At 72.9% G+C, this 56,387-nt stretch carries 50 protein-coding genes and 1 riboswitch (1 of these 51 running past the window's edge); of the genes, 20 read left to right on the forward strand and 30 right to left on the reverse strand.

Translation table 11 applies throughout. The features are described 5' to 3' along the window. Positions 1–343: the 5' portion of a type II toxin-antitoxin system RelE/ParE family toxin gene (locus tag IQ279_RS03700; protein WP_206346834.1), read on the reverse strand. It extends 35 nt beyond the left edge of the window; only the first 343 of its 378 coding nucleotides appear in the window; it begins with the start codon at positions 341–343; its stop codon lies beyond the left edge, outside the window. 109 nt (positions 344–452) lie between these two features. After that, positions 453–1,028, reverse strand: a complete 576-nt coding sequence (locus tag IQ279_RS03705; protein WP_101256700.1) for a TerD family protein — start codon at positions 1,026–1,028, stop codon at positions 453–455. A 189-nt stretch (positions 1,029–1,217) separates the two neighbouring features. Here IQ279_RS03705 and arfB point away from each other — a divergent pair, with 189 nt between their 5' ends. Continuing rightward, positions 1,218–1,655 carry an alternative ribosome rescue aminoacyl-tRNA hydrolase ArfB gene (gene arfB, locus IQ279_RS03710; protein WP_206347172.1) on the forward strand — a complete coding sequence of 146 codons (438 nt, stop codon included), beginning with the start codon at positions 1,218–1,220 and terminating at the stop codon, positions 1,653–1,655. 30 nt (positions 1,656–1,685) lie between these two features. Here arfB and IQ279_RS03715 read toward each other — a convergent pair whose 3' ends face one another. The 4 genes from IQ279_RS03715 to IQ279_RS03730 all read right to left on the reverse strand — a co-directional run bounded on the left by IQ279_RS03715 (position 1,686) and on the right by IQ279_RS03730 (position 5,433). After that, complete coding sequence (locus IQ279_RS03715) at positions 1,686–2,837, reverse strand: S8 family serine peptidase (RefSeq protein WP_206346835.1); 1,152 nt, start codon at positions 2,835–2,837, stop codon at positions 1,686–1,688. 97 nt (positions 2,838–2,934) lie between these two features. Beyond that, positions 2,935–4,281: a WXG100 family type VII secretion target gene (locus IQ279_RS03720; protein WP_206346836.1), complete on the reverse strand. Its 1,347-nt coding sequence runs from the start codon at positions 4,279–4,281 to the stop codon at positions 2,935–2,937. 14 nt (positions 4,282–4,295) lie between these two features. Further along, positions 4,296–4,742, reverse strand: coding sequence for a DUF2563 family protein (locus IQ279_RS03725; protein WP_206346837.1), 447 nt, complete (start codon positions 4,740–4,742; stop codon positions 4,296–4,298). A gap of 127 nt (positions 4,743–4,869) precedes the next feature. Continuing rightward, positions 4,870–5,433 (reverse strand): flavin reductase family protein, encoded by a 564-nt coding sequence (locus tag IQ279_RS03730; RefSeq protein ID WP_206346838.1) that lies wholly within the window; start codon positions 5,431–5,433, stop codon positions 4,870–4,872. Positions 5,434–5,771: 338 nt separating this feature from the next. Between IQ279_RS03730 and cdgB the strand changes: the two genes are divergently transcribed. Both cdgB and IQ279_RS03740 read left to right on the forward strand, forming a co-directional pair. Next, positions 5,772–7,451, forward strand: coding sequence for a diguanylate cyclase CdgB (gene cdgB / locus IQ279_RS03735; RefSeq protein ID WP_206346839.1), 1,680 nt, complete (start codon positions 5,772–5,774; stop codon positions 7,449–7,451). Between the two features lie 127 nt (positions 7,452–7,578). Continuing rightward, a complete protein-coding gene (locus IQ279_RS03740) occupies positions 7,579–8,544 on the forward strand; it encodes a carbohydrate-binding protein (protein ID WP_206346840.1) in 966 nt (321 codons plus the stop codon). Positions 8,545–8,595: 51 nt separating this feature from the next. On the opposite strand, the gene IQ279_RS03745 is transcribed toward IQ279_RS03740, so the two are convergent. The 4 genes from IQ279_RS03745 to IQ279_RS03760 form a co-directional block, all read right to left on the reverse strand. Then, positions 8,596–9,468 carry a class II fructose-bisphosphate aldolase gene (locus tag IQ279_RS03745; RefSeq protein WP_206346841.1) on the reverse strand — a complete coding sequence of 291 codons (873 nt, stop codon included), beginning with the start codon at positions 9,466–9,468 and terminating at the stop codon, positions 8,596–8,598. 97 nt (positions 9,469–9,565) lie between these two features. Beyond that, entirely contained in the window at positions 9,566–10,504 is a 939-nt protein-coding gene (locus IQ279_RS03750; RefSeq protein ID WP_206346842.1) for a 1-phosphofructokinase family hexose kinase, read from the reverse strand. A gap of 159 nt (positions 10,505–10,663) precedes the next feature. Continuing rightward, positions 10,664–11,959, reverse strand: a complete 1,296-nt coding sequence (gene nagA, locus IQ279_RS03755) for an N-acetylglucosamine-6-phosphate deacetylase (RefSeq protein WP_206346843.1) — start codon at positions 11,957–11,959, stop codon at positions 10,664–10,666. After that, on the reverse strand, positions 11,956–12,912 hold the full coding sequence (locus tag IQ279_RS03760; RefSeq protein ID WP_206346844.1) for an ROK family protein: 957 nt from the start codon (positions 12,910–12,912) through the stop codon (positions 11,956–11,958). Before IQ279_RS03760 ends, nagA begins: the two co-directional genes overlap by 4 nt. Before the next feature lie 230 nt (positions 12,913–13,142). Here IQ279_RS03760 and IQ279_RS03765 point away from each other — a divergent pair, with 230 nt between their 5' ends. From IQ279_RS03765 to IQ279_RS03785, 5 genes are all read left to right on the forward strand, one after another. Beyond that, positions 13,143–14,468: a hypothetical protein gene (locus IQ279_RS03765; protein WP_206346845.1), complete on the forward strand. Its 1,326-nt coding sequence runs from the start codon at positions 13,143–13,145 to the stop codon at positions 14,466–14,468. A gap of 24 nt (positions 14,469–14,492) precedes the next feature. Beyond that, a complete protein-coding gene (locus IQ279_RS03770; RefSeq protein WP_206346846.1) occupies positions 14,493–15,593 on the forward strand; it encodes a hypothetical protein in 1,101 nt (366 codons plus the stop codon). Positions 15,594–15,797: 204 nt separating this feature from the next. Further along, a complete protein-coding gene (locus IQ279_RS03775; RefSeq protein WP_206346847.1) occupies positions 15,798–17,609 on the forward strand; it encodes a hypothetical protein in 1,812 nt (603 codons plus the stop codon). Between the two features lie 88 nt (positions 17,610–17,697). Continuing rightward, positions 17,698–18,120, forward strand: coding sequence for a hypothetical protein (locus tag IQ279_RS03780; protein WP_206346848.1), 423 nt, complete (start codon positions 17,698–17,700; stop codon positions 18,118–18,120). A 52-nt stretch (positions 18,121–18,172) separates the two neighbouring features. After that, positions 18,173–19,105: a hypothetical protein gene (locus IQ279_RS03785; protein WP_206346849.1), complete on the forward strand. Its 933-nt coding sequence runs from the start codon at positions 18,173–18,175 to the stop codon at positions 19,103–19,105. A gap of 152 nt (positions 19,106–19,257) precedes the next feature. On the opposite strand, the gene IQ279_RS03790 is transcribed toward IQ279_RS03785, so the two are convergent. Continuing rightward, a complete protein-coding gene (locus tag IQ279_RS03790; RefSeq protein WP_206346850.1) occupies positions 19,258–20,277 on the reverse strand; it encodes a DUF5954 family protein in 1,020 nt (339 codons plus the stop codon). Between the two features lie 118 nt (positions 20,278–20,395). Continuing rightward, positions 20,396–21,346 (reverse strand): SIS domain-containing protein, encoded by a 951-nt coding sequence (locus IQ279_RS03795; protein ID WP_206346851.1) that lies wholly within the window; start codon positions 21,344–21,346, stop codon positions 20,396–20,398. Between the two features lie 232 nt (positions 21,347–21,578). On the opposite strand from IQ279_RS03795, the gene IQ279_RS03800 reads away from it, so the two are divergent. Together IQ279_RS03800 and otsB are read left to right on the forward strand one after the other, a co-directional pair. Further along, a complete protein-coding gene (locus IQ279_RS03800; RefSeq protein ID WP_093658895.1) occupies positions 21,579–21,845 on the forward strand; it encodes a DUF3263 domain-containing protein in 267 nt (88 codons plus the stop codon). Between the two features lie 38 nt (positions 21,846–21,883). Beyond that, entirely contained in the window at positions 21,884–22,747 is an 864-nt protein-coding gene (gene otsB / locus IQ279_RS03805; RefSeq protein ID WP_206346853.1) for a trehalose-phosphatase, read from the forward strand. Positions 22,748–22,963: 216 nt separating this feature from the next. On the opposite strand, the gene IQ279_RS03810 is transcribed toward otsB, so the two are convergent. Together IQ279_RS03810 and IQ279_RS03815 are read right to left on the reverse strand one after the other, a co-directional pair. Beyond that, positions 22,964–24,436, reverse strand: a complete 1,473-nt coding sequence (locus IQ279_RS03810) for an alpha,alpha-trehalose-phosphate synthase (UDP-forming) (protein ID WP_206346854.1) — start codon at positions 24,434–24,436, stop codon at positions 22,964–22,966. A 258-nt stretch (positions 24,437–24,694) separates the two neighbouring features. Then, positions 24,695–25,654, reverse strand: coding sequence for a glucosyl-3-phosphoglycerate synthase (locus IQ279_RS03815; RefSeq protein WP_206346855.1), 960 nt, complete (start codon positions 25,652–25,654; stop codon positions 24,695–24,697). 496 nt (positions 25,655–26,150) lie between these two features. Continuing rightward, a riboswitch (SAM riboswitch) is annotated at positions 26,151–26,293 on the forward strand. An 18-nt stretch (positions 26,294–26,311) separates the two neighbouring features. Here IQ279_RS03815 and thrC point away from each other — a divergent pair. From thrC to IQ279_RS03840, 5 genes are all read left to right on the forward strand, one after another. Next, complete coding sequence (gene thrC, locus IQ279_RS03820; RefSeq protein WP_206346856.1) at positions 26,312–27,592, forward strand: threonine synthase; 1,281 nt, start codon at positions 26,312–26,314, stop codon at positions 27,590–27,592. Next, positions 27,589–27,867 carry a MoaD/ThiS family protein gene (locus IQ279_RS03825; protein ID WP_206346857.1) on the forward strand — a complete coding sequence of 93 codons (279 nt, stop codon included), beginning with the start codon at positions 27,589–27,591 and terminating at the stop codon, positions 27,865–27,867. Before thrC ends, IQ279_RS03825 begins: the two co-directional genes overlap by 4 nt. A 503-nt stretch (positions 27,868–28,370) precedes the next feature. Next, on the forward strand, positions 28,371–28,574 hold the full coding sequence (locus tag IQ279_RS03830; protein WP_004986573.1) for a cold-shock protein: 204 nt from the start codon (positions 28,371–28,373) through the stop codon (positions 28,572–28,574). A gap of 396 nt (positions 28,575–28,970) precedes the next feature. Then, entirely contained in the window at positions 28,971–30,599 is a 1,629-nt protein-coding gene (groL, locus tag IQ279_RS03835; RefSeq protein WP_206346858.1) for a chaperonin GroEL, read from the forward strand. 253 nt (positions 30,600–30,852) lie between these two features. After that, a complete protein-coding gene (locus IQ279_RS03840) occupies positions 30,853–32,343 on the forward strand; it encodes an alanine/glycine:cation symporter family protein (RefSeq protein WP_206346859.1) in 1,491 nt (496 codons plus the stop codon). 521 nt (positions 32,344–32,864) lie between these two features. Here the strand turns inward: IQ279_RS03840 and murQ are convergent. Continuing rightward, positions 32,865–33,863 carry an N-acetylmuramic acid 6-phosphate etherase gene (gene murQ / locus IQ279_RS03845; RefSeq protein WP_206346860.1) on the reverse strand — a complete coding sequence of 333 codons (999 nt, stop codon included), beginning with the start codon at positions 33,861–33,863 and terminating at the stop codon, positions 32,865–32,867. A 139-nt stretch (positions 33,864–34,002) separates the two neighbouring features. Continuing rightward, a complete protein-coding gene (locus tag IQ279_RS03850; RefSeq protein ID WP_307792227.1) occupies positions 34,003–34,938 on the reverse strand; it encodes a MurR/RpiR family transcriptional regulator in 936 nt (311 codons plus the stop codon). 142 nt (positions 34,939–35,080) lie between these two features. Here IQ279_RS03850 and IQ279_RS03855 point away from each other — a divergent pair, with 142 nt between their 5' ends. Both IQ279_RS03855 and IQ279_RS03860 read left to right on the forward strand, forming a co-directional pair. Beyond that, positions 35,081–35,512, forward strand: a complete 432-nt coding sequence (locus IQ279_RS03855; protein ID WP_241027549.1) for a DUF8819 family protein — start codon at positions 35,081–35,083, stop codon at positions 35,510–35,512. Next, the gene (locus IQ279_RS03860) at positions 35,509–35,802 is read left to right on the forward strand and encodes a DUF4031 domain-containing protein (RefSeq protein ID WP_206346861.1); all 294 of its coding nucleotides are present in this window, start codon (positions 35,509–35,511) and stop codon (positions 35,800–35,802) included. Before IQ279_RS03855 ends, IQ279_RS03860 begins: the two co-directional genes overlap by 4 nt. Here the strand turns inward: IQ279_RS03860 and IQ279_RS03865 are convergent. The 4 genes from IQ279_RS03865 to IQ279_RS03880 form a co-directional block, all read right to left on the reverse strand. Next, positions 35,789–37,105, reverse strand: a complete 1,317-nt coding sequence (locus IQ279_RS03865; protein WP_206346862.1) for a SpoIIE family protein phosphatase — start codon at positions 37,103–37,105, stop codon at positions 35,789–35,791. The genes IQ279_RS03860 and IQ279_RS03865 overlap by 14 nt on opposite strands. Further along, a complete protein-coding gene (locus tag IQ279_RS03870; RefSeq protein ID WP_206346863.1) occupies positions 37,102–37,902 on the reverse strand; it encodes an alpha/beta fold hydrolase in 801 nt (266 codons plus the stop codon). Before IQ279_RS03870 ends, IQ279_RS03865 begins: the two co-directional genes overlap by 4 nt. A 238-nt stretch (positions 37,903–38,140) precedes the next feature. Further along, the gene (locus IQ279_RS03875) at positions 38,141–39,373 is read right to left on the reverse strand and encodes a Cmx/CmrA family chloramphenicol efflux MFS transporter (protein WP_206347175.1); all 1,233 of its coding nucleotides are present in this window, start codon (positions 39,371–39,373) and stop codon (positions 38,141–38,143) included. A 172-nt stretch (positions 39,374–39,545) separates the two neighbouring features. Next, positions 39,546–40,322, reverse strand: a complete 777-nt coding sequence (locus IQ279_RS03880) for an HD domain-containing protein (protein WP_241027550.1) — start codon at positions 40,320–40,322, stop codon at positions 39,546–39,548. Between the two features lie 58 nt (positions 40,323–40,380). Here IQ279_RS03880 and IQ279_RS03885 point away from each other — a divergent pair, with 58 nt between their 5' ends. Further along, entirely contained in the window at positions 40,381–41,082 is a 702-nt protein-coding gene (locus IQ279_RS03885; RefSeq protein WP_206346864.1) for a copper homeostasis protein CutC, read from the forward strand. 127 nt (positions 41,083–41,209) lie between these two features. Here the strand turns inward: IQ279_RS03885 and IQ279_RS03890 are convergent, their stop codons facing one another. From IQ279_RS03890 to IQ279_RS03920, 7 genes are all read right to left on the reverse strand, one after another. Further along, positions 41,210–41,734 carry a DoxX family protein gene (locus IQ279_RS03890; protein ID WP_206346865.1) on the reverse strand — a complete coding sequence of 175 codons (525 nt, stop codon included), beginning with the start codon at positions 41,732–41,734 and terminating at the stop codon, positions 41,210–41,212. 298 nt (positions 41,735–42,032) lie between these two features. Next, a complete protein-coding gene (locus IQ279_RS03895; RefSeq protein ID WP_206346866.1) occupies positions 42,033–45,125 on the reverse strand; it encodes a non-ribosomal peptide synthetase in 3,093 nt (1,030 codons plus the stop codon). A 195-nt stretch (positions 45,126–45,320) separates the two neighbouring features. Beyond that, positions 45,321–46,058 carry a sulfotransferase-like domain-containing protein gene (locus IQ279_RS03900; RefSeq protein WP_206346867.1) on the reverse strand — a complete coding sequence of 246 codons (738 nt, stop codon included), beginning with the start codon at positions 46,056–46,058 and terminating at the stop codon, positions 45,321–45,323. After that, positions 46,055–47,038, reverse strand: a complete 984-nt coding sequence (locus IQ279_RS03905) for an aldo/keto reductase (protein ID WP_241027551.1) — start codon at positions 47,036–47,038, stop codon at positions 46,055–46,057. Before IQ279_RS03905 ends, IQ279_RS03900 begins: the two co-directional genes overlap by 4 nt. Before the next feature lie 71 nt (positions 47,039–47,109). Then, a complete protein-coding gene (locus IQ279_RS03910; protein ID WP_206346869.1) occupies positions 47,110–48,306 on the reverse strand; it encodes an argininosuccinate synthase domain-containing protein in 1,197 nt (398 codons plus the stop codon). Between the two features lie 212 nt (positions 48,307–48,518). Then, the gene (locus tag IQ279_RS03915; RefSeq protein ID WP_206346870.1) at positions 48,519–49,547 is read right to left on the reverse strand and encodes a helix-turn-helix transcriptional regulator; all 1,029 of its coding nucleotides are present in this window, start codon (positions 49,545–49,547) and stop codon (positions 48,519–48,521) included. Positions 49,548–49,656: 109 nt separating this feature from the next. After that, the gene (locus tag IQ279_RS03920) at positions 49,657–50,283 is read right to left on the reverse strand and encodes a LysE family translocator (protein WP_206346871.1); all 627 of its coding nucleotides are present in this window, start codon (positions 50,281–50,283) and stop codon (positions 49,657–49,659) included. Positions 50,284–50,528: 245 nt separating this feature from the next. On the opposite strand from IQ279_RS03920, the gene IQ279_RS03925 reads away from it, so the two are divergent. Continuing rightward, complete coding sequence (locus IQ279_RS03925) at positions 50,529–51,668, forward strand: Fic family protein (protein WP_307792147.1); 1,140 nt, start codon at positions 50,529–50,531, stop codon at positions 51,666–51,668. A 99-nt stretch (positions 51,669–51,767) separates the two neighbouring features. On the opposite strand, the gene IQ279_RS03930 is transcribed toward IQ279_RS03925, so the two are convergent. The 3 genes from IQ279_RS03930 to IQ279_RS03940 all read right to left on the reverse strand — a co-directional run bounded on the left by IQ279_RS03930 (position 51,768) and on the right by IQ279_RS03940 (position 55,439). Continuing rightward, a complete protein-coding gene (locus tag IQ279_RS03930; RefSeq protein ID WP_206346872.1) occupies positions 51,768–52,553 on the reverse strand; it encodes an SGNH/GDSL hydrolase family protein in 786 nt (261 codons plus the stop codon). Between the two features lie 204 nt (positions 52,554–52,757). Further along, the gene (locus IQ279_RS03935) at positions 52,758–53,237 is read right to left on the reverse strand and encodes a hypothetical protein (protein ID WP_206346873.1); all 480 of its coding nucleotides are present in this window, start codon (positions 53,235–53,237) and stop codon (positions 52,758–52,760) included. A gap of 72 nt (positions 53,238–53,309) precedes the next feature. After that, a complete protein-coding gene (locus IQ279_RS03940; RefSeq protein ID WP_307792150.1) occupies positions 53,310–55,439 on the reverse strand; it encodes a HelD family protein in 2,130 nt (709 codons plus the stop codon). A 429-nt stretch (positions 55,440–55,868) separates the two neighbouring features. On the opposite strand from IQ279_RS03940, the gene IQ279_RS28765 reads away from it, so the two are divergent. After that, positions 55,869–56,177 (forward strand): hypothetical protein, encoded by a 309-nt coding sequence (locus IQ279_RS28765; RefSeq protein ID WP_372445068.1) that lies wholly within the window; start codon positions 55,869–55,871, stop codon positions 56,175–56,177. Positions 56,178–56,387 lie beyond the last annotated feature (210 nt).

Below are 56,387 nucleotides of genomic sequence, written 5' to 3' on the forward strand. Positions count from 1 at the left end.
GATGCCGTGCGTAGCGCTTCTCCGCGACCTTGAGGTTGTCCTTGTACCACTGAGTCCACTGCCCCGACTTGTCGCCCGCGACGAGCAGGACGGCCTGCTGAACCGGGTCGAACACGAACAGGATGCGGTACTCGGCGCCGGCGGAGGTGCGGGGGCGGAGCTCCTTCATGTTGTGATGGGCCGAGCCCTTGATGCGATCGACGAAGGGTCTGCCGAGGGTCGGGCCGTGCTCTTCGAGAAGGTCGATCGCGGCAACCACGTCATCGGCCTCGGCGGGGTTCGTCTCCGCTAACTCCAGGAGCCAAAGCTCCACCTCCTCCACCAGGAGGATTTCCCAGCTCACACCTGGATTATGCCTTCAGGCTTATATTTGGGCAACTCTCCGAGAAAGCACGGAGGGCGCCCGGCGCCGCGATGCGCGGTGCCGGGCGCCCTCGCGAGGCGTCAGGCGATCAGACGTTGACGCCGAAGTCCTTGGCGATACCGACCAGGCCGGAGGCGTAGCCCTGGCCGACCGCGCGGAACTTCCACTCCGCGCCGTGGCGGTAGAGCTCGCCGAAGACCATGGCGGTCTCGGTGGCGGCGTCCTCGCTCAGGTCGTAGCGGGCGATCTCGGTGCCGCCGGCCTGGTTGAGGATGCGGATGTAGGCGTTGCGCACCTGGCCGAAGTTCTGGCTGCGGCTCTCGGCGTCGTAGATGGAGACCGGGAAGACGATCTTGTCGATGTCGGCGGGCAGCGCCGCGAGGTTGACGTTGATCTGCTCGTCGTCACCCTCGCCCTCGCCGGTGCGGTTGTCACCGGTGTGGACGATCGCCTGGTCCGGGGTGGCCTTGTTGTTGAAGAAGACGAAGTGCTGGTCCGAGTAGACCTGGCCGTTCGCGTTGACCGCGATGGCGCTGGCGTCGAGGTCGAAGTCGGTGCCGGTGGTCGTACGGACGTCCCAGCCGAGGCCGACCGTCACGGCGGTCAGGCCGGGGGCCTCCTTGGTGAGCGAGACGTTGCCGCCCTTGGACAGGCTTACAGCCATGGGGATGCCCTTCTGTGGTGTTTCCGTGCTGGCCCTTACTGGTCCATTTCCTACCCTCTCCAACGCCGACGGTGGGGGAGCGGGTTCCAGGTTTCTTTGCTTTCTTTACCTTCCTCGCCCGGGCGGCGGCGGGGAGGGGAGCAGGAGGGCGGGGAAAACGCCGTGACGGCGGGCCCGGAGGGCGGGATCATGGGAGTCATGTCCGGGCCCTACCTCATCCGTGGCTCGGTCTCCCTGCCGGAGGCCGAGCTGAACTGGCGTTTCTCGCGCTCGTCCGGGCCAGGCGGCCAGCACGTCAACACCAGCGACAGCCGGGTCGAGCTCCGCTTCGACCTCGCGCGCACCGAGGCGCTGCCCGAGGTGTGGAAGGAGCGGGCCCTGGAGCGGTTGGCCGGCCGGCTGGTGGACGGAGTCCTGGTCGTACGGGCCGCCGAACACCGCTCCCAGTGGCGCAACCGCGAGACCGCGGCCGTACGCATGGCCGCGGTGCTGGCGGAGGCGACCGCGCCGCCGCCTCGCCCGCGCAGGAAGGGCAAGGTCCCGCGAGGGATCAACGAGCGGCGGCTGCGTAACAAGAAGCACCGCTCCGACGTCAAGCGCGGCCGCTCCGGCCGCGACTGGGGGTAGGCCGGCCGGGCCGGCCCACCCCCTCGCTCCTCAGTACCGGGGCTGCGCCGGTGTCCGTCGCCGGAAGGCTATGGCGGTGACGACCGCGGCGACGGCGACGAGCACCGCGGCCCCGATGCCGATGGCCGCCCAGGGCGGCCCGCTGTCGCCGCTCTCCTTCTGCGCGGCGACCTGCTCGTCGTCCTGTTCCCGCTCTTCGCCGGGCTCGGCTGTGGGCGGTCCCTCGTTCTTGCCGTCGGCCTCGCCGTCCTCGGGTGAGGGGGACTTGGAGGCTTCGAGGGAGGCGTAGTACTTGGAGAAGATCGGGCTCACATCCGCCGGCCCGGGGTCGCCGTCACCGTCGACCAGGACCTGCGCGGGTCTGACGATGCCGTGTCCGAGGTACATGCTGGGCTCCTCGCCCCGCTGCGACCGTCCTGTGGTCTCGACCATCACGCGAAGGACCTGGTGGTTGGTCCAGTCGGGGTGCTCGGCCCAGATGAGCGCAGCCGACGCGGACGCGATGGCGGACGCCTGGCTCGTGCCGCCGGGCACGCCAGGGGCGGAGAGAGTCAGGTAGGGGCCGTGGTTGGAGAAGTCGGCCACTGTGCCGGTCTCATCTACTGCGCCTACGGCGACGACACCCGGCAACGATGCGGGATAGTGCGTCTTGGTCTTGAGCCCCTGGTTTCCGGCGGAAGCGAAGACCAACTTGCCGCGCTTGTTGGCCTCATCGATTGCCCCCTGCAGGGCGGTGTAAGTCTCGTCATCCACTCCGGAGACACCCTGTGAGATGTTGATGATCTTGGCTTCACTCCGGGCCGCATATCGGATTGCTTCGATGATCGGCTCGTGCGAGCTGAAGAAGCCCTCTTCGACATGCGTTCGCAAGGGGAGGATTTTTGCTTCGGGAGCCAGCCCCCGAAGGGTGTTCCCTACCCCGGAGCCGGCGATCAGTGCGGCCATCTCCGTTCCGTGGCCATCCACGTCCTCATGGGCGTCAGGGTCCTCGGAGGTGAAGCTCTCTCCGGGCAGCAGCCTGCCGGTCAACCCTGGAGTCGGCTTCACGCCGGAATCGATGACAGCGACAGTTACGCCTTTGCCCTTACTGACTTTCCACAACCCTGAGGAGTTCATGGCGTCCAGGTACCACTGCTGGTACGGCCTGACCTCGGCTAGGGCAGGGGGTGCGAGCAGTCCCATGGACATGAGCGTGGCTGTGAGCAGACCGACCAAAGTCAGTGCTCGCCTCTGTGGGGGGAGAGCATGGGATTGCATGCGACAGGACACTTCCTCGGAATCAATCGATGACCGGCGGCACAACGTCCCGTTGCCCCGTCCAGGTCTCCTCGTCTTCGGTGAGGTAGTCGGGGCGGTTCTGGCTCTCTCTCCGGTCCCTCGACGGGGAATTCGCGTTGGTCGGCCGCCCAGTTCCTGCCACACCCGATGCTGTGCTGCCCCGGACGAGCCCGGTGCCGCCGGGAGTGAACTCGGTACGGCCGCGACCGCTGCCTATGCGCGAGCCTCCCGTGGCGCCACCCTGCTGCGGCGCCATAGGTCGTCCTGGATACACGCCTCTGCCTGCCGGAGACCCGCCGCTTGCGGTCCCCGGAAAACCGCCCACAGGCCGTCCCAGCGGAGCGCGGTCCCCGCCAACGGCTCCGCGTGGATTTCCCGCTCCCACAGCTTGGTTGCCCGCCTGGCGGGGGGTACCGCCCATGATGCCGTCTCTGGCAGAACTTCGCGGTGGTACACCACTCCCTCCACCGCTGCCCGGTGGCTGCCCGGTTGCGGTGATGTGGGGCAGCGGCCGGCCGGTGCGGTGGATCGGTCCACCGGGCGCCACTGGAGGCGTGGCTGGAGATGAAGGGCCTGTGGAGGGCTGGGAGGGGTTCGGGCCTGTTTGCGACCGCGACTCAGAGGCAGGGGGTGAGGCGACGGAGTCGATCGTCATGCTCGTGGGCTGCTCGGCCACTGGGTTGGGGCGGTCAGCTGTAGAAACGGGCCGGTCGGCCGTGAGAGCGGAGTGGAAACCCTCACTGCTTTTAGCACTAGCCATGCCTCCCGAAGCGGCACCCGGTCCCCGGTGGGCTGAGCCCTCCTGCGAGCCGGAACCCGGAACCGAACCTGGCGCGTACGTACCTGGATCTTCCCCGTACCGGTTCGGCAGCGGCTTGAAGTCCGGTTCCTCCGCGGCGCGGAGACTCTGCCCGGTCGTCCTGTAGTACGACGACAGCCGGTTGAGCTGGTTGATCGCCTCCTGGCGCTTGCTCTCCTCGCTCTCCAGGCGGGCCTTTTCCTTCTCCGGGTCGGCGTAGCACATCAACTCGGGCTCGGGGATGGCTGCCTTGGCCTCGGTCAGGGCCTGGCCCGCGTTGACCATGTGATGCCCGAGCGTGCGGACGTACGCGGCGAACCGCATGGATTCCAGGGCGAACTGACGACCCCACTCGCGGAAGGCGTCGCCGCCCTCGCCGTCCCACTCCACGCGGTCGATGTAGGTGCGCAGCTCGCTGCCGATGCCGTCCATGTCGGAGCCGGCCTTGCCGAGGTCCTGGCCGCGCGAGGTGAGCAGGCCGGGGTCGGCCTTCGCGACCATCGCGTTGAGCGCGGCGAGGGACTTGCTCTCGAACTCTCCCGTAGCCATTCCTGCCCTCGCCCTCAGCTGAAGTCCTTGCCGTCGGACTCGTCGGAGTCCTTGGCACGGACGTCCTGGCTCTCTTGCCCCTGCCGACTTGCCGACCGGTGCTCGTCCACCTGTGTCTGGATGGCCTGGAAGCGCTGTCGCCGTTCCGCCTCGACGTTGCCGTAGCCCTTGTCCACGATCTCGGTGGCGATCCCCAGCGCCTCCAACTGCTCGCCGAACAGCCGGGAGAGGTCTTCCAGACGCGTGTGCACCTTCTCATAGAGGGCTGACAGATCCTCCGCCGCGCTGAAGCCCGTGCCGTAAGCGTCCGGGGTGACGGTCTGTTCGCCGATCTGTTTGTGGGAGGCGGGGGACTTCCCCAGCTCGCCCAGGAGTTCGTCGATGCGGCCCTTGAAGGCGGTGAGTGTCTCGGCCTGGTAGTTCAGGCTCTTGCCACCGCCGAAGTCACGCTCGCCCGTCACGCCGTGCCCCCGTCCCCCGATTAGTCGCCACGCTGTGCCAAGGTCGTGTCACGTCAGTGTAGTCAGCAGGCGATCCGGCCCGTCGGGGGCTGTGGACGACGGGCGCGTTTTCCGGCCGGGGCAGCCGCTATGACAGGTGGCGGTAGCGCCCGCGGAAGTACGTCAGTGGCCTGCCCTCCGAGGACGGCAGCGAGGTGGCCAGCACCCGGCCGATCACGAGTGTGTGGTCGCCCGCGCCCACCCGCTGTTCGGTGTGGCACTCCACCGTCGCCAGCGCGCCGTCGACCAGGGGGGAGCCGGAGGCCTCGCCGCGGGTGCGGGGCATGTCCTGGAAGAGCAGACGGTCGCTGACCCGGCCGCGCATGGAGAAGCGGCCCGCGATGTGGCGCTGGCCCTCCGCGAGCAGGGAGGCGGCCCACAGCGGCTGCCGTTCCAGCAGTTCGTCCATCCGGGAGCCCTCGCGCACGCTGACCAGTACCAGCGGCGGGTCCAGGGAGACGGAGAGGAAGGAGGTCGCGGTCATGCCCACGTCCTCGCCGCGCGGCCCGTCCTCCGGGTCGTGCGCCGTCACCAGTACCACGCCCGCGGCCAGCCGTGCCAGGGCCGCGCGGAACTCCTCCTCGCCCACCCCCTCAGGATGCGGGAGGCCCAAGGTGTGGCGCGAGGGCGAAGTAGGGGCGTTCCGGGACATCTGATGTCGTGGTGTCGGGTGCACACCCCGCACGCTAGACGCCGCTCCTGGGGGCCGCATCGGCCCCCGGGACCAGACCGGACCTAGGTACATCGGCTGAATGATCCGCAGGTCAGGGCCGGAATTTGCGTTCGGCACGGGTGTGGTGCGGGTCGGGGCGCTCCCGCTGGGCGCAGCCGAGCGCCCATGCTGCGTTGTGACATGAGTCACACAGGGGGTCAATTGTTGACCCTGTGTACCGGTTGGGCAGCTCGCTGTGATTCAGTGGCCTGAAGACAGGGGAAAGTCCAAAACCGGATCGTCTGGAGTCACCCACTCGAGTCTCAGGGGGAGGGCGGATGGAAGCCGAGTCGGAGCCGTACGTGTGCCTCGCCACCCTGCGCAGGCTCCACCAGTCCATGGCGGACCTCAACGCCGCCCGCAGCCTGGCGGACACCCTCCAGACCGTCGCCGACGGCATCGTGAAGGGCCTCGACTTCGAGCTGGCCGCGGTCAACCTCGTCAAGCCCGACGGGGACCTCGTGGTGGCGGCCGTCGCGGGCAGCGAGGGCGCGGAGGCGATGATGGCGGGCCGTACGGGTTCGCGGGCGGCCTGGGAGCGGCGGCTGGCGCTGGGCGAGCGCTGGGGCGAGCTGCGCTTCGTCCCGTACACCGAGGCGTGGGTCCTGATGGACGACGACGTGCCGCAGTGGCACACCGCCGGGCCGGCCCCGCGGTACGCCGACGAGTGGCATCCGATGGACCTCCTCATGGCGCCGATGCACTCGTCCGACGGGGAGCTCCTCGGCGTCATATCCGTCGACAAGCCGCGCAACGGGCGGCGCCCGGGCGCGTGGGGGCGCGAAGCGCTGCAGATGTACGCCTTCCAGGCGGGGATTGCGATCAGCAACGCCCGGCTGCGCGCAAACATGCAGCGCGCGCTGGTCCGCCTGGAGCGCGAGCAGCAGGCGCTGAGGTCGAGCGAGGAGAGCTTCCGGCAGGCGTTCGAGTACGCGCCCAGCGGTATGGCGGTCACCGAGCTGGGAGGTGACCAGCACGGGCGGCTGGTGCGTACCAACGACGCGTTGTGCCGGCTGCTGGGCCGCCCGGCCGCGGCGCTGCGGCGCTGCAGCTTCTCCGACCTCGTCCACCCCGAGGACCTGGCGACCCTGCTGCGCACCTCCGCGGAGGGCGGCCGGGCCGAGCTGCGGCTGGCACGGCGTGACGGCTCCTTCCTCTGGGTCTCCCTGCGCAACTCGGTAGTGGCCGACGCCACCGACGGCCCGCGCTTCCTGCTCACCCACGTCGAGGACATCGAGGAGCGCAAGCGCCACGAGCTCCAGCTCGCCCACCGCGCCAGCCACGACTCGCTCACCGGCCTGCCCAACAGCGCCGAGCTGCGGGCCCGGCTCAGCGCGCGGCTGTGCGACAAGCCCGCGCCGGTGCCCGACGCCGCGCAGATGGGCCCCGGGGGAATCGGCGGCGCCCTCGACGGCGGGTTCGGGCCCGACGGCTTCGACGTCTGCGCTCCCGGTCTCGACGGGTTCGGCCTCGACGGCTTCGGGGGAGTCCTCCCGGAACCGGTCGGCGGCTACGAGCACCACGTCCACACCGTTCCGCCCGCGAGCGACGCCCCCTCGGAGAAGGGCCTGGCCGTTCTCTTCTGCGACCTCGACGGCTTCAAGTCGATCAACGACCGCTTCGGTCACCACTGCGGCGACGCCGTGCTGATCGAGGTGGCCAGACGCCTTTCGAGTGGTGTTCGCGACAATGACACCGTCGCCCGGCTGGGTGGTGACGAATTCGTCGTCCTGGCGGACGGACTGTGCCGCGGCGACGCCGCTGACCTGGCCGTACGGCTGCGCAACGCGATCATTCCGCCCATCCGCGTGGAGGGGCGCGCGGTGCGGGTGGGGGCGAGCTTCGGCATCAGCTGGGCGGGGTGCGGGATGTCCGCCGAGGAGGTCCTGCACTCCGCCGACCAGCGGATGTACGTCGAGAAGCGGTCGCGCTCCAAGGCCCACCGCCGGGTCGGATGAGGCCCGGGCGGACCCCGGCGCCGGGTGCGTCGCGGGGCGCGGTGCGAGGGGTCACGGACGCCGCGTTCTTTAACCCGAAAGAGGTAGGCTGCGCCGGGCAGGCACCCGTCATGGAGGAGCGCACGGAATGACCGCCGGTAACAACGGCTCGGGCACGCCGGAGAACGACGACCCGTTCGCCTACCTCTACCGTTCCGAGGGCGGTACGGGCGGTGACACAGGCGCCGCGGCGTCGCAGCCGGGAGTGCCTCGCACCTCGTACAACCACGTCCGTGCCGTGGGCGAGCGCCGCTACGGCGGACAGCAGGGCCCGCAGCAGCACCAGCAGCCGCCGCCGCACCAGCCCAGCGCGCACTACGCGGCCCCCGAGACCGTGCCCGGCGGCCGTGCCGCCGCGCGGCGCGAGGCCGCCGCGGCAGGTCCGGCCGGCCGGGGGCGGGGCCGCAACCACAACGGTCTGCTGGTGGGCGCGCTGGCGGTCGTCGCCGCCGTGGTCCTCGGCGTGGGCGCCGCGGTCTTCTTCAGCGGCGACGACGACGCGAACGCCAACCAGACCGGCGGCACCCAGGCCGCCACCTCCGGGGCCGGCGAGGGCGACGGCGGCGCGGGCGATGGGGACGAGCAGGACAAGGACGCCGACAAGAACAAGGAGAAGAAGCCGGGCCGCCTCCCCTCCGAGGACGCGGCCAGCCTCCAGCTCGGCGGCGGCGCCACCACGGACAAGACCGTCCAGGGCGCCGAGTCCAGGAGCGGCGCGTACGTCACCGGTCTCGACAAGCCCGGCGCCTCGGCCACCTGGACCTTCGAGGTCCCCGATGACGGCGAGTACACGCTGTTCGTCGGCTACGGGGTGCCGGGCAAGGACGCGAACTCCGCGCTCGCCGTCAACGGCAAGCCCCACAAGGGCGGGCTGAACATGAAGAACTTCGCCAAGGCGGGCGAGGGTGAGTGGGAGAAGGGCTGGACGCGCACCTTCGCCTGGGTCAACCTGAACGAGGGCACCAACACCGTCAGGATCTCCTGCGAGGAGGGCAACCAGTGCGGGTTCGCCCTCGACCGGGTCTGGCTCAAGGAAGGCCACGTCCGCGGCTGACGCCGCCGTGGCAGGCCTCGTGACAGGGGCCGGCGGCGCGGCGCGGGCGCTTCAGCCGCCGACCGCCTTCAGGAAGGCCGCGACCGTCCGCGCCATCGCCTCCCGTGCCGGCAGCAGGTACCGGCGGGGATCGACGGCCCGCGCGTCCTGGGCGAGGAAGGCGCGGACGGCTCCGGTGAAGGCGGTGTTCAGCGCCGTGCCGATGTTGATCTTCGTCATGCCGGCCGCCACCGCCCGCCGCAGCTCCTCGTCCGGTACCCCTGAGGAGCCGTGCAGCACCAGCGGCACGGGGACGGCCTCGCGCAGCTCGCCGATGAGGGCGTGGTCGAGGACGGCGGTGCGCTCGGTCATCGCATGGGAGCTGCCGACCGCGACGGCCAGGGCGTCCACCCCGGTGGCCGCCGTGTACGCCGTGGCCTCGGCGGGATCGGTCCGTACGCCGGGGGCGTGCGCGTCGAGCGTCCCGCGCCCCTCCTCCGGCTCCCGGTCGCCGGGCTTGCCGCCGATCCGGCCCAGCTCGGCCTCCACCCACATCCCGTGCGCGTGGCCGAAGCGCACGGCCTTCGCCGTGGCCGCCACATTGCCGGCGTAGGGCAGCTTCGAGGCGTCGAACATCACCGAGCCGAACCCGGCCTCCGGCGCGGCGCGCAGCAGTTCGAAGCTCTCCACATGGTCCAGGTGCAGCGCCAGCGGAGCACTGGACGCCCGGGCCACGGCCGCCGCCGCGGCGGCGACGGGGGCGAGCCGGCCGCCGTGGAAGCGCACGGCGTTCTCGGAGATCTGGAGGACGGCGGGCATGCCGGCGGTCTCCGCGCCGGCGGCGATCGCCTCGGCGTGCTCCAGGGTGATGACGTTGAACGCGGCGACGCCGCGGCCGGACGCGCGCGCGTCCGCCACGAGCTCTCCGCTGCCGACCAGTGGCATGCCGCCCCTCCTCCGTGCCCGCCTTCTTCGCCGGCCGCCGGCCGCCGCCGTCCCGCAGCCACCTCACCGCCGTCCGGCCGGGGTGCCGGACGGCCCGTCAGACACCCGCCATCTGCCGGTCGATCCGCACCCCGGGCAGCAACTCCTCGTACAGCCCCCGGTCGAACTCACCCGCCGCCTCGGCCCGTACGGTCGCCGCCGACAGGGCGGCGGCGCGGGCCAGCCGGTCCGGCCAGGGCAGGCCCTCCACCAGTCCGGACAGCAGGGCGGCCACCACCGAGTCCCCCGCCCCCGTCGGGTTGCCCGCCAGCCGCCGGGGCGGCTCGACACGCCAGACGCCCTCCGGGGTGAGCCCGAGCAGCCCGTCCTCGCCCAGTGAGGCGACCACCGCGTGCGCCCCGCGCCGCTGTGCCAGCCGCGCGGCCCGCAGCGGTTCGGTAGTGCCCGTTATCCCTGCCAGCTCATGGGAGTTGGGCTTGACGACGTCCGGCCGGGCGGCCAGCCCGCGCAGCAGCGGCTCCCCGCTGGTGTCCAGCAGCACGGGCACGCCCGCGGTGCGCGCGGCGCGCACCAGCGTCCCGTACGCCCCCACGGGCACCCCGGGCGGCAGACTGCCGCACAGGGCGACGGCGGTGGCGTCGTGCAGCAGACCGCCGTAGACGTCCAGGAAACGCTCCCATTCGGCGGGGGCTATCTGCGGGCCGGGCTCGTTGAGCACGGTGGCGTCGCCCGATGCCTCGTCCACGACCGTGACGGTGCGGCGGGTGTCCCCGCCGACGGCGACGAACGCGTCCCCGACCGGGCCCTCCTCCGTCACCTCCGACAGCAGCGCCCGCAGCCGCTCGCCGTTGGGGCCGCCGGTGAAGCCGGTCACCAGCGTCTCGTGGCCCAGCGCGCCCAGGACCCGTGCCACGTTCAGGCCCTTGCCGCCCGGACGCTCGGCGACCTCCCGGACCCGGTGGGAGGCGCGAGGCTCCAGACGGGGGACGCGGTAGGTGATGTCCAAGGCCGCGTTGAGCGTGACGGTCAGGATCATCCGGTACTCCGCCTCCCACCGGCGAGTGTGAACGTTCGGCATACGCACGGTGGCCCGGGGCCGCCGACCGTGCGAGTGATCATGCCAAAGCCGGGGCGGTCGGCCCAGAGGGCGGAGGCACCCGCTCGCGCTCGATGTGGGAACGAGACCGTAACGCAATCAGCCCGTCGCGCCACCGCGTACAACCCCGGCGGGCTCCGGGCTGTCCGGAAGGCGCGGGGGCACCACCCACTCGCCCCGGCGCATGACGCCGGCCACCCGGTAGCCGCCGTCCAGCACCACCAGATCGGCGTACTTGCCGGGCTCGATCGACCCCACCCGACCGGCGACCCCCAGCAGCCGCGCCGGATTGAGCGCCAGTGCCCGTACCGCGTCCTCGATCCGCAGGCCGTCCACCGTCACCGCGCGCCGCAGCGCCTCGTCCAGGGTGAGCGTGGAGCCCGCGATCGAGCCGCCCTCCACCAGCCGGGCGACGCCGTCGGTGACGCGCACCTGAAGCGGGCCGAGCGGGTAGAGGCCGTCGCCCATGCCGGCCGCACCCATGGCGTCGGTGACGAAGGCGACCCGGCCGGCCCCGGCGCGGGCGAAGGCCAGCTCCAGGACGGCGGGGTGCAGATGGACGCCGTCGTTGATCAGCTCGACGGTGACCCGCTCGTCCTCCAGCAGCGCCGCCACCGGACCGGGGGCGCGGTGCAGCAGCGGGGGCATCGCGTTGAACAGGTGCGTGGCGACCGTCGCGCCCGCCCCGACGGCCTCCAGCACGGCCTCGTAGGAGGCGTCGGTGTGGCCGACCGCCGCGATCACCCCGCTGTCGGCCAGCAGCCGCACCGACTCCAGGCCGCCGGGCAGCTCCGGCGCGAGCGTGACCATCCGCGCCGCGCCGCGCGCCGCCCCCACCAGCGCGCGCACGTCGGCCGGGTCGGGGTCGCGCAGCAGGGCGGGGTCGTGGGCGCCGCAGCGGCCGCGGGCGATGAAGGGGCCCTCGAAGTGGATGCCCGCCAGGTCGCCCTGCTCCACCAGCTCCGACAGCACGGCGGCCTGCCGGGCGAGTTCGTCCGGAGCGCCGGTGACGGTGGAGGCGACCATCGTCGTGGTGCCGTGCGCCCGGTGGGTGGCGATCGCCCGCAGCGCCTCCTCGGCCGAGCCCGCGGAGAAGGACGCCCCGCCACCGCCGTGGACGTGCATGTCGACGAAACCGGGCACGAGCCAGTGGCCGGCCAGGTCGAGTGTGCCCGCCTCTCCGGGGGCGTCGGCGGCGATGCGCGAGCCCTCCACCGTCACCCTGCCGCCCTCGGCCACGCCGTCCGGCAGCACCACCCGGGCGCCCGTCAGCACGGTGCGCCGGGGCCCGGTCGGCCGCGCTCCGGCCGTCCGGGCGCCCGCCGCCGGTGCTTTCGCCGCCGGTGCTTTCGCCGTCCGCGGCCCCGTCGTCTGCGCCGTCTTCGGACCGGTCATCGGCTCGCAACCTCCGCGGAGAGTAGGTCCCGGGCGAGGAGTCCCGCGCCCAGGCACCCGGCGGCGTCCCCGAGGGCCGCCGGAACGATCGTGGGGACGTGCTGGAAGGTGACCTTGGCGCGTACGGCCTCGCGCAGCGGCGCCAGAAGCGTCTCGCCCGCCTCCGCCAGCCCGCCGCCGACGATCAGCACCCGCGGGTCCAGCAGGGTGATCGCGGTGACCAGGCCCTCGGCGAGGGCGTCGACCGCGTCGTGCCAGACGGCGGCGGCCCGCGGGTCGCCCGCCTCCACGGCCCGGGCGGCGTCGGCCGCCGTAGCCTCCGGATCGCCGCACGCCCCGGCCCAGGCCCGGCCCACGGCGGCGGCGGAGGCGAACAGCTCCAGGCAGCCGCGCCGCCCGCAGCCGCACTCGGGCCCGCCGGGCCGTACGGTGATGTGGCCGATCTCGCCCGCGCCGCCGTGCGCGCCCGGCTCCACCCGGCCGTCGATCCCGACGGCCCCGGCGATGCCGGTGCCCAGCGCCGTGAACAGGAAGCGGTCCACGCCCGCCCCCGCCCCGATCCGGCCCTCGGCGAGCCCGCCGGCGCGCACGTCGTGCCCGAGGGCGACGGGCACCCCGCCCAGCCGGGCGGCCAGCAGGTCGCGCAGTGGCACGTCCCGCCAGCCGAGATTGGTGGAGTAGACGGCCGTACCCGCCGCGTCGTCGACGATCCCCGGCACCGCGACCCCCGCGGCCACCGGCTCGGCGCCGTACCGCGCGACCCCGGCCTTCCGCAGCCCTTCGGCGAACGCGAGCACGTGCCCCACCACGGCGTCCGGCCCGTCCTCCCGCCCGGTGGGCCGCCGAGCCTGGTGCAGCAGTGTGTGGCCGGGCCCGACGAGGGCGCCCTTCAGCCCGGTGCCGCCCACGTCGAGGGCGACGACATACGCGGTTTCGTCATGCCGAGGATTCACGGGGACAGTCTCACCTGTCACCCGCGAAAGGTCTAGTCCACTCTGCCTCCGGTCGGGGCCGCGCCCCGGGGTCCGGACGTCACGAGCGGGCCGGCCGGGCCGAGCACTGTTCGGCGAGCTGTGGAAAACCCGGCCTCCTCCATCCCCTCTGTTAGCGTCGGGCGAGAACCGGCAGGGGGATCATGGGGAGTCTGTGGAAACGCGCTCGGCTGCGTACCACTGTTCTGGGGGTGGCGGCCCTCGCCGTCGTGACGGCGGTGATCGCCTACTCAATGCGGGACGACGAACACCTGAAGGCCAACCGCGCGCAGGTACGGAAGGCGTGCGCCGGCCTGCTGCCCGCCGCCCACCTCGACCCGTTCCTGCCCCGCGACTCGGCCGTGACGCACGGGCAGTACGGCACGCTCCTCGAACCCGGCCACGAGAGCCGCGCGTTCATCGACTGCCGACTCGACTGGGCCGGTGACGGCGGCGTCCACATGCGGGCGGAACCGTGGGGGCCCGGCGACGTACTGCCCCCCGCCGAAGACGGCGACGTGCTCCCTCTCCCCTACCGGCTGCCGGACGGTTCCCGGGGTGCCGTCACGGCCCATGACATGTACGGCGACACGACACAGGTGGGAGTCGTCCTGCGAGTCGCCTGTCCCAAAGGAGACTTCGAACGCTTTCGGCTGGGCACGGACGTGAAGGTCTCCGTCGAACTGCCCGTGCGCGTCCGCGACGAGGACGACGACGGATACACGGACGGCCCCGTCGAGGAGGAGTTGCGCCTGGTCGTCCGGTCGGCCGTACACGCCGCCGACCGGGTGCGCGAGCACCAGGCATGCGGCACCACCCCGTTCGGCAAGCTGAGCCCGGCGCCGGCCTCCGAACGCGATGGCGGCGACGGTGGTGGCGGCGACGGCGACGAGGAGACCGGGACGGAGGACGAGCGGGGAGACGTCCCTCGGGGCAAGGGCACCTGCGCCTGGCTGAACCCCGCCGCCATGGGTTACCCGAAGGGGAAGTGGAGGGTGTCGGGCGGTTCCTCCTTCGACCCTGCCCGGGGGAAGTGCCGTGCCGCTTTCGACGGTCATCCGGAAGAGAACGAGATCAAGGGCGTGGACGCGATCAGCGTCTCCGGGGCCGGAGCGCGCAGTTTCTACCAGGGCGATGAGACCGGCCTGAACGACCACGAAGCCGACGAGTACCACGAGCCCGGACCGGGTTGGACGGCTGTCCCGAAAAGAACGGCCGAACTGCTGCCGAGTGACGACCACACCCTGCCCTCTCTGTCGCTGTGGGCCGAGTCGGTGTGCGACGGCGGCCAGACCTTCCACCGGATCTCGGTCACGCCCGAACTCGGCTACCACCTGGATCCGGACGGAGAAGTGACGCGGCACGAGGAGGACGGACCCGCACCGAGCAGGGTGGCGCGCGAGGAACTGTCGCGGACGGCGCGAGCCGCACTCGACCGTTACCTCGGCGCCCCCGGCGGCTGGCCCGAGCGGGCGCACTGCCGTGACACCAAGGTTCTCGGAGAGGTGGAGGAATGGCGATCCATCGACGACGAGTGATCGCCGCCGGGGTCTTCCTCGGTCATGGTGTTCACGCTCCCGACAGGGCTCTCCTGGTACGAGGAGAGAAGCGAGCGGCAGGCCTCCGAGGAACTGCTGAGCGACGCATGCGGCGGAGTGCTTCCCGAACGCGAGGCGCGGGCGATTCTCGGCGGCGGCCCGCTGAACGGGAGAACGAGCTCCGCACGTGACGAGGAAGGCCTCGGCCGGAAGGACGAACCGCTGGAGGCCGGCTGCTTCGTCGCCCGGAAGAGGCCCGGGAAGGCCTACGGCTTCGAGCAGGCATCGGTCGAAGTGACGCTTCACGGCACCCGTGTTCCAGGGGGTGGGGAGGGCGGGGAGCGGGAGCGGCTGGACGACCCCTATCCGGCCCTCTACGCGAACGCACCGGCGCCCCTGCCGGGCGGCTGGACCGGTTTCTTCCCAACACGTGACGCCACCTACGAGGACCGCGGGACCGCCGCCGTTTTTCTGGACTGCGCCGGAGACCGCCGCGATCTGCTGGTCACAGTCAACGTGTCGGTGGAAGACGCCGACTTCGACGACCCTGCCCACCGGACCCGTATAGGGAGCCTGGCCACGGCCACGGCACGCAATGCCGCCCAGCAGTGGGGCTGTGAGGCACGACTCGGCGAACGGCTGAGCACGGTGCCGCTGCCCGTGGCCGATGACGAGGACGTGCCCCTCGAAGAGGCGGACGGGACGTGTCAAGGCATCCCGGCGCGGGGCCGAACCTTCGCACGGGCCTGGGAGAGCGACCGGGGCGGTGCCCCGCAGGAGAAGTGCTCCGTCGGCAACAGCGGCGGCACCCCGCTCTACGCGCTGCGGGCCTTCTACGGCCCGTACGCGACGAGTGCACGCGCGGCCTGGGAGAAGCGGTACAGCTTCGAGAGGACGATCCCCGGACGCGACCCCAGCGGGACGCTGCACGACGGCGGCATGTGGGCCACCGCCACCTGCCCGGCCCCGTTCGCCGGCGAGACCGCTCTCTTCACCATCGACCCCCTGGACAGGAAACGGGAGAAGTCGACGCGGGAGGAGCAGGCGTACGAGCGGGCGGCGCTGAAGGCCTTCGCCGAGGCCTCGGCCGAACACCACGGCTGCTCCGCACCGCGACTCCCCTGACCACCCCGCCCGGAACGATCCGTTCCGGGCGGGGGAGGTCCAATCGTCTCGCGGATCACCGCAGTTGACGCCCACTATGCTCCGATGCGAAACCCACTGTGATCACATGGATCCGATCCGCGCTCCCGCACACGCACGGGGAACGGCACAGCGGGCGGGGCGCGGACTCCGACGGCGGACGAGGACGAGGGAGCGGGGGAGCACGTGTCCATCGAGGACCAGCGGCCCACGAGCACACGGCTGAACGAGCTGGCACATCCGGGGGGAGGGGGAGGCCAGGGGCCTGGTGGCGACCTGGCGCACTCCGAGACGCAGAAGAAGAAAGCCGTCGGCTACATCGAGCGGCATCTGGGTCCGGACACCAAGAAGGCGTGCGTCATCGCCGAGGACGACAGCGTGGACGCCGTCGGCGGCTCGAACGCCACCACCTGCACCACGGGGAAGCTGAACGGCTGGGAGGTGGCCAGAGGGCTCTCCCACCGGATGAACAAGTGGGAAAGGAACTCCAAGCGGCTCCAGGGCCGCCTGGACGTCGAGCTCACCGGACTCCGGCAGGCCAACACCCTCTTCGGGAACAACGAGACCGACACCAAGGCGTCCTTCAACGGCGTCTCCCCCCCTCTACCGCAGCGCCCTGAGCGACTACGCGCCCGGCGCCGGCTCCTCGCCGAGCCCGGGCCTGGGCCGCCCGGCGGCGAAGAGCCCGATAGCGGACTTCTGAGCGGAAGAGGGGGAACCGACATGGCAGTCGACTACGAGACGATCATCAACACCGGCCTGTCGAGCCTCTCCGACGCGGCGACCGCATGGGAGGACATGGGCAGGCGGTTCGGCGAACTGCACGACAACTACCGCGACCACGTCAAGGCCGCGGTGGAGACCGACGACTGGCGGGGCGAGTCGGCCACGACGTTCAAGAGCCGGGCCCAGGTCACGCTGGAGGAGTACGCCGGCGCGCGCGACGAGGCCAAAGCCGTCGGCGGGCTGCTGAAAGAGGCGTACAGGACGCTCAACTCACAGCGCAACAAGGTCATCGAGCTGCGCGACCAGGCCGTCGAGGCGTGCATGACCGTCAACCCGTACTCAGGCCGCTGCACCGCGGACCTCGCCAGGATGGACGAGGACAGGGCGGAGATCTACCGCAGCAACCAGCTCGCCCGCCAGGAGCTGGAGGAATCCTGGACGAACAAGATCCTCGACGCGGTCAAGGACGTCCAGGACGCCGACGAGAACTTCCGCATGGCGCTCATGTCGGACCCGTCCGACGGCAACAAGGGCCTGCTGGACGGCTTCAATGGGGCGCTCAGGAGTGATGCGGGCGAGGCCAACGCCGCACGCGCCGAGGAGCTGTACGACAAGATCAGGCGGGGCGAGAAGCTCTCCGACGCAGAGCGGAAAGAACTCGACCTCCTGATGCGGGAGAACAAGTCCGACCAGGAGTTCAGCCGCACCCTCATCACCTCCCTGGGCGGCCCCGACGGTGTCATCCGCACGCACAACGAGCTGACCGACCGCGCGTACTTCGAGGAAACCGGCCGGAAGAAGCAATACCTGGACATGGACCGGCACCTGGCCGACGTCATCGCCACCGCCACCAAGGTCGAGGGCAAGGGCAGGGAGAGGGAAGAGGACCGGAGGTTCTACGACGAGTGGATGAAGGACCTCAAGGAAGCCGGCCTCAAGGAGTACGACGCCGAGATCGTCGGCCAAGCCAACAGCGACCAGAGGACGCGGGGCTACCAGTCGATCGTCACCCTTATGCAGAACGGCAGCGGCTACAGCGAGCAGTTCCTGCACGACCTCGCCGACGACATCCGCGCCGCCGAGGACTCGAAGCAGACGGACGAGGACTCGAAGCGGAAGGGCGACCCCGACATCTGGATGGTTCCGTCCAGGATGTTTCGACAGATCCCAATGAGATCGATCTTGACAGGGGGACGGTTAGCCGCTTCATCCGTGATGTTTCAGAATATGGAAGAGCTTTCCGGACGATTCACGACTCTCAAATGCAGATAATCGCCGGAGATATGGAAAAATTGGACAGGGGGACTTCGAGAAGGGTACCAATAGGATCCAGTTGGTTTCCCAGGTGAGTGGGCAAGCGATGGGATCGCTGGATGGCATTCGAGCCGATGTGATCTCGTCTCAGCGGGACGAGGAGCTTTCCGGGAATAACTGGGATAAAGTATACAACTATCACGCTATAGGGGCTCCGGTTACGGGTATACCTGTGGTTGGCGACGTGTTTCAGCGCCTTGTTGACATAGGTGCGGGGGAGGAGCTTGATAAGGTCAATGTGGAAGCCGATGATAAATACGAAGAGGAGTTGATAAAATACTACCAGCAGAATGGGTATCCGAGATTGGAGAGGGCTCTCGCGGAAAAGGCCTTTGATTTGGGGCTGCCGAAGAGTTATCTGACGGATGAGGAGGAGGGGGTTTTCACGGTGAAGATCACTCCGTGGGCAGCGGGTGGATACAACCACGGTATCGGCCAGGCCAGGGGATCCATAGGGGGAGCACCGTGATTCGGAACAGGATGCTCACGGGTGCAGTGTGCTGGGAACTGAGGTGCTCCGCGTGACCGAGGAACTCAGGAGAGGTAACTGGCGTCTGATGCTGGGGCTGGCCGGGATGGTCATGACCCTGGTGGTGGCAACTCTTGCCGGTTGGTGGTTCTGGAGCGGTGCCGACGGGTCGGCGGAACAGGAGGAACGGAACGCCTTCTGCTGGAGCCTCGTGCCCGGGGGTGAACCGGAGGAGGGCGGGTCGACGGCCGAGTGCGGGGAGGCGCTGGAGACGGCCATGACGGGCCGGCCTGCGGGGACCCGTCCCCCGGAGAGGACGCCAGAGCGTGACGCCGGGCGTGTCCGGGTCTTCGAGAAGGTTGTAAGGGCTTACGGGGATCGCGTCCAGGACGAGCCTGAAGCCGTTCCTCAGGAAATCCGTCGGAATATGGCGAACGCCTTCAACTTTTATTCGTCGGACATTCGCTATGTCATCGGCCTGTACGGGGACCTCTCGAGCGGCATGCTGGAGACCGAGCCGAACGACGTGGATATCGAAAGGTCGACGGTCGAGGATTTTGTTCGCGGGGTGGCCGAGGACGGTGAGTCCTTCGGAGGGATTCACAGATTCCACTTGGATCTTGCCAGGGGCGACGTCACCGAACTCAGTGAGGAAGACTTCCGGAAGGGAACCGTGGAAGCCGAACTGGCAGCCTTGAAGGTAGGGGAGTCCATGGGTTTTCTGGACGCCATAGGGGCTCAGGCGCTTGAGGGGCGAAGTGATGGCGGGGCCCGGGAGGGGTGGCTGGAGAGTTACGGGAGAGCGGGGGAAGGAAAGGCTGAGGAGATTTTCTCCGAGGACCGGGACGGCGGGTACTTGGTGAAAATTTTCCAGGAGCGCTCAAATGCTCTGGGCACCAGGTTTCCCGCATCGGAGAGCAGGGGGACGGGCCTGCACCCGAAGATTATTGAGAAGATCACGGAAGGGTGCGCGCGGTGGGTCTGAGGTGACGCGCACTGGGGTGTCTTCTGGCCCAGCACTTTTATTGAGAGATCGACTTCCGGTCCGCTTCCCCTTGTTGCCTTCTCCTACAGGCCGTGTGCCGGGCGCTGTCCCGCCCGGCCGGGGGGCCGGGCGGGACAGCGGGTGAGGTGGGTTCAGTCGCGGAGGATGTTTCCGAACTCGTCCATCACCGGGTGGAGCCGCATCGGCGGCTGAGGGTCCCGGTCCGAGGGGCGGGAGGTCTCGGGCCCGTCGGGGCCGACGCGGATCAGCCGCTCCACGCGGACGATCCGGAAGCACCGGCCGCGCACCCGCAGTTCGTCGCCGCGCGGGGTGCGGGTCACGTACTCGTCGGCCGCCCGTGCGTCCTCCTCGGCCTCGTCCGGGGGGACGTCGTAGAGCAGGGGCCGGATCTCCTTCAGATGGTTCACCATCGACCGCCGGGCGTCGTGCGGGGTGGGCAGGGAGACGCAGACCGGCTCCCAGGAGTCCTCCTTCTCCTCGGCGAAGGCGAAGGCGGCGGGCAGGAGCACCACGCCGGGGTGGGTGTGGAGGGCGCGCAGGGAGTCGGCCCGCACCTCCTCCGGGTAGCGCGCGGCCCGGTAGGCCAGCGACAGCAGCTCGACCCGCTGGATGCCCGTCATGAGGCCCACGGCGGCGGCGTGGTCGATGACGAAGCCCTTCGTCCGTGAGACCGACCGGTCGCTCAGCTTCCAGGAGAGCGGTCCCGGGGGCTCGGGGTCGGTGGGGCGGGGCGGCTCCAGCCCGTCGGGGCCGATGCGGGCGAACTCGTCGCCGCGCACGACGCGGTAGCGGGTGTCGCCCACCGAGACCTCATCCACCGGCTCGATCTCCAGCCGGGCGACGGCGGCCAGCAGCCGGCGGCGCAGCGCCCGGTCCTCGGTGTCGTCCCGGGCCGTGAACCACAGGTACGAGTTGAGGCCGTCCCGGGCGTGCTGCGGGAAACCGCTGTCCATGTCGCTCAGCAGCCGCCAGCGGGGGCCGTCCTCGGGCCGCTGCTCGGCGAAGCCGAAGACGGGCCCCCGGATCACGACATGCGGGTAGCGCACGGACGCCTCGACGGTGTCGTGCTCGGTGACCCGGGAGACGGGGTCGTCCTGGGCCCGCACGCGGATGGTCAGGTGGTCGGGTGACTTCTCACGGTGGTCCTTCATGCACCCACTGTGTTGGAACGGCCCTGCCGCGTCAGCCGGTTCCCGGTGTTCCGGCACGTACAGTTCCCGGCTGTACGAGGTCTGTACGAGCGGCCCCGGCGGGCCGCCGGCGGGCGCGTCAGCCCAGGACCACGCTGCGCGTGAGGTTGCGCGGCCGGTCCGGGTCCGCGCCGGAGGCCTCCGCCAGGGCGACCGCCAGGCGCTGGGCCCTGACCAGGTCGGCCATCGGGTCCAGCGCCCGGTCGCCCGTGGCCGGGCAGTCGGAGTCCGCCAGCAGCGTCCCGCCCACCCGCGCGATGTCGCCGGACAGCCCCTCCGGCAGGGAGCCCAGCAGCCAGACGGCACGGCCCGGCCGGGCGATCGCGATGGGGCCGTGGCGGTACTCCATGGCCGGGTACGCCTCCGTCCAGGCGCCGGCCGCCTCGCGTATCTTCAGCGCGGCCTCCAGCGCCAGCCCGTACGTCCAGCCCCGGCCCAGGAACGTCCACTGCTCGGCCTCCAGCGCGGCCGGGGGCAGTGGCTGGACGACGGCCAGTTCCGCGTCGACCGCGGCCTGCTCGACCGGCTTCACCCCGGCCGGCGGCGCGCCGTGCCGCTCCAGGCCCGCGCGCAGCAGCGCCAGCGCCGTCGTGGCGAAGCGGGTCTGGACGACCGACTCCTCGTCGGCCCAGTCCAGGACGGCGGTGTGCCCGGCGGTCTCCACCACGGGCGTGGCGGGGTCGGCGGTCAGGGCGGTGGTCGGCACGCGGCCCCGCAGGTGGGCCAGGAGGCCGAGCACCTCGGAGGTGGTGCCGGAGCGGGTGATCGCCACCACCCGGTCGTACGCGCGCCCGGCCGGGAACTCCGAGGCCGCGAAGACGTCCGTCTCGCCCTGCCCGGCGGCCTCGCGCAGGGCCGCGTAGGACTGGGCCATGAACCACGAGGTGCCGCAGCCGGTCACCGCCACCCGCTCGCCCGGGCGCGGCAGCGCCCCGGCGGACCCGGACCCCACCGCCTTCGCCGCCCGCCGCCAGCAGCCGGGCTGGGTGGCGATCTCGGCGGCGGTGCGGGACTGCTCTGCGGCGGCCATGCGGGGCTCCTCGTGACGTGGGCGGGGGGGGCGGGGTGGGGCGTGATGCGCTGTGGGAGCGGGACGGGGTACGGGACGCGGTCGGCGGTGGATCCCGGCGGGCGGGTACACGCACGTGGATAGCAGCCCCGGCCCGGGAGAGTGAAGCACCGTTGTCGAAGCGATACGCGACGGGGCGGGGGCCGTCCGGCCGCCGGGATGCGGTGTCCGAGCGCGGCAGTAGGTTGGAGTGGTGAGCACCGGCAGCGAGCAGCCGAGCGGCGGCAACGGCACCGGCGGCCTGTCCGAGGAGGACGAGGCCGTGCTCGCCGTCGAGCGCCGCGGCTGGCCGAACCCCGGTGCCAAGGAGCGCGCGATACGCGAGCGCCTGGGCATGTCCCCCACGCGCTACTACCAGGTGCTCAACGCCCTGCTCGACGACCCGCGCGCCCTGGCCCGCGACCCGGTCACGGTCAACCGGCTCCGCCGCCGGCGCGACGAGCGGCGCGGGCTGCGGTAGAGGAGGTGAGGGGACGGCCGCCGGGTATGGTCCCAGGCATGGGCAGCCACTCCTCACACACCTTCCCGGAGCAACTTCCCGTACCGACCACCCCCGCCGGACGCGACGGGCTGGCCGCGCTGCTGGCCGACCCCGGGCGTGCCGTGGTCGCCCTCGACTTCGACGGGACGATCGCGCCGATCGTCCCCGACCCCGACAGCGCCCGCGCCCACCCGGAGGCGGTGCCTGTCCTCAGCGGGCTGGCGCCGCTGCTGCGGGCCGTCGTCATCGTCACCGGGCGCCCGGCCGCCACGGCCGCGCGCTACGGCGGCTTCACCGGGGCGCCCGGCCTGGAGCACCTGGTGGTGCTCGGCGCGTACGGCGCGGAGCGCTGGGACGCGGCCACGGGCGAGACCCGCACCCCGCCGCCCCACCCGGGGGTGGAGGCGGTACGCGCCGAACTGCCCGGTCTGCTGGAGAGGGCCGGGGCGCCGCAGGGCGTCAGGACCGAGGACAAGGGACGTGCGCTGGCCGTCCACACCCGCCGGGCCGCCGACCCGCAGGGCGCCTTCGAGCTGCTGCGCGGTCCTCTGGCCGAGCTGGCCGGACGGCACGGGCTGGCCGTGGAGCCCGGCCGCCTGGTGCTGGAGCTGCGGCCCCCGGGGATGGACAAGGGCATGGCCCTGACGGAGTTCCTTCGCGAGACGGGCGCCGCCTCGGTCCTCTACGGCGGCGACGACCTGGGCGATCTGGCCGCCTACGACGCGGTGGACCGGCTGCGCGGCGAGGGCGTGCCCGGAATCCTGCTGTGCAGCGGCAGCGACGAGGTCACCGCGCTGGCCGAACGGGCGGATCTGGTCGTGGACGGCCCTGCCGGGGTGGTGGGCCTGCTGGGCGCGCTGGCGGACGCGCTGGGGGCCTGACGGCCCCCGGGCCCCCGGGCTCCCGGGCTCCCACGGGGCGCCGCCCGCCGGCCTGTTCCCGCGAACCGGCGGCGTCCCTCCGGACGCCGCCGGCCCGGTCCGCCGACCCGCCGCCGGTGCCCGCGCGGACACCGGCCTCGGACACCGGTCTCAGACCCCGCCGGGGCCGCCACGGCCCCTTCCGGGCACGCCCGGATGCGGGCCGCCGGCCGGTGTTCAGTCGCGCAGCGCGTCCAGCTGGTCCAGGAACCACTTCGTGGGCGGCAGGGCAGTGGCCGCGGCGGCCAGGCGCTTGGTGCGCTCGGCGCGCTCGCCCGCGCCCATCGTCAGTGCCTGGTGCAGGGCGTCCGCCGTGGCGCCGATGTCGTAGGGGTTGACGGTGATGGCGTCCTCGGCCAGTTCGGCGAAGGCCCCCGCCTCGCGGGAGAGGACCAGCGCGCAGCCGCCGTCGGAGAGCACCGGGATCTCCTTGGCCACCAGGTTCATGCCGTCCCGGATCGGGTTGACCAGGGCGACGTCGGCCAGCCGGTAGGCCGCCAGGGAGCGCGCGAAGTCGTCCTTGAGGTGCAGCTCGACCGGCGTCCAGTCGCCCTCGCCGAACTCCGCGTTGATCCCCTCGGCGACGCGGGCGACCTCGTCGGTGTACTCGCGGTAGACCGCCAGGTCCTGCCGGGAGGGGTAGGCGAAGGCGACGTGCACGACCCGGCCGTGCCACTCGGGGCGGTCGGTCAGCAGCCGCCGGTAGGCGAGCAGGCCGCGGACGATGTTCTTGGACAGCTCGGTGCGGTCCACGCGCACGATCGCCCTGCGCGGCTCGCCGTCGGGCCCGCGGCCGATCTGCTCGCGCAGCAGCGCGATCCGGTCCTCCACATCCGGCCGCCGGGAGCGCTCGCGCAGGAACTCGGCGTCGGCGCCCAGGCCGTGGACGCCTATGCGAGTCTGCCGGCCCTCGTGGGTGACGATCATCTCGTCGCCGCCGTCGGCCACGGAGACCTGCGCGCCCAGCAGCTTCACACAGCAGTCGGTGAAGGCGCCTGCCCAGCGCCGGGTGAGGAAGGCGGCCCGGTCGGCGCCCAGGATGCCGCGCAGCACCTCGGCGGCCACCCCGCCGTCCGGGTCGTCCGGCAGCATCCGGAAGTAGTCCGGCGGCGCCCAGGGGGTGTGGGAGAAGTGGCCGATGCGCAGGTCGGGCCGCCGCTCGCGCAGCATGGCCGGGACGAGGGTGAGGTGGTAGTCCTGCACGAGGACGGCCGCGCCCTCGGCGGCCTCCTGGGCCAGCGCGTCGGCGAACGCCGCGTTGTAGGCCTCGTAGGAGCGCCACTGCCGCTCGAAGTCCGCGTCGAAGACGGGCTCGGTCGGGGTCTGATAGAGCATGTGGTGGACGAACCACAGCACGGAGTTGGCGATGCCGTTGTAGGCGTCCGCGAAGACGTCGGGCGCGATGTCGAGCATCCGCACCTGCTGGCCGCCGGTGTCCGCCGGATCCAGCTCGCCGCCCGTGCGGCGCACCGCCTCGCGGTCGCCCTCGCCCAGTGCCGCGCAGACCCACACCGCGTCGCCCTTGACGGCCGACAGGCCGGAGACCAGCCCGCCGCCGCCGCGTTTGACGGTCAGCTCGCCCCCCTCGCCGAGCGTGTGGGAGACGGGGCCGCGGTTGGAGGCGACGAGTACCTGGTGCCGAGTGACCATGAGCGGAACCTAGCCGCTGTCCGTACCGCTCAAACGTACGGTTCTCGTCACACGGAGTCCGGGGGCCCGGTGGGCCTGCGGCGCCGGGGAGGCCGTGGAGGCCGGGCCGGGGCGCACGGGCATGGCGCGCACGCGGCGCGCGCATGAGGGAGCCTCCGTACCGGGCGGGTACGGGAGCGGCTGGAACGGCGCGCGCCGGGCCGGGTGTGCTTCACCGGCGCGCGCCGGGCCGGGGTCCCCCTCCAGGGCCTGCGGCCCTCAGGCCGCCGTACGGCGGGCGGTGTACTCGGGGACGGTGCACATCGGCGGACGCTCCTCGGTGTCCACCGGGTGGGTGTGCGGGACGAAACCGCCCCCGGGCACCCGCTCGAACTGCGTGAGCACCGGGCGTATCAGCGGGCCGCGCGCCTGCCGTACGTGGGCGGTGCGGTGTATCGCCGCGGCCATCCGCCCCAGCGCCAGCCCGTCCTGGTTGCGGTGCCTGCGCACACCGACGTCGACCTGCGCGAGCGCGTCGAGCCCCACGGTGTGCAGCGCGTCCACCAGCAGGCCCAGCTCGACGCCGTAGCCGACGGGGAAGCTGAGCCGCTCCAGCAGGGAGCGCCGTGCCGCGTACTCGCCGCCCAGCGGCTGGACGAAGCCCGCCAGCCGCGGCCAGTGCAGGTTGAGCAGGGGGCGGGCGACCAGCTCGGTGACCCGGCCGCCGCCGGCCGGGCTGTCGCCGATGGCGCGGTCGTACATCGCCTTGACCATCGCCAGGTCCGGGTCGGTCAGCAGCGGCCCGACGATGCCCGACACGAACGTGGTGTCGAACTCCCGCAGGTCCGCGTCGACGAAGCAGACGATCTCGCCGCTGGTGGCCAGCAGCGACCGCCACAGCACCTCGCCCTTGCCCGGCACCGTGGGCAGCCGGGGCAGCACCTCGTCGCGGTGCACCACCTTCGCGCCCGCGGCGGCCGCCACCTCGGAGGTGCGGTCGGTGGAACCGGAGTCCACCACCACCAGTTCGTCGACCAGTGGCATGTCGTCGGTCATCAGTCCGCGGCGGATGGCGGCGACTATGTCGCCGACCGTCGCCTCCTCGTTCAGCGCCGGAAGCACCACGCTCACGCTGCCCGCCGGTCCGGCGGCCCGCTTGGCGGCCAGCAGCCGGTGCAGCGGGCGTTCGGCAGCGCTCCATGAGCGTCGTTCCAGCCAGTGGTCGACCTCATCCAGCACGTGTGCCTCCCTGTCCTTGACGGTCCTCACCGGTCCTCACCGGTCCTCACCGGTTTCCGCCGGTTTCCGCCGGTTCTCGACGGTTCTCGCGGTCCCGGCATTCCCGGTCGCCCCGGTGTTCCCGGTGGCCCCGCCGTCCCGGCGGTCCCAGGCATTCTGCGGGACCGGAGTCGCCCGGGTGATCTCGGCGTGTCTCCTGCTGTCGGCCGTGGTGCGGGCCGTGGTGCCGGCCGGGAGTGCCGGCCGTGGTCGGACCGTGGTTGCCCGCCACCGGCCGTCCATGCCCGGTACCGGGCATGTTTCCGGGGGATTTGCCCGGGCCCGCCTTCCGGAGGGCGCCGGTGTCGTCCCCGTGTGCCTCTCGTCTCGCGGTTCGGACGGCCGGCCTTGCGGCCAAGGGCTTCGGTTACAGTCTTGGACGACGCACGGGAGTTCCGCATCTCGGGGATCCCGTCGTGCACAAACGCACCGGTCAGGGTATTGGCCGGTGCCATAGAGCTCATCCAGAGGGGCAGAGGGAACGGCCCGTTGAAGCCCCGGCAACCCTCCCGCCGGCACTCGTCGACAACAGTCCGAGGCCACGGTGGGGAAGGTGCCAATTCCGGCCTGCGGCGAAGGGCGTCGCGGGGAAGATGAGGAGAAAGGGCCTCGCCGACCATGGCTGTGCAGACTGTTGCAACTGACACCGACCTTTCGCTCGGCCCCGCCGTGGCGCTCTCCTGCCGCGAATGCGGTGAGCGTTTCCCGCTCGGGCCGATCTTCGCCTGCGAGGCGTGTTTCGGTCCCCTGGAGATCGCGTACGACCTGCCCGGGGGTGACCCGGAGGAGCTGCGGAAGCGGATCGAGGCCGGCCCGGACAGCATCTGGCGCTACGCCCCGCTGCTGCCGGTCCCGGCCGACGTGGCGGACAAGCCGAATCTGAACCCGGGCTTCACCAGGCTGGTCAAGGCCGACAACCTCGCCCGGGAGCTGGGCGTCACCGGCGGCCTGTACGTCAAGGACGACTCCGGCAACCCCACGCACTCCTTCAAGGACCGGGTGGTGGCCATCGCCGTCGAGGCCGCCCGGGCCTTCGGCTTCACCACCCTGTCGTGCTCCTCCACCGGCAACCTCGCCGGCGCGGTCGGGGCCGCGGCGGCCCGCGCGGGCCTGCGCTCGTGCGTGTTCATCCCGCACGACCTGGAGCAGGGCAAGGTCGTCATGGCCGCGGTCTACGGCGGCGACCTGGTGGGCATCGAGGGCACCTACGACGACGTGAACCGCTTCTGCTCGGAGCTGATCGGGGATCCGATCGGCGAGGGCTGGGGCTTCGTCAACGTCAATCTCCGCCCGTACTACGCGGAGGGTTCCAAGACCCTGGCGTACGAGATCTGCGAGCAGCTCGGCTGGCGGCTGCCGGACCAGCTCGTCGTCCCGATCGCCTCCGGCTCCCAGCTCACCAAGATCGACAAGGGGCTGCGCGAGCTGATCGCCCTGGGGCTGGTCGAGGACCGCCCCTACAAGATCTTCGGCGCCCAGGCCGAGGGCTGCTCGCCGGTGGCGCGGGCCTTCAAGGACGGCCACGACGTGGTGCGGCCGGTGAAGCCGGACACCATCGCCAAGTCGCTGGCCATCGGCAACCCGGCGGACGGCCCGTACGTGCTGGACATCGCCCGCCGCACCGGCGGCGCGGTGGAGGACGTGAACGACGGGCAGATCGTCGACGCGATCAAACTGCTGGCCCGCACCGAGGGCGTCTTCGCCGAGACCGCGGGCGGCGTGACCGTCGGCGTGACGAGGAAGCTGATCGAGGCCGGTGTGCTCGACCCGTCCCTGACCACCGTCGTCCTCAACACCGGCGACGGCCTCAAGACCCTGGACGCGGTGGCGCCGACCACCGGACCGTCCGCGATCATCCGTCCCAACCTGGACTCCTTCCGAAAGGCTGGCCTGGCATGAGCGTCACCGTCCGAATCCCGACCATCCTGCGCACCTACACCGGCGGCCGGGCCGAGGTGCCCGCCGAGGGCGCCACGCTCGCCGAGGTCATCGCGGACCTGGAGAAGAACCACCAGGGCATCTCGGCCCGGGTGCTGGACGACTCCGGCAAGCTGCGCCGCTTCGTGAACGTCTACGTCGACGACGACGACGTCCGCTTCGCCGACGGTCTGGGGACGCCGACGCCGGAAGGCTCGGGCGTCTCCATCATCCCGGCCGTCGCGGGCGGCTGCTGACCGGTCGGCCGCCGGCCGGGCGGGTCTTCGGCGCGGCACGTGCCACCGCGTGCGGGCGGCCCCGCGCTCCCTCCCGTACGGAGGGGCGCGGGGCCGCCCGCACGCGCGCTCCAGGGGGAGGGCGTGTACCACGGACAGAAAACGGAATTGGTAATTCCGGCCCTTGGGGAGCGGTAGAGTGAGCATGCCTCCCCCCAAGTGCGCACTTCGGCGCCCATGAGAACGCGACAACTTGTGCCCGGATTTACCGAGTGAATTGTCGTGTCGGTCCGCTATGCCCGGCCCGAGTTGCCCCGCTTTCCCTCCGTTCATGTGCTTATCGGCAATCCGGCGTGACCGGAATTCTCGTCCGACAGGCCTGTTGCGGAGGGCGTCTGCCCAGATACATTCAGCCGCGGTCGACGCGTTCCGGCGCACGCCGCCCCCTCTCGCCGGGGGGTGGTGACTGACCCGGGTCCGCGGAGCGCGGGCTCGCGCAAGGGCCGGCAATAGGGGAGTTAGGAATGGCTCAAGGCACCGTCAAGTGGTTCAACGCGGAGAAGGGATACGGCTTCATCGCGGTCGACGGTGGGGCGGACGTGTTCGTCCACTACAGCGCGATCCAGATGGACGGATACCGCACCCTTGAGGAAGGGCAGCGGGTCGAGTTCGAGATCTCGCAGGGCCAGAAGGGCCCGCAGGCGGACATGGTCCGCGTGACGGCCTGAAGCGCCGGACACACGCACCACGACGCACACCAGCAGTAGACGGCACAGCAGGGCCCGCGTCCCGGCAGGGACGCGGGCCCTGCTGTTGTGCGCCCGCGCGCCGGAGCGGGCCCGCGGTCCCGTCCGCGCCCCGTGTCCGTGTCCGTGCCGCCGGGTACGGGCACGCGGAACACCTGCGCGCTTGCACTCGGAGGGGTCGAGTGCTAATCATTGGCGTTAGCACTCTGAAGGTGAGAGTGACAAAGCAAGGACCGGTTCGGTGAGGTCCGCAAGCCCGGTGGAGCAAGGAACCGCCGGGTCGGTGGGCCGTCCGTCGCGGGCGCCAGAGCGGTCCGGAGACATCCCAAACCCGCCCCTGGCCTTCGGCATGGGGAACCCCAGGGAGGACCACTTCACATGGCCAAGATCATCGCGTTCGACGAGGAGGCGCGGCGCGGCCTCGAGCGCGGGATGAACCAGCTCGCCGACGCCGTCAAGGTCACGCTCGGCCCCAAGGGCCGCAACGTCGTCCTTGAGAAGAAGTGGGGCGCCCCCACGATCACCAACGATGGTGTCTCCATCGCCAAGGAGATCGAGCTCGAGGACCCGTACGAGAAGATCGGCGCCGAGCTGGTCAAGGAGGTCGCGAAGAAGACCGACGACGTCGCCGGTGACGGTACGACCACCGCGACCGTCCTGGCCCAGGCGCTGGTCCGCGAGGGTCTGCGCAACGTCGCCGCCGGCGCCAACCCGATGGCCCTCAAGCGCGGCATCGAGAAGGCCACCGAGGCCGTCTCCGCCGCCCTGCTGGAGCAGGCCAAGGAGGTGGAGACCAAGGAGCAGATCGCCTCGACCGCCTCCATCTCCGCCGCCGACACCCAGATCGGCGAGCTGATCGCCGAGGCCATGGACAAGGTCGGCAAGGAAGGCGTCATCACCGTCGAGGAGGCGCAGACCTTCGGTCTGGAGCTCGAGCTCACCGAGGGCATGCGCTTCGACAAGGGCTACATCTCCGCCTACTTCGCCACCGACATGGAGCGGATGGAAGCGGTCCTGGAGGACCCCTACATCCTGATCGCCAACTCCAAGATCAGCGCCGTCAAGGACCTGCTCCCGCTGCTGGAGAAGGTCATGCAGGCCGGCAAGCCGCTGCTGATCATCGCCGAGGACGTCGAGGGCGAGGCCCTCTCCACCCTGATCGTCAACAAGATCAAGGGCGTGTTCAAGTCCGTCGCCGTCAAGGCCCCGGGCTTCGGCGACCGCCGCAAGGCCATGCTCGGCGACATCGCCATCCTCACCGGTGGCCAGGTCGTCTCCGAGGAGGTCGGCCTCAAGCTGGAGAACGCCGGTCTGGAGCTGCTGGGCCGCGCCCGCAAGGTCGTCATCACCAAGGACGAGACCACCATCGTCGACGGTGCCGGTGACAGCGAGCAGGTCAACGGCCGCGTGAACCAGATCCGCGCCGAGATCGAGAACTCCGACTCCGACTACGACCGCGAGAAGCTCCAGGAGCGTCTGGCGAAGCTGGCCGGCGGCGTGGCCGTCATCAAGGCCGGCGCCGCCACCGAGGTGGAGCTCAAGGAGCGCAAGCACCGCATCGAGGACGCGGTGCGCAACGCCAAGGCGGCCGTCGAGGAGGGCATCGTCGCCGGCGGTGGCGTGGCCCTGCTGCAGGCCTCCGCGGTCTTCGAGAAGCTGGAGCTCGACGGCGACGAGGCCACCGGCGCCGCCGCGGTCAAGGCCGCGCTGGAGGCCCCGCTGAAGCAGATCGCGGTCAACGCCGGCCTCGAGGGCGGCGTCATCGTGGAGAAGGTGCGCAACCTGACCCCGGGCCACGGCCTGAACGCCGCCTCCGGTGAGTACGTGGACATGATCGCCGAGGGCATCATCGACCCGGCCAAGGTCACCCGCTCCGCGCTGCAGAACGCCGCCTCCATCGCGGCGCTCTTCCTCACCACCGAGGCCGTCATCGCCGACAAGCCGGAGAAGGCCGCGGCCGGCGCCGACGCCGCCGCTGCCGGCATGGGCGGTGGCATGGACTTCTGATCCGCCCCGCGGATCGGTGGTTCCCACCGGGCGCGTACCGCGCGCACGGTGACGAGGGCGGCACCCCGCAAGGGGTGCCGCCCTCCCGCTATGTCCAGGATGTGAGATTTGGCACCGCGTCGCGGCCTGCCCCGGGGACGGCGCACCGGATAGCCTCCCGTGGGCCGCGTACGGGCGATCCCCTCCCGCGGCGCCTTCACTCTGTTTCCAGAGCCGAACCCACCCCACACGACTCCTGGACGGCACCTACGCGATGAGCACGCTCGAAACAGTGATCGTCGAGATCAACGACCACTTCTGGACCTATCTGCTGATCCCCCTGGTGGCCGTGGCGGGCCTGTACTTCACCGTCCGCTCCCGGGCCATGCAGATCCGGCTCCTGCCGGAGATCGTCAGGACGGTCGCGGAGCGGCCCCGCGCCGGGACCGGCGGGAAGAAGCCGGTCTCCCCGTTCGGCGCCTTCACCATCTCCGCCGCCGCCCGCATCGGCACCGGCAACATCGCCGGCGTCGCGGCGGCCATCACCGTCGGAGGGCCGGGCGCGGTCTTCTGGATGTGGATGATGGCCCTGGTCGGCGGTGCCTCCGCGTTCGTGGAGTCCACCCTCGCCCAGCTCTACAAGGTGCGCGACCGCGGCAGGGGCGGCGAAGGCGCCTACCGCGGCGGCCCCGCGTACTACATGCAGCGCGGCCTGGGACGGCGCTGGGCCGGTGTGCTCTTCGCCGTGATCATCACCCTGACCTTCGGCCTGGTGTTCACGGCCGTGCAGTCCAACACGATCGCCTCGGTCACCGCCGGATCGCTGGGCACGGACGGCGACGGCTCCGGCCGGGTCGCCCCGGTCGTCGGCGCGGTCCTCGCCGTGCTGCTCGGACTGGCCGTCTTCGGCGGGGTGCGCAGGATCGCCTCGGTCACCAAGGTGCTCGTCCCCGTGATGGCCGTGATCTACCTGCTGGTGGGTCTGGCCGTGGTGGTGCTCAACCTCTCCGAGGTGCCGCGCGTCCTCGCCGACATCGTCGGCGGCGCCTTCGGTCTGCGCGAGGTCGCCGGAGGCGGCATCGGCGCGGCGATCCAGCAGGGCGTGCGCCGCGGCATGTTCTCCAACGAGGCCGGCCTGGGCTCCGCCCCGAACGCCGCCGCCGCGGCCGAGACCTCCCACCCGGTCAAGCAGGGCCTGGTGCAGACCATGGGCGTCTTCTTCGACACCCTGGTGGTCTGCACGATGACCGCCTTCGTCATCCTCTCCGCCAACCCCGAGCTCTCCGGGCGCCAGGGCGCCGACCTCACGCAGTCCGCCCTGCAGGAGACCCTGGGCGGCTGGGCCGGCCACCTGCTGACGCTGGTGGTCTTCCTGCTCGCATTCAGCTCGATGATCGGCAACTACTACTACGGCGAGTCCAACATCGAGTTCATCACCCGCAGCCGCTCGGTCATGCTCGGCTACCGGGGGCTCGTCCTGGCCGCCGCGTTCCTGGGCGCGCTGGGTTCGCTGAGCGTGGTGTGGAGCCTCGCCGACGTCACCATGGGCGCCATGGCCCTGGTCAACCTGCTGGCGATCCTGCCGCTGTCGGTGATCGCCTTCCGGCTGATGGAGGACTACCTCGCCCAGCGCCGCGCGGGCCTGGACCCCGTCTTCACCCGCGACCGCCTGCCGGACCTGACCGGCGTGGAGTGCTGGGAGGCGGTGCCCGCGTCCCGTGCCGCCGGGAGCGAGCCCGCACGGGCGGGGACGCGGAACGGCTGAGCCGGCCGCCCGGTCCGGGCGCGGACACCGTCCGCGCCGGCGGCCCCCGGCGCGTACCATCCCCTTCCGGTGCGCGCCGGGGTCTTTTCGCGTGCGCGTGCCCGCCGCGCGGGCGGTACGGAGGGGCGGTGCGGCCGCCGCGCGTACGCGGGGGCTCAGGGCGGCCGAGAGCCGCGTGCGGCCGGTCCCGCCCGGCGTACCGGCCTCCGGTGCGGGAAGGTCACCGCCGGCCGGCGCGCCCGCCGGGGTCGTACGGTTCCGTGCACGGGGGTGCCGCCGGGGCCTGTACGGGCGTGAGCGCCGGGGCGGGGGCCGGGATGCGGGAACGGCTCCCGCGGGTGCCGGACGGCCGCGGCGGTGCCCGTGCGCGGGCCTCCCCGGCCGGGGCCGGAAGCCTCCCGCGCACGGGCACGCCGTGCCTCCGGCCGCCCGTGCGGGGGCCGGACGGCCGGGCACCGGCGCGGGTGGGGGCCGCGCACCGTCCGGGGCCGCGCACCGTCCGGGGCGCGGGGCGCGGGCCGTCAGCCGCGTGCCGCATCCAGGGCCGCGCGCAGCCGGCCGCCCGACTCCCTCAGCAGCCGCTCGGCCGTGGGGCCGTCCACCTCGCCCAGGATGGTGAGGATGGCGTTCTTCACCTCGCCGCCGGTGGCCGCGAGCGCGGACTCGATCCGCTCCTCGCCCGCCCCGGTGGCCAGCGAGACGATGCGGCGCGAGCGGGCCCGCAGCTTCTCGTTCGAGGCGCGCACGTCGACCATCAGGTTCCCGTACGTCTTGCCCAGCCGGATCATGGTGATGGTCGAGATCATGTTGAGGACCAGCTTCTGGGCTGTGCCCGCCTTGAGCCGGGAGGAGCCGGTGATCAGCTCCGGGCCCACGACGACCTCGATGCCGTGGTCGGCGGCCGCCGCCAGCGGTGAGCCGGAGTTGCAGGACAGCCCCACCGTCAGCGCCCCCAGCCGCCGCGCGTGCTCGACCGCGCCGACGGTGTACGGGGTGCGCCCGGAGGCGGAGACGCCGACCACCACGTCGTCGGGGCCCAGCGCCAGTCCGTCGAGGTCGGCCGCGGCGAGGTCGGGGCGGTCCTCGGCTCCCTCGGCCGCGCTGACCAGCGCGGCCGGACCGCCCGCGATCACCCCGACGACCTGGGAGGGATCGGTGTCGAAGGTGGGCGGGCACTCGCTGGCGTCCAGCACGCCCAGCCGCCCGGCCGTACCCGCCCCCGCGTAGACCAGCCGGCCGCCGCGTGCCATCCGCTCGGCGGTGGCGTCGATGGCGGCGGCGATGCGCGGGAGCTGGGAGGCGACGGCGGTGGGGACGGTGGCGTCCTCGCCGTTCATGACCCTGGCGATCTCCAGGGTGGGGAGCCGGTCGATCTCGGACAGGTCGCTGCGGAACGCCTCGGTGGTGAGTGTGTCCAGCTCGGCGCGCAGCCGGTCGTACGTGCCGTCCGGGGCACCGGGGCCGGGAGAGTCGGGGGAGTCGCCGGGTTCGCGGCCGGCGGCGGTCGGGGAGGAGGTCATGACGGTGCGGCTCTTTCCGTGTCTTCCGGATGCCGGGGCCGGTCACCGGTGCCGGCGCCCGGGCAGGGGTGTGGGGGGTTGGGCGGTGCTGCTCGGGTGCTGCTCGGACGGGTCGAGGGGGCGGGTGCGGGCGTGGGGGTCAGCGCTGCCGGGGCGAGTGGCGGTGGGCCAGAGCCTCGTAGGAGGCCGCCAGCGCGGGGGCGGCGGTCTCGTAGGTGCGCTGTGCCACGCCGATGAACAGGCAGTCCACAACCAGCAGTTGGCTGGTCCGGCTGGACATGGCCGCCGGGCGCAGCTCGCTCTCCCGCGCCGTTGAGGTGGTCAGCACGTGGTCGGCGTACTGCGCGATCTCCCCGTCCGGGCGGCCGGTGACGGCCACGGTGGTGGCGCCGTGGTCGAAGGCGACGCGCAGCGGTTCGATCACGTCCACCGTACGGCCGGAGTGGGTCACCGCCAGGGCGACGTCACCGGCGCGCAGCTGCACGGCGCCGGTGACGGCCAGATGCGGATCGGCGTGGGCGTGGGCGACCAGGCCGATCCGCAGCAGCTTCTGCGCCAGATCCTGGGCGACCAGGGCGGAGGCGCCGGCGCCGTAGAGGTCTATCCGGCGGGCGGAGGCCATGGCGTGCACGGCGGCCTCGACCTGGCCGGGATCCAGACCGGCGGCGGTGTCGGCGAGGGTCTGCCGCTCGTCGTGGGCGAGCTTGGCTATGACCTCCTCGATGGGGTCGTCCACGGCGATGTCGGCGGTCACCGACGGGGAGGCGCCGGAGGCCTGCTGCGCGGCGAGCCCGGCCAGCGCCAGGCGCAGATCGCGGTAGCCGGGGTAGCCCAGCAGGCGCGAGGTCCGTACGACGGTGGCCTCGCTGGTGCCGGTGCGCTCGGCGAGACCGGTGACGGTGAGCCGCGCGCATCCGGCGGGGTCGCCGGCGACGGCCTCGGCGACGCGCTGCATGGAGCGGGTCATCGAGGGGGCCATGGTACGGACCTTGGCCGCGAGGGCGGCGGGCTCCGGAGGGCCGGGGCGGAGGACCGGCGCGGTGTCGCGGACCGGACCGGAGAAACTTTCCTTCACTGTGTCGTTCACATGGCGGAAGGTATTTTCGCCGGGCGGGGCCGTCAAGAGGCCGTCAAGAGGTCCCTCACCCCGCGGTGGCCGGGACGCGGTCACGGCCGGCGGGGCGGTCGCGCCGGTCTTCTGCTCCAATAGAGGGGCTATGGCAGAGCGGCATCCCCCTTCCCCCGGCCCCGATCCCCACGACCCCGGCTCCCACGCCCCCCGCGAACCCGACCCCCACGGCCTCGAACGCGCCCTGCACACCGGCCGTGCGCTCGTCCTCGCCGACCTCACCGCCTGCGGCATCGCCGAGGCCGAGGTCGTCTCGCTGGTCGAGGACGCGGTCTCCCACCGCCGCTGGTGGGTCGAGCAGTGGCCCGAGGGCGTCTCCTTCGTCGCGGGCCTGATCGCCCAGGACGTCCAGGACGCCCTGCTGGACCGCCGGGGCCGCTGGCCGGGCTGCCCGCTGTGCGGCGGTGAGGAGGAGCACGCCCTCGACGTCGAGCCCGAGCTGGGCCCGGACCCGCACTGGGTGTGCGGCCGGACGGCGACGGCGGTGGCGCCCGTCGGGGAGCTGGGAAGCGCCCGGTGACGGTCTACATCGATCCGCCCGAGTGGCCGGGCCACGGGATGCTGTGGTCGCACCTGGTCAGCGACGCCTCCCACGAGGAACTGCACACGTTCGCCGCCGCCCTCGGCTGCCCGCGCCGCGCCTTCGACCGCGACCACTACGACGTACCCGCCCACCGCTACGAGCGGGCGGTGCGGTTGGGCGCGGTCGAGGTGGGCAGCAAGGAGCTGCTGCGGCGGCTGACGGAGGCGGGCCTGCGGCGGCGCCGGCCCCCGCGCGGGACCCCGGGCCGGGTGGTCACGGCGACCTGAACGGCTCCGGCCCGCCCGGGGCCTCCGGGGTGCCCTGCCCGCCCGGGGCCTCCGGCGCCTTCCGGGAGGCGGGGACGCCGAGGGCCAGTACGGCGGTGTCGTCGTCCACCCCCTCGCCCAGCCCCTCCAGCAGGGCGCCGACGGCGGCGACGGCGTCCGCCGCGCTCGTCGGAGCCAGCCCGGTCGCGAAGTCGAGCAGGGCGTCCTCGCCGTAGCGTCCTCCGTCCCGCTCCTGGTGGCGGCCGTCGGCGTGGACGGTACGGGCCTCGGTCAGGCCGTCGGTGTACAGCAGCAGGGTGTCGCCGGGGGCCAGGCGCACGGTGGTGGCGGCGAAGCGGGCGTTCGGCAGCACCCCGACCAGCTGGCCTCCGGGGGTGTGCAGGTATCCGGCGGTGCCGTCGGCGCGCACCAGCAGGGCCGGGGGGTGGCCGCCGCCGGCGAGGGTGATCTCGCAGCCGTGCTCGCCCGGGGTGAGCAGACCGTGGATGACGGTGCAGAAGCGCGGGTCCTCGCCGTGGTTCTCGTGCTCCAGGACTGTGTTGAGGTTGGCCAGCACCCTGAGCGGGTCGGGGTCGGAGGCGCTCGCGGCGCGCAGGGAGTAGCGGGCGAGTGAGGTGACGGCCGCCGCGGCGGCGCCCTTGCCGGACACATCGCCGAGGAAGAACCCCCAGCGCCCCCCGGAGACGGGGAACAGGTCGTAGAAGTCGCCGCCGACCTCGTCGGCCGAGGCGGTGTGGTAGTGCGCGGCCAGCTCGGTGCCGGGGATGTCCGGCAGGGCGGGGGGCAGCAGGCTGCGCTGGAGGGTGGTGGCCAGCTGCTGGACGCGTTCGCGCTCGCGGTCGGCCTCCTGCCGGGCGCGCAGCAGCTCGGTCTCGTACGCGCGGCGGTCGCGGGCCTCGAAGACGGAGACGCGCACCAGCGCCGGCCGCCCCCCGGAGCCCTCCCGCACCGCGGCGGCGACCAGCACCGGCAGCCGGCTGCCGTCGGCGGCCTTCATCTCCAGCGCGATCCCGCCGATGCGCCCCTGCATCCCCAGCAGCGGGGCGAGGTGGGTCTCGTAGTAGATCCTGCCGCCGACGCTGAGCAGCCGGGAGAAGGTCCGGCGGCCGACCAGCTCCTCGCGGCGGTAGCCGAGCCAGTCCAGCAGGGTGGCGTTGACCTTGACGATCCGGCCGTCGGAGAGCGTGGAGAGCTGGCCGCACGGGGAGTTCTCGTACAGCTCCTCCGGGTCGTCCTCCGGATTCCCGCCGTCCTCCGGTTCCGGCCCGTCCGGCTCCGGTTTCGGGTCAGCGCGGGAGGTCACCGCGCCCTCGCGAAGGAGGCGATGGCCTCGGCCGTCGGGCCGGGGCTGCTCAGCTGCGGGCAGTGCCCGTGGGCGTCCAGGGTGACCAGGGTGCTGCCGGCGATCTCGTTCATGACGAACGCGCCCACCTCGCGCGGGGCGAGGGTGTCGTGCGCGCACTCGACCACCAGCGTCGGCACGGTCACCCCGGCCAGGTCCTCGCGGTTGTCGGACAGGAAGGTGGTGCGGGCGAAGACGCGGGCCATGCGCGGGTCGGTGCGGCAGAAGCTGTTGGTCAGCTCCTCGCCCAGCTCGGGCCGCTCCGGATTGCCCATGATCACCGGTGCCATCACCGCGGACCAGCCCAGGTAGTTGCTCTCCAGCGACTCCAGCAGCTCCTCGATGTCGGCCCGGCTGAACCCGCCCCGGTAGTCGCCCTCGTCGATGTAGGAGGGGGAGGGGGTGAGCAGCACCAGCCTGGCGAAGCGCTCCGGTTCGCGCAGCACCGCCAGCACCCCGATCATGGCGCTGACCGAGTGACCCACGAACACCACGTCCCGCAGGTCCAGGGCACGGCAGATCTCCAGCACGTCCTGCGCGTACCCCTCCAGCGAGGAGTAGCGCTCCTCGTTCCAGGCGGAGGGGTCCGAGCGGCCGGAGCCCACGTGGTCGAAGAGCACCACCCGGAACTCCTCGGCCAGCGCGGGCGCCACCAGGCGCCACAGGTTCTGGTCGCAGCCGAATCCGTGCGCCAGCATCACCACCGGTCCGTCCTCCCGGCCGGTGACGGTGACGTTGTTCCTCCTGCGCACGTCCATTTCACACGTCCTTTCACCCGTGTCCGGCGTCCTGGCCGCCGGAGGGCCGGCCGCCGGGCGGCCGGCGGAAGGCCGGCGGAAGGCCTGTCGCAGGTGGCCTGCGGGTGCACCGGCCACCGAGGGTAATCCGGTACCCCGGACAGGGCGCGTCGGAACGGTCCGGAACGGGAGGGCGGCCGAGGCGGCAGGTCCGGCCGGGCCGCGGCGCACCGCCGCCTCCCGGCTGGTGCCCGGCCGATCAGCCCGCGGCCTCGGTGACCCGGCCGGGTGCGCCGGCGGACGTGTTCGCGGGCGAGCCGGCCACCATCCGGGAGGCGGCGGTGCGCCGGTGCCACCGGGAGGCCGCCACCGTCGCGCCGACGGCCGCGGCGGCCAGCAGCGCGCTGACCCAGGAGACGCCGGTGTACCCCCAGCCGGCGGTGATCACCAGTCCGCCGATCCAGGGGCCGAGGGTGTTGCCGATGTTGAACGCCGAGGTGGTCGTCGCGCCGGCCAGGGTGGGCGCGGCGCCCGCCACCTCGAACATCCGGGCGTTGATGGCGGGGGCGGTGAAGAACGAGGTCACCCCCAGCCCCAGCGCCAGCCCGACGGCGGCCACGGGCAGGTGCGCGGTGAGCGCCAGCAGCGCCAGTACGGCGGTGGTGGCGGCCAGACCGGCGTACATGGCGCCGAACAGGTGGGCGTCGCCGACCCGGCCGCCGAGCGCGGCGCCGATCAGCGCGCCGACCCCGTACAGCGCCAGCACGGTCGGCACCCAGCCCTCGCCCAGGCCTGCGGTGTCGGTGAGCAGCGGGGAGAGGTAGGAGAAGAGGCAGAAGGTGGCGGCGGCGTTGAGCGCGGTGATCACCAGCGCCAGCCACACCTGGCCGTCGCGGTAGATCCGCAGCTCGCGGCGGAGTGCGGGCCGGTCCGCGCCGGTGGGCGGCTGGGTGGGCGGCACCAGCGCCAGTACCCCGGCCACCGCGACCCCCGCCAGTAGGGCCACCGCCCAGAACGCGGCCCGCCAGCCGGCGTGCTGCCCCAGGAGCGCCCCGGCCGGTACGCCCAGGACGTTGGCGACGCTCAGCCCGCCGATCATCACGGCCATCGCCTTCGCCTTCGCGCCCGCCGGGGCCAGCGACACGGCCACGGCGGCGCCCACCGCCCAGAACCCGGCGCACGCCAGCGCGCTCACCACCCGCGAGGCGAACAGCACCTCGTACGTCGGCGCGAGGGCGCCGGCCACCTGCCCGGCCCCGAAGACGGCCAGCAGCGACACCAGCGTGGTGCGGCGGGGCAGCCGCAGCGTCGCACCGGCCAGCACCGGGGCGCCGACCACCATGCCGATGGCGAAGGCGGACACCAGCAGCCCGGCCTGCGGAATGGTCACCGACATGTCGCGGGCGATCGGCTGGAGCAGCCCGGCGATCATGAACTCCGAGGTGCCGAGCGCGAACACGGACAGCCCCAGGACGTAGACGGCCAGGGGCATGCGGGGCCGCCCCGCGCGGGGCGGAGCGGCCGGGGGCGCGGCGCCGGGGGAGGAGCCGGACGGGGCGTCGGGGGTTTCGCCGAGGGCGGCGCCGGGATCGGGATGGGGCATGTACGGGCCCAACATCACCGGCGGTTCCCTCATTCCTCGCCGGCCCCCTTCGTGCCTTTGATCACGTCGGGCTCTTCCCGCCCCCCGCGTCGCGGGCTTCCCCGCCTCCCGTCCGGCCGCCCGTCCCGCCGTCCGCCGCGCCGCTCTCGCCGGCCGACAGCAGCTCCAGCTCCGTCTCCAGGTTGCGGCGGGCGGTGTGCTCCCAGTGCTCTTGGCCGTAGCGGGTGCGGAACAGGGCGGGCAGGCCCAGCAGACGGCGCAGTACCTCGGCGCGCCCGGTCCGGAAGGCCTCGTCGGGGACGAAGCCGTACTCCTCGCGGACGGCGGCGGCGTAGGCCGCGTACTCCCGCGGCGGCCCGGCCAGCACCGCGAGGTCGGCGTCGCAGAGCACCTCGCCGCCCGTGTCGCCGGGGGCCGGGTCGTGTCCGGCGGTGAGGCGGACCAGCCGGGCCACCTCGGCGGCCGGGGCGGGGGAGACGCCCGCCTCGGGCAGGGCACGCTCGGCCAGGCGGGCGCTGCGCTCCTCGTTGGTGGAGCGGTCCGGGAGGTACACCGCGTCGTGGAACCAGGCCGCCAGCGAGACGGTGGCGACCTCCTCGGGGCCGGAGCAGTGCGCGGAGAGCAGGCCGACGCGGTCCAGGACGGCGATCAGGTGGTCGGTGGTGTGGTAGCGGCGGTGGGGCTCGGCCCAGCGGGCGAGGAGGTCGTCGGCGTAGGCGTACGGGGAGGGGGTGCCGGCGGGGAGCCCGGCCTCCGGGCGGCGTACGGCCAGGAGGGTCCGGGTCCAGCGCTCGCGCAGCCCGTCGTGGGCCGGATGGCGGTTCTTCGGCGTGGCCATGGCGCAATTGTGTGCCCCGTCTTCCCGGCGTGTCCCGCGATATGGCAGGCTCCGTTATATGTCTAGACCAATCCTCGAAGTGATCGCCCTCGACGTACGCGACGCGATCGCCGCGCAGACAGGCGGGGCGGACCGCCTCGAACTGGTCGGCGACATGGCCGCCGACGGCCTCACCCCCGCCCGGGAGACCTTCGCCGCCGTACGCGGCGCCACCGGCCTGCCGGTGCGGGTGATGCTGCGCGCGGCGGGCGGGTTCGCGGCGGGCGGCGAGGCGGCGCTGGAGGAGTTGTGCGAGCGGGCGCGCGAGCTGCGCGCGGAGGGCGCCGAGGAGTTCGTGCTCGGCTTCCTCGACGACACCGGGCAGCCGGACCTCGCCGCGATCGGCGCGCTCCTCGACGCCGTCCCCGGCTGCCGCTGGACCTTCCACCGCGCCATCGACCACTGCGCCGACCGTGCCGGACTGCGCAAGCGGCTCGACGGGCACCCCGGTCTGGACGCCTACCTCACCGCCGGCTCGGCGGACGGCGTGGCGGCGGGCCTGGCCGTCCTGTGCGCCGAGGCGGCCCGTACGGCCGCCGGGGAGCCCGGCTACCTCCCGCTGCTGATGGCCGGCGGCGGCCTGGGGCTCGACCATGTCCCCGCCCTGCGCGCGGCGGGCGTGACCGCCTTCCACATCGGCGGCGCGGCCCGCCCCGGCGGCTGGGACACCCCGGTCTCCCCGGACGCGGTGCGCACCTGGCGCGAGACGCTGGACGGCTGACCGGGCCGGTCTCCGGCGGGCGTCCCCGGCCTCCTCCCTCGCGCACCCGGGCGGACCCGGGACGCGGCGGTGGCCGGAAGCGGTTCACCGCTCCCGGCCACCGTTTCCGGTCACCGCCGTGTCCCGGTCACCGCTGTAGAGCGGGGTGCCGGGGAGTCGCGGCACCGCCGGTCAAGGCCGGGCCGCGGTCGTCGACGGCCGCCCACAGCGCGACGGCGATGAAGAGCACCTGCAGGGGGACCCTGAACCACAGGGGTGTGGCCGCGCCGCCGTTGAACACGACACCCTCGACCGCGGCGTAGACGTTGGCCGGGAGCATCAGCGAGAAGAGGACGGCCAGACCGAACCCGGCCGCCGGGCGGGTCGCCGCCAGGACGAGGCCCACGGCGCCGAGGAGCTCCAGCACACCGGTCAGATAGACCATGGTGTGGGCCCACGGCACGAACGGCGGGACCATGGCCGCCATGTCCCCGTGACCGGGCATCGCGGTGGCGCCCGAGCCGATGAAGTGCGTGGTCGCGGTGACCGTCAGCATGACCGCCAGGCCGTGCGCGGCCGCGGTCCGCCACGTCGAGAACCGGCCGACGCCCAGTGCGCCGAGCAGCCGGAAGCCCAGCGCCGGGCCTACGAGGAGCATGAGCGTTCCGAACATGGTCGACCTCCGGGGGCGAGGAGAGGGGAAAGCGGACGAGCGGGGTCGCGGACGGGACGTCCGCTTTGCCTTGCCGCGCCGTGCCGCTTTCCGGCTGCTTCGGCGCCCACCCGTACTCTTCCACCGGAGTGCTCCCGCGGGGCGTGGTGAAGGTCCCCCGGTGCCGGGGCCGCAGGTCGCCCCGCCACCGCCCGGCCGGCCCCGGGAGCCGGGACGTTCGGCCCTGGCGGGCCGGCGCCGTCCGGTCACGGCGCGCTCCGCCCGGGGCCCGCGGCCGGGCCGCTCCCGCCCGGGCGCGTCACCCCGTGGCCGGACCGCCCCCGCCAGGTCGCCCGGCCGCCGCCCACCCGGTGCCCAGCCACTCGACGTCCAGCGAGCGGACCCATCTGTGGCAGTTGCGGCTGAAGTCCGGCGAGGGGATGTCGCGGAAGAGCCCGCCCAGGTCCCCCGGCCCGTCGTCCGGGTCGGGCAGGACCATGGCCAGCCGCTGGAGCGAGGGGGAGCTGTGTGCCGCGACCAGTTCGCGGAACTCCCGGTACGTCACGTGCCGCAGGTCACGCGCCGGGCCGAAGCCCTCCATGAGGTCGTCCAGCCGGGTCGGTTCCCGCTGCACCACGTGGAAGGTCTCGCCCAGGCGGCGCTCGCGCACCGCCGCCGAGATGAACCGGCCGACGTTGTCCACCGGGGTGAAGTCGCCCCGGGCGCCCGTCTCGAAGCGGACGCCGAGTTCCGCGCACGCCGTCAGGACGAACTCGGCGAGGCTGCCGCCGTGGCTGAGGACGCCGGTGCGCGAGTGCGGCATCACCTCGCCCATGCGGTACAGGCTCACCGGGAGGCCGTACCGCCGCCGGGCCTCGCGCAGCAGCGCCTCGGCGACCCACTTGCTCCGGCTGTAGCCGTCGCCGGGCACCTCACCGGCCGCGGGGAAGGCGTCCTCGCCGAGCACCGAGCCGTCGTGGGGCGCGCGCGGCAGGATGCCGAGCGTCGACAGGTGGTGCACGGGGCTGGCCGGCCCGGGGCCGGTGCGGGCGAGCCGGACCACCTCGCGGGTGCCGAGCACGTTCACCGCGCGTAGACGGCGGTAGGGGTAGACGAGGTTCACCTCCGCGCCCGCGTGCACGATCGTGTCCGTCCACTCGGCCAGCTCCCGGAAGCCGGCCTCGGACAGCCCGAACCCCTCGGCGCCGAGGTCGCCGCGCACGACCCGGACCCGGTCGTCGCCGCTGCCGACGGGCAGGCCGTAGTGGCGGGCGCGGGCGTCGAGCCGGGCGCGGGCGGCCGCGTCGTCCCCGGCGTTGACCAGGCAGGCGACGGTGGCCGCCGTGGACCGCAGCAACTCGTCCAGCAGGTGGATGCCGATGAAGCCGGTGCCGCCGGTGAGGAGGATGCGCCGGGGCGGGGCGACGGCCGCGGACCGCGGGGGCGGTACGGCCGCCGGGGAGGCCGGTTGCGGTGAGTCCGGTTCCAGGGCGGCCGCGTCGGCCAGCATCTCCCGGTGGACGGCCGCGTCCTCGGCCTCCGGCCCGCCCCGGGCGATCAGACGGACCTGGTCGGCCACGGTCGGCGCCTCGGCGATGTCCCGCACCGACAGGCGCAGGCCGAACAGGTCGCGCAGGCGCAGCACGAGCCGCTGGGCGCTGAGGGAGGTGCCGCCGATCTCGAAGAAGCCGTCCCGCGGACCGGGGGTGACACCCAGGAGTTCGGCCCACAGGGAGCGGACCGCCCCCTCCGGGCCGCCGCCGGGCGTCGGCCCGCTCCCGGCGCCGCCGCTCCCGGGCGCCGCGGCCTGCCCCGCGGCGTTCCGCTCCGTCGAGTCCGGCCCGTCCAGCAGCCGGGCCAGGGCCCGGCGGTCGGCCTTGCCGTTGGGGGACAGGGGCATGCTCTCGATCCGTACGAACCGGTCGGGCACCAGCTCGGCCGGGAGCAGCTTCCCGGCCCGCGCCCTGGTGTCCGCGAGGTCGAGGTCCTCGCGGGCGACCACGGCCGCGACCAGGGTCTGGCCGTCGGCCTCGCCCCGCAGCACGACCCGCACGTCCTGTACCCCCGGCAGCGTCAGCAGCGCCCTCTCGACCTCCGCCGGTTCGATCCGCACCCCGCGCACCTTGAGCTGGTCGTCGCGCCGCCCCACGAAGTACAGGCGGCCGTCGGCCCGGTAGTGACCGAGGTCGCCGGTGCGGTAGAGGCGGTCGCCGGGGACGTCGGGGAAGGGGTTGGGCACGAACGCCGCCCCGGTCCGCTCCGGGTCGCCGAGGTAGCCCAGTCCCAGGCAGTCGCCGCCGATGAGGATCTCGCCCGTCTCGCCCGTGCCCAGGCGCCGCATCGAGGAGTCCGCGACCACCGCCGAGGTGTTGTCGATGGGGCGGCCGACGGGTATCTCGCCGCCACTGCCGTCGTCGGCGGTGACGGTGTGGAAGACGCTGCCGATCGACGCCTCGGTGGGACCGTAGGTGTTGGTGATCGCCGTGCCGGGCAGCAGTCCGTGGAACCTGCGGACCGCCTCCACGTTGATCGCCTCGCCGCCCAGCAGGACGTGCCGCAGGGAGCCGGCCGCCCGCGCCAGCGCCGGGTCCGAGGCGAGCAGGTCGACGAGCACGGTGAAGATCGACGGCACGAAGTCGGTGATCGTCACCCCGTGGCGGCCGATCTGGTCGACGGTGCGCTCCAGGTCGAGCAGTCCGTCGCGGCGCGGCATGACGACGCTGCCGCCCATGGTCAGCGGCCACAGCAGCTGCCACAGCGAGGAGTCGAAGACCGACCGGCTGTTCTGGAGCGCCACGTGCCCGGTGCCGAACCTGCGGGTCATGTAGAGGAACCGGTTGAGCAGGCCGCGGTGCACATTGAGCGTGCACTTGGGCAGGCCCGTCGTGCCCGAGGTGAAGAAGCCGTAGGCGAGGTCGCCGCGGCCGGGGCGCCCGCCGGCGGGGGCGGCTTCGGTGCCGTCCAGCTTCCGGTGGTCGGCCACCAGCGCGCGGGCGCAGCCGGCCGCCGGGGCCGGGGTGCGCGGGGAGACGACGGCGATGTCGGTGCCCAGGCCCCGCAGCAGCGCGCCGATCCGCTCCCGGGGCCAGCCCGGGTCGAAGGGGATGAAGGGGATGCCGGCCTTCATCGCCGCGACCATCGCGAGCGGGAGTTCCATCCCGTCGCTCACCAGCAGGGGGAGCAGCGTCTCCCGGCGCGCGCCGTGGTCCACGAGCATCGCGGCCAGGGAGTTGGCCCTGCGGTCCAGCTCCCGGTAGCTCATCGTCGCGCCGTCGTAGTACAGCGCGTCGGCGTCGGGGGTGGCACGGGCCTGCTCCTCGATCAGGTGCAGGGTCGTCGCGGCGCCCCGCGGGTACGGCGCGCGGCGCCCGTTGGGATCGGGCAGTGCGGACGAGGACGTGCTGGCTGGCATCGTGGACCCCAATCGAGTGTGGTTCCAGGCGTTTCCAGGCGTTTCCAGGACTGCTCTGCGGTGCGGGCTGTGCTATGCGGCGCGGTGCGGGCTGTGCGGACACGGGCACACGGGCCGCCGCGCGACGGGGCGCGCGGCGGCTGCGTGCTGTGTGCCGCGTGTCGCGTGCGGCGGGGGCTCGCGGCTGGCGGGCCCTCAGACGGCGGGCAGGACGAGGGAGCGGGAGCGCAGCTCCTCGTAGAAGGGCAGGTGGTGCCGGAGGTAGCCGGCCAGTACCGGGCTGTCGTCGACCGTGACGGCGTGGCGCCGGCCGCTCTGCCGGAAGCCGGAGCTGCGGGCCACGTCCTGGTGCCACCGGCTGGTGCGGCTCCACTCGGAGCGCTCCCCCGACTGCCAGGACAGGGCCCGCTCGTCGTAGGGGATGCCGACGGCCTCGCAGTAGGCGCGGACGGTGTCGCCGGGGCGCTCGACGAGGACGTCGGCGTCGACCACGACGGGATCGCGCCCCGTCTCCCTCCGCACCCGGTCGAATATCTCGTACTGGTACTCGAAACCGATCTCCGGGAGCTTCACTCCGGGGTTCACCGCGTGGTGCGACTCGATGGCGCGCCGCGGGTCGCGGACGATGAAGGTGTGCGTGACGTCCTCGGCCAGCGGCAGCGCGTCGAAGAGGCGGGCGTGCGGGTACTCGGTGGTGTCCTTGAAGAACACCGGCTTCCTCGCCGACTCCGCCGTGAACCCCCGCAGCACCTCCTCCGGCGTGGTCAGGCGCCGCCCGCCCACCTCGACACCGTGCCCGGCGGCCAGTTCGGAGAACGGCTCGTGGTAAGCGCGGAAGTCGCCGCGCTGCACCATCATCCGGAAGAAGGCCGTCGACATGGACCGCGGCGGGGACCACAGGGCCAGCACCGCCGGCCGTACGGGGGCGGTCACTGAGACCACTCCGTCGGCTTCCGGTCCCAGCGGTGGGCGCGCAGCTCGCGCATCAGCTCCTCGGGCAGCCGGCGGCCGTCGCCGGCCGCGATGTTGGCGGAGACGTGCGCGGGGCGGCGCATGCCGGGGATCACGGTGTGCACGTCGTCGTTGTGCAGGATGAAGCGCAGGGCCAGCTCGGGCAGCGTCATGCCGTCGGGGAGGATCTTCTTCAGCGCCTCCGCGCGGTCCACGCTGGCGTGCAGGTTCTCGGGCACGAAGTAGGAGGCCCGCCAGTCGCCCTCGGGCCAGGTGGTGTCCCTGGTCAGCGTCCCGGTCAGGGTGCCCTCGTCGAACGGGACGCGGGCGATGACGCCGATCCCCAGCTCGCGGCAGAGCGGGAAGAGCTCGTCCTCGGGCGCCTGGTCGAAGATGTTGTAGATGACCTGGACGCTGTCGATCAGGCCGGTCCGCAGGACCTCCGTCGCGTTCCAGGGCTCCCAGCGGTTGACGCTGATGCCGATCCCGTCGACCATGCCCGAGGACCGCAGCGCCTGAACGGTGGTCAGCCAGCGCTCGTCCCGCGCCCAGTGGTCCTCCCACACGTGGAACTGCATCAGGTCCACGCGGGGGACGCCGAGGTTGCGCAGGCTCTTCTCGGTGTACTCCATGACGTGGTCGTACGGGAACACGTCGTCGACGTCGGAGTCCCTGGTGGAGGGGAACCGCCGGTCCTTGGGAGGGATCTTGGTGAAGGCCTTCAGACCCTTGCCCGGATTGGCCGCGAGGAGCTTCCCCAGCAGGACCTCGCTGTGCCCGCGGCCGTAGATCCACGCGGTGTCGAACGCGTCGCAGCCGAGGTCCACGGCGAGCTGGAGGGCGGCGAGGCTCGTCTCGTCGTCCGCCCCCTGCCAGCCGCCGGGGCCGGCGCCGACCCCCCACATTCCGTAGCCGATCTCCCCGACCCGCCAGCCCAGCCGGCCGAACGTGCGCTGAAGCATGTCTGTTTCCCCTGAGAGCGAGTGGACAGGTGTGAACGAGTGCACGGGAAAGCGCGGAAGCCGCCCGCGGGTCATCCGGACGCGGGCCCGGCGAGGGGCGCCGAGTCCCAGTTGTGGCCGCCTCCGCCGGTGAACCTGCGCTGCCGCAGGACGTCGGCGCCTCCGCCGATCTCCGGCAGCGCCCGCCCGGTGACACCGCCCTTGTAGAGGTCGAGCCGGACGGTGGCGTCGGCCGGGCCGGCGATCTCGGCCAGACCGGCCCGCGCCGCCCGGGCGGTACGGCCGTGCGCCGTCCCCTCGTAGACGCAGACCGCGAGCTGCCGGGCGAGGAACCGCGCGGTGTCCGCGGCGCCCCGGTCGGTGACCGTCTCGTGGGCGGCGCGCACCGCGTGCGACAGCAGCTCCATGCCCGGAGCCTCGTACACACCGCGGCACTTGGTGCCGTTGATGCGGTGCTCCACCACGTCGGTCAGGCCCAGGCCGTTCCGCCCGCCGACGGTGTTGGCCAGTTCCAGCAGCTCCTCCGGTGGCAGGCGGTGACCGTCGAGGGCCACCGGGCGGCCGTGCTCGACGGTGACGGAGACCGTCTCCACCCGGTCCGGCGCCTGCCGGGGCGACACGCCCATCAGCCGCTCCAGGCCCGCCGCCGTGGTCCCCAGGTCCTCCAGGCCGGCGTCCTCGTGGGAGGTGCCCGCGAGGTTGCCGTCGACGGAGTGCTCCGCGGTGTTGCCCGGCATGCACACCAGGCCCGCCGAGGCGACGTGGCGGGCCATCGCCTCCCGGTCGGGCAGGGCGGCCAGCACCTCCGGGTCCCGCCAGGGGGCGAAGACCGCGAGATCCGGCGCGAAGTGCGCGCCGTAGCGCTCGAAGCGGCGCTGGTCGTTGCCGCCGCCGACGCAGCCGTGCGCCAGCACGCCGGCGCCGGCCCGGCGCAGCCCGGGCACCACGTGCTCGACGATGACGGCCCGGGACAGGCCCGTGGTGTTCCAGTAGCCCCCGTCGTAGTGGGCCTGGAAGGCGACGACGTCGAGCGCCGCGTCGGCCATGGCACGCCGGGCGTCCACCTCGTGCACCGGTATGCCGGCCGCGCGCACCGCGCCGGTGAACTCGCGGAAGTCCTTCTCCGGACACTGGCCGATGTCGAGGACGAATGCCTCCACGTCGTATCCGCCACTGTGCAGCCAGGAGGCCAGCGCGAGGGAGGAAAGCCCTCCGGAGAGGCAGATTCCGGTCTTCCGCCGCTTCAGTTCGGACAGCGAGAGGTCCACCCATCCTCCAGGGGAGATACGCCTGTGCCCCGGTGTTCGCACCGGGCTGTGCGGTACGGGGACATGCTGTCCAACCCGCGCGGGCGGGGGGAAGTGAGCACCGCGGGGCATGATGCTGCAATGCGTAAACCTGAAGGCGTTGTACATGGGCGGAAACCGGGCCAACCCGGAACCGCCCGGCATCCCGCGCAGCGCCTTCGGCGGCACGCCGTTCAGCCGGACAGGGTGCGCCCGTCCGGCCGCTGGGAGTCCAGGATCCCGGACCGGGCGAGCAGGTAGCCCAGTTGGGCCCGGCTGCCGGCCCTGAAGTGGTCGGCGGCCCACTTGATGTGGTTGGCCACGGTGCGGGGGCTCACGCCCAGCCGGCTCCCGATCGCCTTGTCGGTGTGGCCCTCCACCATCAGGCGCAGTACGGCCCGCCGGGTCTGGGAGGTGAACGCGTGCGGCTGCCACCGGTCCGTGCCCCGGAAGACGGGCTCGGCCCGGTCCCACGCGCAGTCGAAGGCGTTCACCAGGTAGCGCACGATCGCGGGGTGGCGCACGGACAGGGCCGCCGGCTGGTGCTCCTGGGCGGCGGGTATGAAGGCGACGGCGCCGTCGAAGACGGTGACCTGGTTGAACGCCTCGGCCAGTGTGCGCACCTCGGCGCCGGCCGCGGTGATCTTCTCCGCGTAGGCGAGCGTCGGACCGTGGGAGCGCACGGTGTGCTGGTACAGCACCCGCTGCCGCACCCCCCTGGAGCACAGGTCCAGCGCCTCCGGCAGGGTCCGGGCCAGCGACTCCTCGCCCAGCCCGCCGCCCGGCCGGGCGGTCATCACATCGCTTCCGCAGGACCGGGCGGCCCGGCGCAGGGCCCGGTCTACGGCCTCCTCGCCGAGCAGCAGGTCCGCGGTGCGGTTGACCTCCCGGCCGATCTGCCGGTACGCCGCCTCCGCGCGGGCCAGCACCGACCGGACCGACCGCAGGGCCTGCTCCTGCTCCAGGATGGCCCGCTCGATCGGGCGCGCGAGCCCGGCGGCGGCGGTGTCCGGCGGCACCGGCACCAGCGTCCCGGGGCACTCCGGCGACCGGCGCAGCAGCCCCAGTTCGAGCAGGCAGCCGGGCGCCTGCCCGGCGGGCACGCTGCCCCGGGTCAGCGCCTGCCGGTAGAGGGCGTCGCCCTCGTCGCAGATGTCGGCCTCCGGGCGGCCGGGCGCGGAGGCGGGTGCGGTGGCGGGTGTGCCGGTCGTGACGGTGCACATGGGGCGCTCTTCCGAATCTTCGGCTGTCTTCGTCACCACACCGGGTCCGGCGCGTCCGAGGGGCTCCCGGTCGTCGGACGGCGGGGGCGACGGGCGGTGGGACGGCCGCTCAGGCGATGGCGACCTTGGCGGCGAGGCCGAGGAAGACGACCCCCGCGAGCCGGTTCAGCCAGGTGCCCGAGCCGGGCTTCCTCCGCAGCCGCTCCCCGATCCGGCCCGAGAGCAGTGCGACCGCGCAGTCGACCAGCAGCCCGATCACGGTGAACGTCACACCCAGCGCCAGCAGTTGGAGGGCGGGGCTTCCCGCGGAGGGCGTGACGAACTGCGGCAGGAAGGCGAGGTAGAAGATGACGATCTTCGGGTTGAGCAGGTTGACGATCGTCGCCCTGCGGAAGACCGTCATCGGTGACGCGGCCGTGTGCTCGCCGTCGAAGGTGGTCCCGGAGGAGTCCCGCAGCGTGTGCCAGGCCAGGTAGAGCAGGTACACGGCCCCGGCGTAGCGGAGTACCTGGTAGGCCGTCTCCGAGGACTGGACGAGGGTGGCCAGTCCCAGCGCGACCGCGAGGGTGTGGCAGGCCATTCCGGCCGACATGCCGAGCGACGCCAGCAGGCCCGCCCTGGTGCCCTGGCTGATGCCGTGTGTGAGGACGTAGACCATGTCGGGGCCGGGAGTGACGCAGATGACCAGCACCGCCATGACGAAGACCGCGTAGGACGCCAGTCCTAACCCGAACATGTTCCCCCTCTGATCCGGCCGACCGTTCGGAACCTAGACAGCCGGGCCGCCGCGCGCAACCGCTACCGGTCCGTCGGCGGGATTCCGCCCCCCCGGCGGCGGGACGGGGGACGAGGCCGCCCGGCCCCCGCGCCCGTGGAGGGGAGGGGGCCGGGCGGCCGCGCGCCCTACCGGACCACGGCGGAGAAGGCCGGCAGGCAGCCCCTCGCTTTGACGCTATGACAGTGTCATGGTGTCATGATGGCGTGCTCTATGAAACCCCCGCCCCGGACGCCGACGACCTGCGCGTACTCGAGGAGATCGACCGGATGCGGCACCGGCTGCGGCACGTGCTGCGGGCGGGTCCGCGCTGGTCGGGACAGCTCCGCCGGAACCTGACGGCGCGGGCGATCGCGGGTTCCAACACGATCGAGGGCTACGCCGCGACCGTCGACGACGTCGAGGCCCTGATGGCTGGGGAGGAGCCCCTGGAGACCGGGGAACGCACGCGTGCCGAGCTGGAGGGCTACCGGCGTGCGATGACCTACATCCAGGCCCTCGCCGACACGGGGACCGACTTCCGCTACGACGTGGGGCTGCTGAACGGCCTGCACTTCATGATGCAGGGGCACCACCTGGACAAGCGGCCCGGCCGCTGGCGCGACGGCCCGGTGTACGTCACCAGCCCCGACGACCCCCTCGTCCCCGCCTACACCGCTCCCGGGGCCGCACAGGTGCCGGCCCTCATGGACGAGTTGATCGACTGGCTCAACGAGGGCGACCTCGACGCGCCCGTACACGTTCGCGCGTCCATGGCCCATCTGAACCTGGTCAACATCCACCCCTGGAAGGACGGCAACGGCCGTATGTCCCGTGCGCTGTCCACCCTGGTGTTCGCGCGTGAGGGCGTCATGCCGCCGGAGTTCTCCTCCATCGAGGAGTGGCTCGGGCGCGGCCAGAACACCTACGCCTACTACCAGGTCCTCCAGCAGGTCGGCGGCCCGTCGTGGAGCCCGGAACGCGACACCCGCCCGTGGATCCGCTTCTGCCTCCGGGCGCACCACCGCCAGGCCCAGCAGGCCCGGCGCCGCACCGACCTGCTCTCGCGGGCGTGGGTCCGTCTCACCGAGGAGGCCGGGACCGCGGGGCTGGACGAGCGGGTGGTCCACGCGCTGCTGCCGGCCTTCTGGGGTTCGAAGGTGCGCCGGACCGTGTACCAGCAGGACGCCGGCATCAGCGATCAGCAGGCCATTCGCGACATCCGCGAGCTCGTCCGCCTCGGCTGGCTCGTCCCGCACGGCAGGGCGCGAGCCCGCCACTACGCTCCCGGGCCTCGTATGGAGCCGGTCCAGGAGACCGTCCGCCAGTCCGTCGAGCCGTACACGGACCCCTACGACCGTTCCTGACGGGGGCGCACGCGGCCGGGAGGACGGCGGAACGGGCCCGTGTGGTGCCTGCGTACGGTTCCGTCCGGTGGCCGGCCCGCGCGCAGGCGCCCGCGCGCCCTACCGGACCACGGCGGAGAAGGCCGGCAGATAGCCCTTCTCATGGCCCTCGGCCGTGGGGTGGATGTTGGAGGAGCTGATCCACGGGTCGCCCGTGCAGATCTCGTGCCCGGCGAAGGCGGGACGGGCGTCCGCGAAGGAGAACCCGGCGGCGGTGGCGCGGCCGGAGATCACCTGGTTGAGCACGTCCGAGCCGTCGTTGATCGCCTCGCGCTTGCCCGAGCCCATGCTCAGGCAGAAGCCGCCCTCCTTGTAGAGGTAGGGGTAGCCCACGACGACGACCTCGGCGTTCGGCGCGCGGTCGCGGATGGTGGCGTACAGGGCGTCCAGTTCGCCGGGCAGTTCGTTCCGGGCGTAGTCGGCGGCCTCGTCCAGTCTCTGCTCGCAGGTCGACTGCGAGGAGAACATGCAGGTCAGCATGGTGGAGGCGAAACCGGAGTCGTTGCCGCCGATGCTGATGCTCACCAGCGTCGTGCTCTGGTCCAGATACCGCACCTGGTTGTTCAGCACGTCCGGGGTCTTCGCCCCGCCGCAGGTGGCGGAGGTGAAGGACGCGGGCGCGGACGCCTGCGCCCACCGGGCCGGGTAGGCGTTCCCGCTGCGGGTGCACAGCAGGTCGGAGTAGTCCCCGGCGCCGGTGCCGGAGGAGTAGGAGTCGCCGAGGGCCACGTAGTTCTCGGCCGCGTTCCGCGTGGCGTCCTCGGCGGCGGACGCGGGGGCGGCCGGTACGGCGAACGCCGTCGCCAGGGCCAGCAGGGCGGTGGTCAGGAGACGGGGGACGCGCATGGTTTCCTCCAGGAGACATGCACAGGGGTGTGAGGGGGTGTCACACCATTACGGCTCCGGACCGCTCCCGAAATCGGCGAAACCGCCGGTCCTGACACCCGGTCGGGCGACGCGACGAGGCTTCCTGTGATCGTGTGACGATCACGGGAAGCCTCCAGGGGGCGCTCGGGCGCCCGCGCTGACGGGCGCGGCCGCCCGGGCGGTCTACCGCCCCTCTCGCCGTGCCGCCGAGAAGTAGGCGTTGGAGGCCGGGAGGAACATCATCACGATGGCCCCGGCCGCCAGCAGGTCCGGCAGGAGGTCGGTCAGCAGCAGGTCGCCGATCCCACCGTCCGCCGTCCACCGGAATCCGTCCTTACTCAGGGCGTTGAGGAAGAACAGCCCGCTGAAGAGGCCGACGACGGTGAGCGCGATCCGGGCCCGTCCGTCGCCCGCGCGCATCCTGAAGCAGAACAGCAGCCACAGGGCGCCGAGGGCGGCCAGGAGACCGGCGGGGACGGCGAGTTGCCGTGTCGCGCCGTCCCGCCCCAGTTCGCCGCGCAGCTCCTCCAGCCCGGTGGGGGAGACGACGAACGTACCCAGCACCCAGACGACGGCCTGGAGAGCGATCGCCGCGAGCGACAGCGCGAACGCCGCCTCCACCGTCCTCGGACGCCCGGCCCGCCCCACTGCCGCATCGGTCATCTCTCTCCCCTCTCCACCGGATAGGACGGCTTCACCTGGCCGGTGGTTGACTCCGCACCGCCCGGCCTCCCGTCAGGCGCCACCCCCCTCGCCCCCGTCGCGCAGCGGGTCGGGCAGGGGCGCGGCGTGGACGACCGCGAGGCCGGAGACCGCGCGAGTGAGGCAGACGTACAGGCGGCGCAGGCCGGTGCGCTCGTCCGGTTCGCCGTCGACGACGGCGGCCGGCTCGTCCAGGACCACGTGGTCGTACTCCAGGCCCTTGGCCAGGGTCGCGGGGACGAGGGTGAGACGGGTGCCGGCGTCCGTCTCCGTCCCCGGGGCGAGGTGGGGGAGGCCGGCGGCGTCCAGGGCCGAGGCCAGGGCGGGGACGCGGGCGTCGGCGGCGATCAGGCCGATAGAGCCCTCGCGCTCCAGTGCCGCGCGGCAGGTGTCCACCACCGCGCCGTCCAGCTCCTCCACCGCCACCGCCCGTACCAGCAGGGAGCCCGCCGCGTCGCGGATCGAGGTCGCCTCGGACAGGTCCGGCGCGATGTGCGGCAGCAGCCGGGAGGCGTAGGCGATGACCTCGCGCGGCACACGGAAGCCCTGGGTCAGCTCCTCCACCGCCGCGTCCGGTTTGCCCAGGTGGGACAGGGCCTCGGCCCAGCTCGCGGTCGCCCACGGCGTGGTGCCCTGAGCCAGGTCGCCCAGCACCGTCGCCGATCCGGTGGTGCAGCGGCGGCCCACCGCCCGGTACCGCATGGGGGAGAGGTCCTGCGCCTCGTCCAGGACGACGTGGCCGAGCGAGGGGGTGCGCCGTACCAGGTCGGTGGCCTCGTCGACCAGTACGGCGTCGGCGGCCGACCACTTCGCCGACCGCACCCCGCGCGGCGGCTTCGTCCAAAGGATCGCCTTGCGCTCCTCGTCGGTGAGGACGCCTTCGGAGCACTCGGCCAGGAAGCCGTCGTCCGACAGCAGCCGCAGCACCAGCTTCGCCGGATCGACCTCCGGCCACACCGTCTTGACCAGGGCCTTCACCGCCGCGTTGCGTGCCACCGCGTTCTGCACCCGGTCGTCGGGCGCCTCGCCCGAGCGCTCCATGCGCGTCAGCACGGCGTGCGCGACGCGCTGCGGCAGGGCCTCGCGGGCGGCGCCGTAGCGGATGCCGCGCTCCAGCAGCTCGCGGACGATCTCCTCCAGCTCGTACGCCGGGACGCGCCAGCGGCGCGATCCGCGGACGACGACGCACGGCTCGGCCGGCATCGTCACGCCCGAGCGGACCGCGCGGCGCAGCACCTCGGCCATGCGGGCGTCGCCCTTGATCCGGGCGGCCTCCGGGTCGTCGGCGCCGCGCGCCTCCACGCCCGTCGCCCCGGTGACCAGGTCCTCCACGGTCGCCTGCCGCACCGCCAGCTCGCCCAGCGCCGGCAGGACCTGCTCGATGTAGCGCAGGAAGGACCGGTTGGGGCCGATGACCAGCGTCCCGGTGCGGGCCAGGCGCTCGCGGTGCGCGTAGAGCAGATAGGCCACGCGGTGCAGGCCGACGGCCGTCTTGCCGGTGCCCGGCGCACCCTGGACGCACACGGTGCCGTCGACGCCGGTGCGGACGATCTCGTCCTGCTCGGGCTGGATGGTGGCCACGATGTCGCGCATCGGGCCGACGCGCGGGCGCTCGATCTCGCGCCTGAGCAGGGCGCTGGCCTTCTCGGCCTCGTCCGGGTCGGACAGGCGCTCGTCCTCGTAAGCGGTCAGCTCGCCACCGGTGTAGCCGAAGCGGCGGCGCAGGCCGATGCCCTGCGGGTCCTTCTTGGAGGCGCGGTAGAAGGGCTGGGAGACGGGGGCGCGCCAGTCGATGACCATCGGGTCGCCGTCGGCGTCGTGCACGTGGCGGCGGCCGATGTAGTACCGGGCCGCCGAGGGATCGTCCTGCGCCGGGGCGCCGGGGGGCTGCGGGGAGTCCGCGTAGTCCAGGCGGCCGAAGAACAGCGGGGTGTCGGCGAGGTCGGCGAGGGCCTCGATCCGGGCGTCGATCTGGCGCTGGAGCACCTCGGCGTTCACCCAGTTGGCGGTGACGTTCCTGAGGTCGAGCGACTCGACGTCATGGCGCATGGCACGCAGCGCGGTGCGCGAGGCGGCCAGGTGGGCGCGTTCGCGTTCGAGCGGGTCGAGCGGGTCGGGGTCGGGCACGCCTGGGGCGTGCGGATCGGGGGCGTGCGCGGACACGTTGCGGCCTCCTGCGAAGAAGCGCGCACGACGGCGGTACGGCGAGCCGCTCGGATGCGCGGCCGCACCGCGCACCGGGTGCGGTGGACGACGGGGTCGGAGGGGACCGCGTACGCCGGCGGGGCCTGCGGGCCGCCGGAGGCCGGCGGGGGCGCGGCCGCCGGGAGCGCGGTCCGCCGGCCGGTACCGACCGGTCGGCTCCTCCCCGGCGGCACGGTGGCACGCGGGCATGCGGAACACACGCCCTGCGGTGCCGTGGCGCGGGAGGCGGGAGAGGCGTGATTCTAGCCGCGCTCGTCCCGGCGGGCGAACGGTTTCCCCCGTAGGCGGGGAGGGTGGACGGGCCGGGTTGCGGGCGGAGAAAAGCCGTGGTGAGACCTAGGATGGATATGGACCAACAGGGCGAAACTACTGCGAACCCGTGGAGCCATGAACAGCACCCCCATCCCTCCCCAGACAGCCGGCGGCCGGTCCACGGGCGCCACCGCGCTCGCCGCGCTCGACGCACGGAGCGGCGACGGCGGCCACCGCCACCGCCGCCACCTGCTGGGCGACACAGTCCGGGCGATCTCCGTCTTCGCCGGCGCGGCGTTCGACGTCGCGGTCCTCGGCGACTACGCGGAGGCGCGCGAAGAGGACCGGGAGCAGGGCACGGAGCAGGACCGGGACCGGGACGGCGGGACGCGCGGCGGCAGAGCGCACTACGGCAGGACGCACGAGTCCGCGACCCGTGCCTGACACCGGCCGGGCGCACCGGACCGTCGGTTAGGGTCGGCCCGCGGCGGTGGCCGCGGACGACCGAGAGACGACCGTCGACCGACGGACCGGAACCCAGGAGGTGGCCGAGTGCCGGCTGCGCCCACACCCGACACCGGCACCGGCACCGAGCGTCCGGCCCGCGCCGCCCGCGGCAGCCGTACCGCGAGAGCCCGGATACGCGCCGCGCTG

Source organism: Streptomyces verrucosisporus (genome assembly GCF_017114865.1).
In the GTDB taxonomy this organism is placed as follows: Bacteria; Actinomycetota; Actinomycetes; order Streptomycetales; family Streptomycetaceae; genus Streptomyces; species Streptomyces fenghuangensis.

Excerpts from the sequence above, each read along its gene's own strand:
- IQ279_RS03780 (WP_206346848.1), top strand. The coding sequence starts at position 17,698 with ATGGGATCGCTGGATGGCATTCGAGCCGATGTGATCTCGTCTCAGCGG.
- IQ279_RS03705 (WP_101256700.1), bottom strand. The coding sequence starts at position 1,028 with ATGGCTGTAAGCCTGTCCAAGGGCGGCAACGTCTCGCTCACCAAGGAG.
- IQ279_RS03875 (WP_206347175.1), bottom strand. The coding sequence starts at position 39,373 with ATGCCCCTGGCCGTCTACGTCCTGGGGCTGTCCGTGTTCGCGCTCGGC.
- IQ279_RS03905 (WP_241027551.1), bottom strand. The coding sequence starts at position 47,038 with ATGCTTCAGCGCACGTTCGGCCGGCTGGGCTGGCGGGTCGGGGAGATC.
- cdgB (WP_206346839.1), top strand. The coding sequence starts at position 5,772 with ATGGAAGCCGAGTCGGAGCCGTACGTGTGCCTCGCCACCCTGCGCAGG.
- groL (WP_206346858.1), top strand. The coding sequence starts at position 28,971 with ATGGCCAAGATCATCGCGTTCGACGAGGAGGCGCGGCGCGGCCTCGAG.
- IQ279_RS03720 (WP_206346836.1), bottom strand. The coding sequence starts at position 4,281 with ATGGCTACGGGAGAGTTCGAGAGCAAGTCCCTCGCCGCGCTCAACGCG.
- IQ279_RS03920 (WP_206346871.1), bottom strand. The coding sequence starts at position 50,283 with ATGTTCGGGTTAGGACTGGCGTCCTACGCGGTCTTCGTCATGGCGGTG.
- IQ279_RS03715 (WP_206346835.1), bottom strand. The coding sequence starts at position 2,837 with ATGGGACTGCTCGCACCCCCTGCCCTAGCCGAGGTCAGGCCGTACCAG.
- IQ279_RS03840 (WP_206346859.1), top strand. The coding sequence starts at position 30,853 with ATGAGCACGCTCGAAACAGTGATCGTCGAGATCAACGACCACTTCTGG.
- IQ279_RS03825 (WP_206346857.1), top strand. The coding sequence starts at position 27,589 with ATGAGCGTCACCGTCCGAATCCCGACCATCCTGCGCACCTACACCGGC.
- thrC (WP_206346856.1), top strand. The coding sequence starts at position 26,312 with ATGGCTGTGCAGACTGTTGCAACTGACACCGACCTTTCGCTCGGCCCC.
- nagA (WP_206346843.1), bottom strand. The coding sequence starts at position 11,959 with ATGACCGGTCCGAAGACGGCGCAGACGACGGGGCCGCGGACGGCGAAA.
- murQ (WP_206346860.1), bottom strand. The coding sequence starts at position 33,863 with ATGACCTCCTCCCCGACCGCCGCCGGCCGCGAACCCGGCGACTCCCCC.
- IQ279_RS03795 (WP_206346851.1), bottom strand. The coding sequence starts at position 21,346 with ATGGCCGCCGCAGAGCAGTCCCGCACCGCCGCCGAGATCGCCACCCAG.
- IQ279_RS03890 (WP_206346865.1), bottom strand. The coding sequence starts at position 41,734 with ATGTTCGGAACGCTCATGCTCCTCGTAGGCCCGGCGCTGGGCTTCCGG.
- IQ279_RS03790 (WP_206346850.1), bottom strand. The coding sequence starts at position 20,277 with ATGAAGGACCACCGTGAGAAGTCACCCGACCACCTGACCATCCGCGTG.
- IQ279_RS03830 (WP_004986573.1), top strand. The coding sequence starts at position 28,371 with ATGGCTCAAGGCACCGTCAAGTGGTTCAACGCGGAGAAGGGATACGGC.
- IQ279_RS03810 (WP_206346854.1), bottom strand. The coding sequence starts at position 24,436 with ATGGTCACTCGGCACCAGGTACTCGTCGCCTCCAACCGCGGCCCCGTC.
- otsB (WP_206346853.1), top strand. The coding sequence starts at position 21,884 with ATGGGCAGCCACTCCTCACACACCTTCCCGGAGCAACTTCCCGTACCG.
- IQ279_RS03895 (WP_206346866.1), bottom strand. The coding sequence starts at position 45,125 with ATGCCAGCCAGCACGTCCTCGTCCGCACTGCCCGATCCCAACGGGCGC.
- IQ279_RS03870 (WP_206346863.1), bottom strand. The coding sequence starts at position 37,902 with ATGGACGTGCGCAGGAGGAACAACGTCACCGTCACCGGCCGGGAGGAC.
- IQ279_RS03855 (WP_241027549.1), top strand. The coding sequence starts at position 35,081 with ATGGCAGAGCGGCATCCCCCTTCCCCCGGCCCCGATCCCCACGACCCC.
- IQ279_RS03935 (WP_206346873.1), bottom strand. The coding sequence starts at position 53,237 with ATGACCGATGCGGCAGTGGGGCGGGCCGGGCGTCCGAGGACGGTGGAG.
- IQ279_RS03930 (WP_206346872.1), bottom strand. The coding sequence starts at position 52,553 with ATGCGCGTCCCCCGTCTCCTGACCACCGCCCTGCTGGCCCTGGCGACG.
- IQ279_RS03745 (WP_206346841.1), bottom strand. The coding sequence starts at position 9,468 with ATGCCACTGGTCGGCAGCGGAGAGCTCGTGGCGGACGCGCGCGCGTCC.
- IQ279_RS03880 (WP_241027550.1), bottom strand. The coding sequence starts at position 40,322 with ATGGCCACGCCGAAGAACCGCCATCCGGCCCACGACGGGCTGCGCGAG.
- IQ279_RS03885 (WP_206346864.1), top strand. The coding sequence starts at position 40,381 with ATGTCTAGACCAATCCTCGAAGTGATCGCCCTCGACGTACGCGACGCG.
- IQ279_RS28765 (WP_372445068.1), top strand. The coding sequence starts at position 55,869 with ATGAACAGCACCCCCATCCCTCCCCAGACAGCCGGCGGCCGGTCCACG.
- IQ279_RS03750 (WP_206346842.1), bottom strand. The coding sequence starts at position 10,504 with ATGATCCTGACCGTCACGCTCAACGCGGCCTTGGACATCACCTACCGC.
- IQ279_RS03770 (WP_206346846.1), top strand. The coding sequence starts at position 14,493 with ATGGTGTTCACGCTCCCGACAGGGCTCTCCTGGTACGAGGAGAGAAGC.
- arfB (WP_206347172.1), top strand. The coding sequence starts at position 1,218 with ATGGGAGTCATGTCCGGGCCCTACCTCATCCGTGGCTCGGTCTCCCTG.
- IQ279_RS03740 (WP_206346840.1), top strand. The coding sequence starts at position 7,579 with ATGACCGCCGGTAACAACGGCTCGGGCACGCCGGAGAACGACGACCCG.
- IQ279_RS03730 (WP_206346838.1), bottom strand. The coding sequence starts at position 5,433 with ATGTCCCGGAACGCCCCTACTTCGCCCTCGCGCCACACCTTGGGCCTC.
- IQ279_RS03915 (WP_206346870.1), bottom strand. The coding sequence starts at position 49,547 with ATGTGCACCGTCACGACCGGCACACCCGCCACCGCACCCGCCTCCGCG.